This is a genomic window from Micromonospora sp. DT62, from assembly GCF_049847285.1.
Lineage (GTDB): Bacteria > Actinomycetota > Actinomycetes > Mycobacteriales > Micromonosporaceae > Micromonospora > Micromonospora reichwaldensis.
This window is the reverse complement of record NZ_JBNCOB010000006.1, coordinates 57672-115342: the sequence shown is the minus strand read 5'-3', so window position 1 is coordinate 115342 and position 57671 is coordinate 57672. Positions and strand designations below refer to the sequence as shown.

Below are 57671 nucleotides of genomic sequence, written 5' to 3'. Positions count from 1 at the left end.
CCGCTCGGCCCGCAGGGTCATCTCCTGCTCGGCCTCGCCGATGTCGGCGTGCATGCCGCGTGCGTCGCGGGCGGCGATGGGCTCCCGCTCCACGTGCACCTCGTCGTGCTCCACCGGCACGGTGGTGTGCACGTCCTCGGTGACCACGTACTTGCGCAGCCGTGCCGTGCCGGCGGGCTGGCTCTCCGTGCCGACCCGCATCCGCTCCTCCGAGCGGATCATGTCCTCGCCGGCCGCGGGCTTCCGTCCCCGGTCGGGGGCCGGCGGCGCCTGCGGCGTCAGGCGGTAGTGGCCGTAGAGCTGCTGGATCTGCGTCGTGTCCAGCGGCTGTTCGGTGCCGGCGTCCACGGCCGGGGCGTTCTTCACGGTCGACTTGTCGTAGTCGACGGTGAGCCCGCTGTCGGTGATCCGGGCCTTCTCCAGCGGAGCCATCGACTCCTTGTGGCCCATCAGGCCGGTCTTCACACTGACCCAGGTCGGCTCACCGGCGGCGTCGGCCCAGATCTGGCCCACACTCCCGATCTTCGACCCCGAGCGGTCCTTGACGTCCTGCCCGTACAGCGAGTTGGCCTGCTGTTCGTTGAGCCTCATGGTCGTCATCCCTCCCTCTCGGTTCACGGCCCGGATACCCGGCCGGGCGGCCCGGATTCGTCCACGACCCGACGGATAGGAGCAGCGCCGCGAGGCGGGGCGAGCGCGGCGGGACGACTGGGGCCACCGGGACCGGTGGGACCTTTGGGCCGGGCCGACGCCTGTCGGCCCGGCGGTCAGTCGGGCCAGTCGATCCGTGGCGGCAGGCCCAGGAAATCGGCGTAACGGCCCAGCGCGACCGCCACCCGGGCCCGGGTCCGCTCGTCGAAGGGCACCAGTGGGAACACCGTCACCGTCACCCGGTTTCTGCCGACCGTGCGCTTCCACGTGCCCACGACCCGCCCGTCCCGGACGACCGTGGCCTGGAACACGCCGTTGCGCCCCGGCACGATCGCCTCGGCGTGGGCGGGATCCAGCATCAGCGAGCGGTCCTTGAAGCCCAGCAGGTACTCGTCGAAGCCGGGCAGCACCAGCAGGTCGTCGACCGGCTCGCGGGGCGCGTCGAGCAGGGCCGCGTCGACGAGCGCCTCCTGCCCGTCGACCCGGACCACGGTCAGGGCGTCGCCGGCCGCCGCGAAGCCCCGGCGCGCGTCGGTGAGCGTCAGCCCCGTCCAGCCCGCGAACTCCCGGGCGGTGACGGGCCCGTGCCCCCGGACGTAGCGGTGGGCGAGCATCGCCAGGGCCTCGTCCCGCTCGGGCCGGCGAGCCTCGGGCGCCCACTCGTCGAGCAGGGCGAAGGTCTGTTCGGTGCCGACGTTGGGCGCGAGGCAGGTGACGCCGCGGACGCTGGCGTACCAGAGCAGGTGGTAGCCGCGCTGGTCGCCGGTGCCGATGCCGGCCGCCTCCAGCGTGGCCAGGCACCGCGCCCGGGTGAGCCGGCCGCCGCCGGCCAGCGCGGCGCCGAGCACGTCGAGCGCGCGGTCCGCGTCGGTCTCGGTGAGCCCGAGCTGCGCGCGGCGGGTGGCGGCGCCGGCCAGCGAGCGTACGCCGGTCAGCTCCAGCATCCAGCGGGCGTCGCGGGGCGGCACGAGGTGCACGGTGCCCCGCATCGGCCAGGTGCGCAGCGCCTCCCGGCGTTCCAGCGCGGCGTGCACGTCGGCGTGGCCGAGCGCGGGCAGCCGCACCCCGAGCGACCACATGCCGCTGGCCAGGTCCTGCGCCTGCATGGCCCCGAACCACCCCACCACGTCCTCGACCCCGCCCACCGCCGCCGTGGGGTGCGGGCGGAGCAGCAGGCCGGTCATCCGCAGCGCGAGCGCCTCGCGCCCGGTCAGCTCCGCTGGCATGGGGGCTCCTCCGCTCGGGTGGGGCACCAGACTAGGGCCGACCTCCGACATCCGACGCATGACCGCCGTCGCGGCGGGAAAGCGGCCGGCCAGTAGGCGCGCCGTCCGCGCGTCCGGAGGGAGCGACATGACCGCGTCCAGCGAGCCGGCCCGGGGCGCCGGCGCACCGACCCGCGCTGGCCGCGGCGGCCCGGCCGCCAAGACCAGCGCCGCCGCCGCCTTCGCACTGGTCTTCGGGGTGGCCGCGCTGATCAGCGTGCTGACCGTGATCCTGTCCTGGATCGGCCTGCTGCTCGGCATCATCGGCGTGATCCTGGGCATCCTCGGGCTGAAGATGGCCGGTCGGCCCGGGGTGACCGGCCGGGGCGTGGCGATCGGCGGCCTGGTGCTCAGCGCCCTGGCGGTGCTGATCGGGCTGGCCTTCGCCGCCGGGATCACCACCGTCCTCAACAACGAGGACGCCGTGAACCGGATCCAGCAGGAGGTCGACGACCTGCGCGACCGCCTCGACACCTGACCCGGCGGCCCCTGGCCATGGCAGGCCGGGGCGGGCTGGCTCCCCTGATCGCGCTTCGCCGGCGACGCTGCCGGCGCAGCGCGATCCCCCGTTCAGGGTGGCCGGTGCCGGGCGGTTGCCGGCCCGCCGGCACCGTGGCACCAGCATCCCCGGCCGGCGGTCGGACCGGCACCGGAACGGATCGAAACTTGCGGACATCTTGAGCTACCGACGGCAGCGGGACCGTCACGGTCGGCGGTGCATGACGGGCGGGTCCACGAAGCCCCGGCCCGGGCGCGACCCCGGTGACCGTTTGACGGCGCAAACATCGGGTAGTCGCGGGAGCTGACCCGACATGAGGAGGGAACACCCGATGGCTGCCCAGACCAAGGTCGCGGTGATCTACTACAGCGCCACCGGCATCACGTACCAGATGGCGCAGGCGGCGTGCGAAGGTGCCGGCGAGGCGGGTGCCGAGGTGCGGCTGCGCAAGGTGCGCGAGCTGGCGCCGGACGAGGCGATCCGTTCCAACTCCGGCTGGCACGCGCACCAGATGGAGACCCAGGACGTCCCCGAGGCGCAGTTGGACGACCTGTCGTGGGCCGACGTGGTGATCTTCGGGACCCCGACCCGGTACGGCGTGATGGCCGCCCAGCTCAAGCAGTTCATGGACACCACCGGGCCGCTGTGGTCGCAGGGCGCCCTGGCGGACAAGGTCTATTCCGCGTTCTGCTCGACGGCCACCTCGCACGGCGGGCAGGAGGCCACGCTGCTGTCGATGTTCCACGTCTTCTACCACTGGGGCGGGGTCGTGGTGACCCCCGGCTACACCGACCCGAGCCAGTTCGTCGCCGGCAACCCCTACGGCGCCTCGCACACCAGCAACAACGGCGAGACGGCGCCGGACGACATCGCGCTCGGCGCCACCGCGTTGACCGCCAAGCGCGCGGTGCGGATCGGTGCGGCGCTGAAGGCGGGCCTGGCCGGTTGACCCGGCGCCGCCGGTTCGCCGGCGGTACCGGCGCTGCCAGGGGGTTGGCGGTACCGGTGCGACCGGCGGCCCGGGCGGGGGCTCTCGACCCGTCCGGGCCGCCGGTCGCAGCACCCCTACCCCCGATCGGGTCGGCTATGCATGCTCGGCCGCTCCCGACAACCCGCCGTGCGCCGCCGACGGATGTCCTGCCGGCGCCGGCAGCAGCGCGCCCAGCAGGTCGGCGAGGACGGCCACGCCGTCGGGGCTGAGCACCGACTCCGGATGGAACTGCACCCCCGCGAACCCGCGCCCGCGCAGCGCGTGCACCGCGCCGTCCGCCGCGTCCCGGGCCAGCTCCACCGGACCGTACGGGGTGTCCAGCCGGTCGGCGTCGGCGCGCGCCGTGAAGGTGGCGTAGAAGCCGACCCGGCGGCGCGTGCCGAAGATGTCCACCTCCCGCTGGAGGCCCTGGTAGGGCGCGTCCCGGCGGTGCGGTGCCAGCCCGAGCAGGCCGGCGAGCAGTTGGTGGCCCAGGCAGACGGCCAGGGTCGGCCGGCCCTCGGCGAGCAGCCCGGCGAGCAGCCCGCGCATCGTGCGCATCTTCGGCTCGGTGGTGCTGCCCGGGTCGCCCGGACCGGGGCCGACCACCACCAGGTCGTGGCCGTCCACGGGACCGGCGGCGTGCCACGGCCGCAGCGTCACGGCCAGGCCGAGCGCGCCCAACTGGTGGGCCAGCATGCCGGTGAAGGTGTCCTCGCCGTCGACGATCAGCGCCCGCCGGCCGGCCAGCCCGGGCAGGCCACCGGCACCCGGCGACCGCTGGTCGAGCCAGAACCGGGCCAGCGGCGTGTTGCGCGCGGCCAGCGCGGCCCGCACCTGCGGGTCGTCGGCGAGGCGTACGGCGGGCTCCGGGCCACCGGCGGGCGCCTGCGGGCCGAGGCGGAGCGCGGCCAGCACGCCGGCCGCCTTGGCGTGCGTCTCGGCCACCTCGCCCTCGGCGGTCGAGTGCCGCACCAGGGTGGCCCCGACCGGCACCCGCAGCTCGCCGGCGGGGGAGATCTCGGCGGTACGGATCAGGATCGGCGCGTCCAGGCTCTGCCGGCCGGCGTCGTCGTGGCCGAGCAGCGCCAGCACCCCGGCGTAGTAGCGCCGCCCGGTGCCCTCGTGCCGGGCGATGACCCGGCAGGCGTTCTCCATCGGGCTGCCGGTGACCGTGGGCGCGAACATCGTCTCCCGCAGCACCTCCCGCACGTCCTTCGTGCCCCGGCCGGCGAGCAGGTACTCCGTGTGGGTCAGGTGGGACATCTCCTTGAGGTGGGGCCCGACCACCTGGCCGCCGTGCTCGGCGACCGTGGCCATCATCTTGAGCTCCTCGTCGAGCACCATGTACAGCTCCTCGACCTCCTTGGGGTCGGCGAGGAAGCGCAGCAGCGCGGCCCGGTCGGCGCCCGCGCCGGTGTGCCGGAAGGTGCCGCTGATTGGGTTCATCATGACCAGGCCGTCGTCGACGCTGACGTGTCGCTCCGGGCTGGCCCCGACCAGGATCCGGGTGCCGGTGTGCACCAGGAAGGTCCAGTACGCGCCGCGCTCGCCCCGCAGCAGCCGGCGCAACGCGGCGAGCGCGGCGAGCAGCGGCGGACCCTGCACGGTGGCGCGCAGGCAGCGGTGGATGACGAAGTTGGCGCCCTCGCCGCGCCCGATCTCCTCGGCGAGCACCCGGCCGACGGTGGCGGCGTACTCGTCGTCGGTCACGTCGAAGGCGGCGTCGGCGGTGCGCACGGGCACGTCGGGCAGCGCGCCGAGCGCCTCGGCCAGGGCGACCCGCTCGTGCCGGTCGATCTCGAGGAACTCCAGCGGGACGGCGTCGTCGACGCAGGCGAAGCCCCGCTCGGTGATCTGCCGGTAGGGCACCAGCGCCAGCGTCCGGGGGCCGGGCGCCCCGCCGGGCAGGGGGAGGTCGGCGAGCCGGCCCGCCGTGCGTACCGTGCCGGTGAACAGCTCCAGGTGCGCGGCGCCCTCGCGGCGGACGAGCGCGAACGGGCCGGGGTCGCCGCCGCCGGCGACGGCGGCGAGCAACTCGGTCAGGTGGGTCATCGGGTCTCCTCGGGCCGGGCGGCGCCCGGCGGGGGCGACCGGGAGGGCCGGGGAGAGACCGGCGGCCGCCTCGTCGGGCGGCCGCGTGGGAAGCTACGCGCGGGGGATGGCCGCCGGGTCGGCGGGCCACCAGCAGGACAGGTGCGCGGGCATGCGATCACCCTACGGCCCCGCGCGGGCACCGGAAAGCCGATCGGGCGTACGGCCCACGCGCTGGGACGCCGGGGCGCGCCGCACCGGGTAACTTGACCCGCGATGAACATTCTCGCGCTCGACCTGGGCACCTCCTCGGTACGCGGACTCGTGCTGGACACGGACGCCCGCCCGCTGCCCGGCGCGCTGGCCCGGCGCAAGGTGAGCCTCGCCGTGCACGACGACGGCACCGGCACGCTGGACGGCGCCGGCTACCTGGCCTGCCTGGTGGCGTGCCTGGACGAGCTGGCCGCCGCCGGCCACCTGCGCGACGTGTCGCTGGTGGCGACGTCCGGGCAGTGGCACTCGGTGGTCCCGCTCGGCGCCGACGGGGCGCCCCTCGGGCCGGTGCTGACCTGGCTGGACACCCGTCCCGAGGTGCCCGCCGGGGCGGCCGGCCCGGCCGACCCGGTCGACTTCCACCAGCGCACCGGCACGTGGTGGCACCGCTGCTACTGGTCGGTCCGGCTGCCCTGGCTGCGGGAACACACCGGCGGGCGGGTCGCCCGGTTCGCCGGCCTGGCCGAGTACGTGCTGGGCGAGCTGCTCGGCCCGGCGCCCATGTCGATCTCCCAGGCCTCCGGCACGGGCCTGCTGGACCTGCGGACGCTGGACTGGGACGCCGAGGCGTGCGCGCTGGCCGGCAGCCACGCCGACGAGCTGCCCGAGCTGGCTCCGGCCGGGTGGCGGGGCCGGCTGCGGCCGGCGTACGCGCGGCGCTGGCCGCAGCTCACCGACACGCCCTGGGCCGGCCCGGTGGGCGACGGCGCGGCGTCGAACGTCGGCTCGGGCTGCGTCGAGCCGAGCCGGGTCGCGGTGACGGTCGGCACGTCGGCGGCGGTGCGGCTGGTGCAGCACGTCCCGGCGGGGCAGGCCATGCCGCCGCTGCCCGAGGAGCTCTGGCGCTACCGGGTCGACCACGACCACGTGGTGACCGGCGCCGCGTACTCCTCCGGCGGCAACCTCTTCGCCTGGGCCGACCGGGAGCTGCGGCTGCCCGGGGGCAGCGAGCTGGAGGCGGCCCTGGCCCGGGTGCCGCACGACCGGACCCTGCCGGTGAACGTCCGCTTCGGCGGGGACCGGCCGCCCGGGAAGTCCCCGGCCGGCTCGGGCGCGCTGGGGGGCCTGAGCTTCGGCACCACCTCGGTGGAGATCCTGGCGGGGCTGATGCGGGGCCTGTGCGACCTGGTCGTCGGCGACCTCGTCGTGCTGGAGTCCACCGTGGACGGGCCGGTCGAGGTGGTGCTCGGCGGGGGAGCGGTGGCAGCCTCCGGCTGGTGGCGTACGTCGTTCGCGGCGGCCCTCGCGCCCCGGCCGGTGTGGTACGGGCGCAACCCGGAGGTCGGGGCGAGTGGCGCGGCGCTGGTGGCCCTGGGCCGCATCGGTGACGCCTCCCGGCTCGCCGCCATCGTCCGGACGGACGAGACCACCTCACCCTCCTGAATAGCACCTCAGCCCGCCCCGTTGACACGGCTAGCGGGCCTGGTTGGATGGACTCCGCTCCCCGGCTCGCGGCGGACGCGGGACAGGGAAGGGGTAGGTGTGGGGGCAGGTCCGGAACCGTCCGACGACGGGGTGTCGCAGCACCGCCGGCGCCGGTTCGACGTCCGGGTCGTGCCGCACCGTCGCCGCTCCCCGTTCCGGCTGCGGGACTGGCGGATGCGCACCAAGCTCGTCACCGTGCTGGTCATCCCGTCGGTCGCGTTCCTGGTGCTGGCCGGCGTGCAGACCCACACCCTCGTCGGGCGGACGACCGCGTTGGGCGACTTCGCACAGCAGGTCGGCATCGGCCGGGAGATCGTCGCGCTGGTGCACCAACTCCAGATGGAACGCGACCGGGCCGCCGGTGAGCTGGGCGAGTTGCGCCGGGGCGGCGCGGGCGCCGATCGGGATTCGGCGATCGTGGTGCTGAGGCCGTTGCAGGCTGCCACCGACCAGGCGCTGCGTGACCTGCGCCGGGCCGCCGGGCCGCTGGCCGACGCCGACGCCTCCTGGCGGCTCGCCTACTCGGAGGTGCTGGAGGCCTACGACCAGGTCGTCTACATCCGGGCCGCGATCCCCCCGGCGGTGCTGGGCAGCGACACCATCCTGAGCAACTACCACCGGGCCGTCGACGCGCTGCTGCGCCTGCTCGCCGAGCCCTCGCCGGGCGAGGACCGGCCCGCACTCAGCGACGCGGTGCTGCGCTACGTGCAGCTCGCCCGGGTCAAGGAGCTCTCCTCGCGGGTCCGGGCCCAGCTCTACGAGGCCGCCCGCGCCGGCCGGTACGGCGTGGAGGACCAGGTGGTCCTGACCGACCTGCGCGCCCAGCAGCTGACCGCCCTGGGCGCGTTCCGGGTCGCCGCCACTGCCGAGCAGGTCCGCCGCTACGACGAGACCTCGACGGACCCGGCGTTCCTGGCGGCCACCCGGCTGGAGGAGCAGAGCCTGGTGACCGGGGCCGCCGCGCCGAGCGTGCTGCCGGCGCCACAGTGGTGGGCGGCCGGCGAGCAGCGTCAGGAGCTGCTCCGACGCATCGAGGCGTCGGTGCTCGACGACGCCGTACGGCAGGCCGACGATGTGAGCGCGACGCAGCTGCGGACCACGCTGCTGGTCGTCGGCAGCATCCTCGCGGTGCTGCTGGTCGCCCTGCTCATCTCCGTCCTCGTCGGCCGGTCCATGGCCCGGTCGATGCGGCTGCTGCGCGGCCAGGCGCTGCGGATCGCCCAGCTGGAGCTGCCGGACGCCCTGGACCGGCTGCGTACCGTGACCGGGGGTGTCCCGGCCATCGAGGTGCCGCCGGCGGTGGTCCGTTCGCTCGACGAGATCGGCGAGCTGGCGGAGGCGTTCGTCGCGGTGCACCGCAGCGCGGTCAACGTCGCCGTCGAGCAGGCGACCACCCGGCGCAACGTCAACGCGATGTTCGTCAACCTCGCCCGGCGCAGCCAGGTGCTCGTGGAGCGCCAGTTGGAGCTGCTCGACGACCTGGAGCGCGAGGAGAGCGATCCGGACCAGCTGGAGAACCTCTTCAAGCTCGACCACCTGGCGGCCCGCATGCGGCGCAACGACGACAGCCTGCTGGTGCTCGCCGGGACCGAGTCGACCCGCCGGTGGAACCGGCCGGCGGCGCTCGGCGCGATGCTGCTCGCCGCCAGCGCCGAGATCGAGCATTACCAGCGGGTCCGGCACGGGGCGGTCGCCGACCTGCACGTCGTCGGCCACGCCGTCGGCGAGCTGGTTCACATCCTTGCCGAGCTGCTGGAGAACGCCACCTCGTTCTCCCGTCCCGACACGGTCGTGGCGGTCATCGCCCGGAGCGAGGGCGCCGGCGCGGTCATCGAGATCACCGACCGGGGGCTCGGCATGAGTCCGGCCGCGCTGGCCGAGGCGAACGCCGTCCTGGCCACCCCGCCGGCCGCCGACGTGGCGACGGTCGAGCGGATGGGCCTGTTCGTGGTCAGCCACCTGGCCGCCCGGCTCCGCGTCGAGGTGCGCCTGGCCGGCGGCGAGGAGGGCCTCGTCGCCCGGGTACGGCTGCCCGGTGGCCTGCTGGCGCCGGCGCCCGAGGGGGAGGCGCCCGTCGCGGCCCGGATGCTGACGGCCACGGCGTGGGACGGGCCGCCGCCGCCCGGTGGGCTGCCGGTGGCCGGGCGACCGCCGGCGTGGGCCGGTGCGCGACCGGCGGGCGAGCTGCCGGCGGCCGGGCGGCGATCCGAGGTTCCGCCCCGGCAGGCCCGGTCGGTCCCGGTGCGGGCCGAGGACGTGCTCGCCCCGGCGGCCCGGCCGCCCGCGTCGACCGATGAGGGCTGGTGGTCCCGGCAGGGGCCGTCGCCCGGTCCGGTGCCGGGGGCCTCGCCCACGCCGCCGGCCGTCCCGGTCACCGGCGGGACCAACGAACGCGGCCTGCCCGTCCGGGTGCCGATGGCGCAGCTCTCCGCCGTCACCCGGCCGGCGCGGCCGGAGCAGCCGGCGGTACGCCACGACCCGGACCCGGAGGCGGTCGGGGGGATGCTGTCCCGGTTCTACAGTGGGGTACGGCGGGCCGAGGCCGAGGACACCACGGAGTTTTCCATGCCGCCGGGCGGCGTACGCACCGAAGGGGGACAGCGATGACGACGTTGAGCCGGGAGGCCCGCGACCTGAGCTGGCTGGTCAGCGGGTTCGCGGATCGGGTGCCGGGGGTGGTGCACGCCATCGTGGTCTCCTCCGACGGCCTGCTGGTCGCGATCTCCGACCACCTGCCCCGGGACCACGCCGACAAGCTCGCGGCTGTGACCTCGGGGTTGATGAGCATCACCGCGGGCGCGGCGCAGATGTTCGACGGGGACATCGTCAAGCAGACGGTCGTCGAGATGGGGCGCGGCTACTTCCTGGTCATGCAGGTGCGTGACGGTTCCATCCTGGCCACGCTGGCCGGGGCGGAGGCCGACATCGGCGTGGTCGGCTACGAGATGGCGCGGCTGGCCAAGCAGGCGGGGGAGATGCTCACCCCGGCGTTGCGGGCGGAACTCCAGCAGGCGCTGCCGCGCTGACCGGGTCGGCGCGCCCGCCCGGCGGGCGCGTCGACGGCGTCCACCCCGGCGCCGCCGAGCGGTGCCGGGGTGGCGGATGCCGGATGGTCAGAGTCCGTTGGCGGCGATGACCTGGCGGTACCAGTGCGCGCTGCGCTTGAGCACGCGCCGCTGGGTCTGGTAGTCCACGTGGACCAGGCCCCAGCGCTCGTCGTAGCCCGCGTCCCACTCGAAGTTGTCGAGCAGGGACCACACGTGGTAGCTCTCCAGCGGCACGCCGGCGGCCATGGCCCGGTGCACGGCGGCGAGGTGGTCGCGCAGGAAGGTGACCCGCCCGGCGTCGTCGACCGTGCCGTCGGCGTCGAGGGTGTCCGGGGTGGGCAGGCCGTTCTCGGTGACGGTCAGCGGGATCGGGCCGTAGTCGCGGGTCACCCGGGTCAGGATGTCGTACATCCCGTCGGGGTGGATCTGCTGCCAGGATGCCTGTGAGGTGGGCCAGCGTCCGACCGTCGCGCCGTCGCCGGTGACGTAGTAGGGCGTGTAGTACTGCACGGCGAGCAGGTCGACCGGCGCGGCGATGGTCGCCAGGTCGCCGTCGCGGATGCCGCGGACCAGCCGGCTGTCGGGGCCGAGGTCGTCCAGCACGTCCTGCGGGTAGCGGCCGGTGAGGATCGGGTCGAGGTAGAGGCGGTTCTCGTAGCCGTCGTAGAGCCGGGCGGCCCGGGCGGCCTCGGGCGAGTCGTCGGCCGGGTAGCAGGGGTGCAGGTTGAGCGCCGGGCCGATCCGGCCGGAGCCGGTGGCGCGGTGCGCCGCCACGGCGAGCCCGTGGGCCAGGTGGAGGTGGTGGGCGACCAGGTACGCGGCGTCCGGGTCCTGCCGGCCCGGGGCGTGGTGACCTTCGAGGTAGCCGTTCTGCACCACCGTCTTCGGCTCGTTGACGGTCAGCCAGACCGGCACCCGGTCGCCGAGCGCGCGGAAGACGATCTCGGCGTAGTCGGCGAACCGGTGCGCGACGTCGCGAGACTCCCAGCCACCGGCGTCCTGGAGGGACTGCGGCAGGTCCCAGTGGAACAGCGTCGCCATCGGCGCGATGCCCCGCTCGTGCAGCCCGTCGACGAGACGGCGGTAGAAGTCGAGCCCGCGCTGGTTGGGCACGCCGGTGCCGTCGGCCTGTACGCGCGGCCAGGAGATGGAGAACCGGTAGCTGTCCAGCCCGATGTCGCGCATCAGGTCCAGGTCCTCGGCGTACCGGTGGTAGTGGTCGGCGGCGACGTCGCCGGTGTCGCCGTTGCGGGTGCGGCCCGGCGTGTGGCTGAAGGTGTCCCAGATCGACTCGCCCCGGCCGTCCTCCTTGGCCGCGCCCTCGATCTGGTAGGCGGAGGTGGCCGCCCCCCAGCCGAAGCCCGGCGGGAAGCGCAGGCCGGCCGACGGCGTCTCGTCGGCGCGCGGCGCGGGGCCGGTAGGGGTGGGGGCGGTGGCGGAGAGCGCGGCGCCGTGGGGCGGGCGCGGGGTGGGCATCGACATCGGTTCTCCTCATGGTCTGCGTGGCCACCGCCGGGCCGGGAGCGCTCCCAGCATAGGGCAGGAGCCGCCGGCCGGTCGCGTCTGCCCGGCCGGGCGAAAGGCGATCGGGGACGGCGGGAGGGTGCGCGCGTGATGCGCCCGTGGCGGCGGTGCGGGAGCGGGGGCGCGCGGTGGCGCCGGCGCTCGGGTGGCCGGCCGCGGGACGCGGGGCGCCGGGGCGCGGGGCGTCGACCGGGCGGTACGGGCGGACAGCGGACGAGGCCGGTCGGAACGGCGACACGGCCAGTCCCGTCGGCCTCTTCTCCCGCCGTGGCGGGGGGTTTAGGGTGTGGGGACGGGGGAGGGCAACCCCCGTCCCCACCGTTGCTGCACACGCACGGGCGGAATTGGCGTCCTGTCGTGCGTGTCGCGCGGGAGCCGGGCCACGCGAGTGGCTAGAGGATCCACCTCCCTCCATGTCGGTGGGAATGGCTGACGGCGGTGTCCGGGCTGGCCCGCCGTCAGCCCTCGGGCTGAGTCCCCGGGGTCCGTCGTGGACGGACTCCGGGTGATCTTCTAATTGGATCTCCGTCGATGGAAGCGCTCCCATCGACCGATGTTGCGACTGTAACGCCCGTCACGGCTTTGTGAAAGCCCCAGAACGAGATCGAAACATGTTGCTGCTTCGGTGCGCCTCCGGCATTGTGGGAGCGCTTCCATGCATGGCACACTGTCGCCACCGCGACGCGGAGCCAGATCGCGCAAGCGTGGGTCGCCGAGGGCAGCCGGTGTCTCCGGTACGGCATCCGACGCAGTCGGTGGAGCAGCCGCCCCGCAGGGGGCGCCGCCCGCCGTACCCCGGCCTCGGGCCGGGGCGACCACCATCCCGGGTGCCCCCGAATCCCGTTCACGGGAGGGCGCCCCGCCGGGGCCCTTCGTCCCCGGCCAGGTCCGAGGAGACACCGCGCACATGAGAAATCTGGCAAGACGTCGCCGCCTGGCGATGGTCGCCGCCGCCGCGCTCGCCGTCGGCGGGGTGACCCTGCCGGCCGGCGCCGCACAGGCCGCCCCCGCCTGCGACGTGGTCTACGCGACCAGCGACTGGAACAACGGCTTCACCGCGAACGTCACCATCAAGAACCTCGGCGACCCGATCAACGGCTGGACGCTGAAGTTCGCCTTCCCCGGCGACCAGCGGGTGACCCAGGGCTGGTCGGCCAAGTGGAGCCAGACCGGCAACCAGGTCACGGCCACCAACGAGTCCTACAACGGGGGCATCGCCACGGGCGCCTCCACCAGCATCGGCTTCAACGGCTCGCACGGCGGCGCCAACCCGAAGCCGACGTCCTTCTCGGTCAACGGCGTCACCTGCGGCGGCACGCAGCAGCAGCCGCCGACGGTCGCGCTGACCGTGCCGGCCGGCCCCTTCGAGGCCCCCGCCGACGTGCCGCTGAGCGCCACCGCCAGCGACCCGGACGGGACGATCAGCAAGGTCGAGTTCTACCGCAACGGCCTGCTGGTCAACACCGACACCACCGCCCCGTACGGCTACACGCTGGAGGACCTGCCGGCCGGCGCGTACACGGTGCAGGCCAAGGCGTACGACAACGCGAACCTGAGCGCCACCGCGGAGAAGTCCTTCACCGTCACGGCGGCGTCCGGGCCGGTGCTGGTCGCCACCCCGTCGGCGGTGAGCGTGACCGAGGGCGGCAGCTCGACGGTCAACCTCAAGCTCAGCGCCGCGCCGACGGCCAACGTGCCGGTCTCCCTCGCCCGCACCGGCGACACCGACATCACCGTCTCGCCGGCCTCGGTGACGCTGACCCCGAGCAACTGGAACACCGGGGTGAACGTGACCGTCGCGGCGGCGGAGGACGCCGACACGCTCGGCGGCACCGCCACCGTCACCGCCTCGGCCACCGGCTACGCGCCGCTGGCGATCACCGCCACCGAGATCGACAACGACAGCGGCGGCGGGGACAACACCTACGTCAAGCGGTTCCTCGACCAGTACGGCAAGATCAAGAACTCGGGCTACTTCAGCCCCGAGGGCGTGCCGTACCACTCGATCGAGACGCTGATCGTCGAGGCGCCCGACCACGGGCACGAGACGACCTCCGAGGCGTTCAGCTTCTGGCTCTGGCTGGAGGCCCAGTACGGGCGGGTGACCCAGAACTGGGCGCCGTTCAACAACGCCTGGACGGTGATGGAAAAATATATTATTCCGAATCATTCAGACCAGCCGACGGCCGGCGCGGCGGGCACCGCGCAGTACGCCGCCGAGCACGACCTGCCCAGCCAGTACCCGTCGCAGCTGGAGCCGTCCGTGCCGGTGGGCCAGGACCCGCTGCGCTCGGAGCTGCAGAACACCTACGGCACCGGTGACATCTACGGCATGCACTGGCTGCTGGACGTGGACAACACCTACGGCTACGGCCGCTGCGGCGACGGCACCACCCGGCCGGCGTACATCAACACCTTCCAGCGGGGCACCCAGGAGTCGGTGTGGGAGACCGTGCCGCAGCCGTCCTGCGACACCTTCGCCCACGGCGGCCGCAGCGGCTACCTCGACCTGTTCGTCAAGGAGGCGAACGCGCCGGCGAAGCAGTGGAAGTACACCAACGCCCCCGACGCCGACGCCCGCGCCGTGCAGGCCGCGTACTGGGCCCTGACCTGGGCCAAGGAGCAGGGCAAGGAGGCCGACGTGGCGGCCACCGTGGCCAAGGCCGCGAAGATGGGTGACTACCTGCGCTACGCCATGTTCGACAAGTACTTCAAGAAGATCGGCAACTGCGTCGGGGCCTCCGCCTGCCCGGCCGGCACCGGCAAGGACTCGGCGCACTACCTGATGTCCTGGTACTACGCCTGGGGCGGCGCGTACGAGCCGAACCAGAACTGGTCGTGGCGGATCGGCTCCAGCCACAACCACTTCGGCTACCAGAACCCGTTCGCGGCCTGGGCGCTGACCAACGTCAACGAGCTCAAGCCCAAGTCGCCGACCGCGGTCACCGACTGGACCAAGAGCCTGGAGCGGCAGCTGGAGTTCTACACCTGGCTCCAGTCCGCCGAGGGCGGCATCGCCGGCGGCGCGACCAACAGCTGGGGCGGGCACTACGGCCAGCCGCCGGCCGGCACGTCGACGTTCTACGGCATGTACTACGACGTCGACCCGGTCTACAACGACCCGCCGTCGAACCAGTGGTTCGGCATGCAGGCCTGGTCCATGCAGCGGATCGCCGAGCTGTACCTGGAGACCGGCAACGCCAAGGCCAAGGCGCTGCTGGACAAGTGGGTGCCGTGGGCGATCGCCAACACCACGGTCGGCACCAACTGGTCGATCCCGTCGGACATGAAGTGGACCGGCCAGCCGACCACCTGGAACCCGGCCAACCCGCAGCCCAACACCAACCTGCACGTCGAGGTCACGGTCAAGGGCCAGGACGTCGGCATCGCCGCCGCCTACGCCCGCACCCTCATCGCGTACGCGGCGAAGTCGGGCAACGCGGCGGCGAAGAACACCGCCAAGGGGCTGCTGGACGCGCTGCACGCGGCCAGCGACGCCCAGGGCGTCTCCACCGTGGAGAAGCGCGGCGACTACCGCCGCTTCGACGACGTCTACGACGCCAGCACCGGGCAGGGCCTCTACGTGCCGCCGGGCTGGACGGGGACCATGGCCAACGGTGACCCCATCGCCGCGGGCAAGAGCTTCCTCGACATCCGCTCCTTCTACAAGAACGACCCGGCCTGGCCGAAGGTCCAGGCGTACCTGGACGGCGGCCCCGAGCCGGAGTTCAAGTACCACCGGTTCTGGGCCCAGGCGGACGTCGCCATGGCGTACGCCGACTACGGAAAGCTGTTCCCCAACGGCTGACCGACTCCTCCGGGTGGGTGGCGCGGCCCGCCCGCCCGGAGGTCGGCCGGGCGGGCCTGGGGGAACGGAGACGCCCGGTCGGCGGACGGCCTGACTCCCACGGTCAGGCCGGGGTGGGCCGGTCAACCGGCCGACGCAGCGGGGCAGCCGGCCCACCCCACCACACCCGGATATGCACCGGGCGCGAAAACGCCCGAAAAACCGGCCACCACGGGATCACGCGTGGGGCCGGGACGGAGTAACGTACGTCACCGGAGAGGCCGCTCCCCCCGTGGCGGCCTCTCCCTTACTTTCCCGCCGGCTCCACCGGCGCACGGGCCGGCTCGACCGGGTGGCGCAGCCCCGGGTGACCGGCCGGCAACGACCGGCGCACCACCACCCAGCTCACCGCGAGCACCGCCGCCACCAGCGGCCAGGACAACACGACCCGGGCCACCGTCAGCGCGACCACCTGACCGCCGAGCCACAGCGGCAGGAACACCGCCACCCGCAGCACGTAGGACGCCGCCCATGCCCAGCTGCCCCGGCCGTACGCGCGCAGCAGCGCCGGATCCCGCCGCCACCGGGTCCGCTGGCCGAGCGCGACGCCCACCACCGTCCCGAGCAGCGGCCAGCGCACCACGATGCTGACCACCCAGGCGAGGGCGCTCGCCGCGTTCGACAGCAGCTGGACGAGGAAGAAGTCCTCGGCGCGGCCGGTGCGCAACGCGACCAGCGCGGCCACGCAGACGGCCAGCAGCCCGACCAGCACCGAACGCGGCCGGTCGCCCCGGTGCAGCCGCCAGCCGGCCAGCGCGGCGCCGGTGACCACGGCCGCGCCCACCCCGCCCCACAGCGAGTGCCCGCCGAGCAGCAGCCAACCGAGGGCGAACGCCACCGGCGGCAGGCTGGCGTCGACCGCGCCCCGGCGCCCGCCGAGCAGGTCCGCGAGCGTCTCCGGCCGGTCCGTCGGGGCCGGCGCACCCTCCGGTGTACGCGTCACCGCACCCTCCTCACGTCCGCCACCAACCTAGCCGGAGCCGAGCGACAGGCCACCCGCCGACCGGGCTGCGCCTGCCGCTACGGTGTGCGGGTGCGAGCGACGGCGAGGGGTTGGACCGCAGTCTGGTTGGTCGTCCTGGCGATCGTCCAGGCGGCGGCCTTCATCGCTGTGTGGCGGGTCGCCGTGCACGTCGAGATCGGCCAGTGGGTCGACACCGTCGCCCTGACCGGCAACCGGATCGGGCAGGACCGCATCGACGGCCCGGTGGACCGGATCCTCAACGCCATGTCGGTCGTCTCGCTGCTGGCGGCGACCGCGGTGATCGGCTTCATCGCCCTGATCCGGGGCCGGATCGCCCTGGCCGTCACGGCCACCCTGCTGATCGCCGGCGCCAACGCCACCACCCAGTTGCTCAAGTACGGCCTGGCCCGGCCCGACTTCGGCATCGACCCCGAACGGATCTACGCCGGCAACAGCCTGCCCAGCGGGCACGCCACGGTCGCCGCCTCGGTAGCGGTGGCCCTGGTGCTCGTCCTGCCGCGCAAGGTGCGGGTGCTCGGCGCCTTCCTCGGCGCCGGCTACGCCGCGATCGCCGGGGTGGCCACCCTCTCCGCCGGCTGGCACCGGCCCAGCGACGCGGTGGCCGCGTTCCTGGTGGTCGGGGTCTGGGCGGCGCTGGCCGGGCTGGTGCTGCTGATCACCCAGCGGGAACAGGCGCAGGTGGAGTCGGCCGACGCCCACCGGGTCGCCGCGACGGTGCTCGGCGTCGGCGGCGTACTGGCGGTGGTGGCCTGCGGGTTCGCCCTCTCCTGGCTGGTCGACCTGCGCGCCACCCCGCCCAGCGAGCTGGCCCGCAGGCCGCTCCTCGTCGGCTACGCCGGCAGCGCCGCCGGGATCGTCGGCACGATGGGTGTGGTCATGGCGCTGGTGCTCGCCGCCGTGCACCGGCTGGTGCCCCGGGTCAAGGGCTGACCGCTCAGCGGGAGTACGTGCCGACCATCGTCCCGCTCGCGGCGTCCCGCTCGACGAGCAGGCGGTGCACCTCGTCGGCCCGCGGCGTCCCGGGCAACTCCAGCGGCCGGTCCAGCGCGTAGAGCCGGAAGAAGTACCGGTGGGGATCGTCGCCCTGGGGCGGGTGCGGGCCGCCCCACCCGGTGGTGCCGAAGTCGTTGGGCCATTCGCGGCCGCCCAGGGGCACGCCGCCCTCCGGCGCCCCGGCGGCGCTCGGCGCGATCCCGGTGACCAGCCAGTGCAGGAACGGCGTCCTACCCGCGTCCGGGTCCTCGACGAGCAGGACCAGCTCGGCGGCGGACTCCGGCACCCGCTCCCACTCCAGCGGCGGCGAGACGTTGCCGCCCTCCTTCGAGAAGCGGTTCGGCAGCATGTCGTGGTCGTTGAACGCGGTGCTGCGCAGCATGATCCCGGCCATCCCTGGCGCTCCTCTCGTCGGCCCGGCCGCGCGTACCCGTCGGGCGGGCCCCGAAACGGCTGCGCCGGTGTGAGAGGGTCGGGCGGGACGGGGGAGGGGACCGTGGAGAGCGTACGGGCGGCGTTCCGGGACGAGTGCGATCGGCTCGGCGAGGTGCTGCGCGGCGTCGACGAGGCGGATCTCGACCGTCCGACCGACTGCCGACCGTGGACCGTACGCGAACTGCTGGCCCACGTACGCACCGGCGCGGGCCGGCTGGTCGACATGCTCGCCGCGCCCGCCCCGCCCCGCGCCGAGGTCGACGCCGCCGCCTACTACGGCGCCGCCAAGTTCACCCCGTCCGTGGACGCCGCCCGCGTCGACAGCGGCATGCGGGAGGCCCGGGAAGTCGACGGTCCGGCCCTGGTGGCCGACTTCGACCGGGCCTGGCGGGCCGCCCTCGACGCCGTCGACGCCGCACCGCCGGGTCGGGTGGTACGCACCCGGCACGGCGACGCGATGGCGCTCGGCGAGTTCCTGCGTACCCGCGTGGTGGAGGTCGGCGTGCACGGCCTGGACCTGGCGGCGGCGCTGGAGCGGCGGCCGTGGCTGACACCGACGGCGGCGGAGGTCGTCGCCGACCTGCTCACCGGCGGGCGGGCGGTCCCGCCCGGGCTGGACTGGGACCGGCTCACGCTGATCCGCAAGGCGACCGGCCGGGCCGGCCTCACGGACCGCGAGCGGGCCGTCGTCAACGCCGCCGGCTTCCGCTGGCTCTCCTTCGGCGGCTGACCTGCGCGGGTCCCCGGGCCCGGCCCGGCGGGCGGGTCAGGCGTCGGCGCCGAGCGGGTCCGCCTCCGGGCGCGGGGCGGGCACGTGCGGGGCGGCCCTGCGCAGGTGGTCCAGCACGACCGGGTCGATCCGGCCCGGCACCAGGCGCTCCTCCAGGTTCTCCAGGCCGGCCCAGGAGAAGAGCGCCTCCTCCGGCCCCGCCGGGTCGACCGGGTGGCCGAGCGCGCCCAGCAGCGCGCCGACCTCGGCGGCGACCGCGCCCGTCAGGTCGAGCAGGGTGGCCGGGTCGGGTCGGCCGAACAGCAGGGTGTGCACCGCGAGCAGCCGCCCCAGCTCGGTCACCGGATCGGGGTGGTCGTCGACCCGCAGGTCGACCAGCACGTCGCCGCTGCCGTCGTACCCGCCGCCGCGCTCGACCACCAGCAGCCCGGCGCTCTGCCGGCCGCGCCGGTCGCCGCCGGCTTGGTCCCCGGCGCGCAACGCGGCCAGCAGCCGGTCGGGGAACGGCAGCGCGGCCCCGCCCAGCCAGGCGTCCCGGACCGCGTCGATCACCTGCGGGCCGACCAGGATGTTGCCCTGCGCCGCCCAGCCGTCGCCGGCCTGGCCGCCGGCCCAGGGGTGGCAGCTCGGCCCGGTCCAGGTCGCGCCCACGCCGGTGGCGGCGACCACGCCGAGCTGGCGATGGTCCCGGTCCGGGTCGGCGGCGACCAGCCCGGCCACCACGTCGGCCGCGGCCACCCCGGTGCGCAGCAGCGTCAGCCCCTGCGGGCGGTAGGCGAGGTTGACGTGCGCCTGGGTGGCGAGCGCGCCGACTTCGGCCTCGGCGGCCGGCACGAGCGCGCCGGCGGCCAGGAACCGGCTGGCCACGACGACGCCGTGGTGGCGGCCGTCGGCGGAGCGGGCGACGAGCGAGAAGGTCACGCATGGAGACTATCCCGCGGCACCGGGTATCGATCGCTGTGTGCCGATGGCTAGAGCGGTGGGGCCGCCGGCTCCGGCGGGCGACCCCTGGCCCGGCGGGCGTCGGCGAGCGCGACCCCGGTCAACACGACGACGACCAGGGCCGCCGACACCAGCAGCGGTTGGTGCGTCAGGACGGGCATGGAGGCCAGCAGCACGAGTGTCGCGATCCACCGGGACCGGGACACACGGCCGAACACCTCGTACTCGAAGCGGGCCCGGCCGAGCAGGAACAGCGCCGGCCCGCCGATGATCATCGCGATCCAGGACGCCTCGGGAGGGCCGAGCGGATGCTCGATCGCCAGTTCGTAGCCGATCGCGACGGCGGTCAGGCCGACCACCATCACCAGGTGGGTGTCGGCCGCCGACCGACCGAGGTCGGCCGGGTGCCGGGCCTTGCTGACCGCCTCGCCGAGGATCTGCCCGGCCCGTTGGACGTAGATCCGCCAGAGCACGATGGAGGTGGCCAACGCCAGCGCGAAGGCGGTGGTCCGGGCGAGATCGTGGGTGCCCGCGTCGAAGGCGAGACCGGCCACCAGGATCGTCTCGCCCAGCGCGATGAGGAAGAACTGCTGGTACCGCTCGGCCAGGTGCCCGCCGGCGATCTCCCACTTCGACGTCCTGGACCGGCCCAGCCCGGGCACCGGGAAACCGAGCCGCGCGGCCACGTACTCGACCGCGATGGCAGCCGTCCAGCACACGACCCGCGGGGTGGTCGGCAGAAACGCGCCAGCGATCCACAGCACGCCGCTGGCGCTGAAGACGATCGTCATCCGCAGTTTCAGCCGCCGCGACCCGTGGTGGCGTAGCGCCACGAACAGGATCGCCGGCCGGGAGACCTGCGCCGCCACGTACGCCACCGCGAAGGCCAGGCCCGTGGCGCGGAACGCCTGGGAGATCGCCACTCCCATGACCATGCTGCACACCAGAGCGGTGATCACCACCAGTTGCAGCCAGAGGTGGTACGGGTCGTACCGGCTGGTGGTCCAGGCCGTGCCCTGCCAGATCGTCCAGAGCGCGAGGAGCAGCAGCAGGGTCTTGCCGCCGCCGGTGAGCGGTGCCCAGCCGGTGTTGCCCCCCGGCTCCAGGGCGAGATCCTCGAACGCGCGGGCGGAGATGCGGGTGAGCGCGAAGACGAAGACCAGGTCGAAGAAGAGCTCCAGGAACGTCGCCCTGCCCGTGTCCTTCGTGTGGAGCGTGAGGTGCCGCCTGCCGCTGGTGGCCATCGGTCAGCGGCCTCCACTCGCTGCGGGGCCCATCAGGCAGTCGTACCACCCGGGGGTGCCGGGCTCGCGGTATCCGGGAAAGTCACAGGATCTTGCTCTGCGGCCCGGCGAGCGGGCACCATCGACCGATGACGACGCGATGGGGCATGACCGTGCCGCTGGACGGCATCCCGCTCGCCGAGCATGCCGCGATCTACGCGGCCCTCGACCGGGCCGGCTTCACCGACGTGTGGTCCTCGGAGGTCAACGGGGCGGACGCGTTCACCCCGCTGGCACTCGCCGCCGCCTGGCAGCCCCGGCTGCGCCTGGGCACCGCGATCACGCCGGTCTTCACCCGGGGCCCGGGCCTGCTGGCGATGAGCGCGGCGGCGCTGGCCGACGCCGCCCCGGGCCGGTTCGCGCTCGGCATCGGCGCGTCCTCGCCGGTCGTCGTGGGCAACTGGAACGCCGTGCCGTTCGAGGAGCCGTTCCGGCGTACCCGCGACGTGCTGCGGTTCCTGCGCGCGGCGCTGGCCGGGGAGACCGTCGACGAGGAGTACGACACCTTCGCCGTGCGCCGCTTCACCCTGGACCGCAAGCCGGCCGTGCCGCCGCCGGTGCTGCTCGCCGCGCTGCGCCCGGGGATGCTGCGGCTGGCCGGCGCCGAGGCCGACGGCGTCATCCTCAACTGGCTCGCCGCCTCCGACGTGCCCCGGGCCCTCGCCGAGGTCGGCCAGCGGCGCCCCGGCTTCGAGGTGGTCGCGCGGATCTTCGTCTGCCCCACCGAGGACGCCGCGCACGCCCGCGCCCTGGGCCGCCGGCTGATCACCAGCTACCTCACCGTCCCCGCGTACGCCGAGTTCCACCGCTGGCTCGGCCGGGAGGAGGTGCTCGGGCCGATGTGGCGGGCCTGGGCCGCCGGGGACCGGCGCGGCGCGGGCGCGGCGGTGCCCGACGACGTGGTCGACGCGTTGGTGCTGCACGGCTCGCCGGAGCACTGCCGCGAGCAGGTCCGCCGCTACGCCGACGCCGGTGTGGACGTACCGGTGCTGGCCCTGCTGCCCACCCCCGAGCTCGCCGCCGGTGGCGCGGCGGCGTTGGGGGACCTGATCACGCGCCTGGGTGGGGGTGGGTCGCGATGAACCTCACCGACCGGGTGGTGATCATCACCGGCGGGGCGGGCGGCATCGGCGCCGCCCTGGCCCGCCGCTTCGCCGCCGAGGGCGCCGCCGCCGTGGTGGTGGCCGACCTCGACGCCGACGCGGCCCGCGCGGTGGCCGCCGGCCTCGGCCCGGTCGCCCACGCCGTCGGGCTGGACGTGACCGACGAGGAGCAGGTCCGCACGCTGGTCGCCGACACCGAGCAGCGGTACGGGCGCATCGACCTGTTCTGCGCCAACGCGGGCGTCACCTCCGGCGGCGGGATGGAGGTCGACGACGCCGGCTGGGACCGCGCCTGGCGGGTCAACGTGCTCTCCCACGTCTACGCGGCCCGCGCGGTGCTGCCGGCGATGCTGGCCCGGGGCGGCGGCTACCTGCTGCACACCTGCTCGGCGGCGGGCGTGCTGACCTCGGTCGGCGACGCCCCGTACGCCACCACCAAGCACGCCGCCGTCGGATTCGCCGAGTGGCTCTCCGTCACCTACCGCGACCAGGGCGTCCGGATCAGCGCGCTGTGCCCGCAGGGCGTGGACACGCCGATGCTCGCCGACGGGCTGGCCGCCGGTCACCTGGGCGCGCGGGTCGTGGCCGCCTCCGGCGCGGTGCTCACCGCCGACCAGGTCGCCGACGCGGCGGTCGCCGGCATTGCCGAGGAGCGCTTCCTGATCCTCCCGCACCCCGAGGTCGCCGACTACGCTCGCCGCAAGGCGGAGGACCCGGACGGCTGGCAGTCCGGCCTGCGCAAGCTCGTCCGTCGGCTGAGGGCGTAGCCGCTGTCGTCGGGCAGGGTCGACCGGCGACAGCGGAGGTCCGACCGGGCCGGTTCCCGGCGGCGCATGGCCGAAGCTCGTGCCGTGCCCGCCCGGGGCTCGGGCCGAACCTGCCCGCTGCTGGCGTCGAACCGTAAGGACCAGGAGGCTCATGTCCCGCAGCAGTAGGTCGGTGGGGGTTCTCGTCGTCGACGACCAGGTGCTGATCCGCGCCGGTCTGGCCGCCCTGCTCCGGGCCGCCCCGGGGATGCGGGTGGTGGGCGAGGCCGCCGACGGCGCCGAGGCGGTGGCCGTGGCCGCCGCCACCCGGCCCCACGTGGTCCTGATGGACCTCCGGATGCCTGGCGTCGGCGGGATCGCAGCCACCCGTGAGATCATCGCCGCGGCCGGGGACGACCCGCCCCGCGTCCTCGTGCTGACCACGTTCGACACCGACGATTACGTCTACGACGCGCTGCGGGCCGGGGCCAGCGGTTTCCTGCTCAAGGACACGCCCCCGGAGCGGCTGCTGGCCGCCGTCGCCACCGTGGCGCGCGGGGACATGCTCTTCACACCCCGCGTGGTCCATCGACTCGTCGAGTCACTTGCCGCCTCCGCCGCGCCGCGGCCCGGTGCGCTGCTGGCGCTCGACGTCCTCACCGGACGGGAGCGGGAGGTGCTGCGGCTGGTCGGCACGGGCCTCGACAACTCGGAGATCGCCGGGCGCCTGGTGATCGCGGAGGCGACCGTCAAGACCCATCTAAACCGGACCATGGCCAAGCTCGACCTGGCCAGCCGGGCGCAGGCGGTGGTCCTGGCGTACGAGTCCGGTCTGGTCCGGCCAGGTGAGAGGGGGTTCAGCAATCCGCAATAGATGCACGGGTGTTCTGGAGTTCCTGGACCGGACGTGACAGCAGGCCATAACTCGTTGCCCTCAGGATCGGGGCCCTCGTCTTCACCCGCCCGCGGCGACTGCCAGCCCCGGCCCGGCGCTCGTGCCGACGCAGCCGGCAAGATCACGGGCTATCGGAGACGGCGTCGACACCTTGACACGGGCAGGCTAGGCGGGCCGGGCCGGAGGCGACGGCCGCCGACCGGTGACCCCCGGTTCGTGCCTGTCGGGTGGGACGACTCCGACGGGCAAACTGAGGATGACGGTGAAGCCGCCGCCCGGGGCGTTTCCGGCGTGCAGGCTTCCGCCGTACAGTCGTGCCCGCTCGCGCATGCCGGCGAGACCGTGGCCGTGCGCCGGCCCGTCAGGAGCGCCGGGGCCGTCGTCGGCGACCCGGATGGTTAGCCGCTCCGGCTGGCCGTAGTCGAGCGTGACGTTCGCCCGGGCCCCGCGCGCGTGCTTCAGGACGTTCGTCAACGACTCCTGCGCCACCCGGTACGCGCAGAGGTCCGTCCCCGGTGGCAGTGGGCGGGGCGAGCCCACGACCACCACCGCGACCTGGACGCCGGCGGCCCTGATCCGCTCGACGAGTTCGTCGAGCCGACCCAGCCCCGGTGCGGGATCGCGGCCGTCGCCCTCGCTTCGCGGATCGGTGTCGGACACCCGGAGCAGGGCGAGCATCCGGCGCATCTCCTCCAGCGCTTCGTGGCTGCTGCCGGCGATGGTGTCCAGCGCCGCGCCCACCGTCGCCGGATCGGTGGCGAGGACGTACCGGGCCAGGCCGGCCTGCACCGAGATCACCGACATGTGGTGGGCGACCACGTCGTGCAGCTCGCGGGCGATACGTATCCGTTCCGCCATGACCGCGCTGCGGGCCCGGGCCTCCCGCTCCCGGCGCAGTTCCTCGGCCAGGGCGAGCAGTCGCCGGTTGCGGTCGGCCAGCCGTCGGGCCCCGGCCCCGAACAGCCAGGCCACCAGAGTCGCCACCAGCGCCTGGGCGAGCGCCGTCCACGGAGTGTAGACCTCGACCACCATGCCGCTGTAGAAGACCACCCCGACCGTGGCCGCGGCCCCCGGCAGGGCGGTGCGGGTGGGACGCGTCGCGGCCACGGTGTACATCGCGAGCAGCGGCCCGAACAGGTTCAGGCTGGGCACGTAGCCGAGGGCGAGGAACCACGCCACCACGGCGCAGCAGGTCAGCAGGACGGTCACCGGGGCGCGGCGGCGTGCCGCGAGCGGGATGTTGGCCAGGCAGGTCAGGACCAGGGCCGTGCCGTCGAACTCGCGGAAGCCGGGCAGTTGGTAGTCGCGCCCCATCCAGGCCGTGACCGCCACGATGCCGGTGGCGACCGCCGCGTCGACGACCGTCGCGGGCACGTCGTGCAGTTGTTGCCGGAGCCGCTCACGGTGTGACACCGGAGAATCCTAAGTGGTCGATGCGAGGTCGAGCGGGGGCGATGAGGGCCGGTGTCCCGCGGGTGGTGCCGTACAACCGCTGCGGTAGGCAGCCGATCCGGATACCGCAGCGGTCGCGGTAGGGAATCAATCAGCGGGACGATGTGGACGGACGCCGCGCAAATTAACGTCTGCGGTATAAGCCACCGCTAAAGGGAGTACGAATTGAAGAAGCGTCGTTTCGCCGTCGCCGGTCTCTTGGGAATTTTCGCTCTGTTCGGTACGGTCGTGGTTTCCCCGGCCCCGGCCCAGGCGGCCACCGAATGGTCGATGAGCTACACGAGCGCGGATGTCTCCGGAGCCTGGGTGCACGGCACCTGGCGGTGGGGTGACGACGGTCGACTGTACGTGAAGGTGGAGGTCAAGGACACCGTCGCGAACGACCGCAACGCCAAGGCGAGGGTCATGGCCTACTACCGGGACGGCGGAACGCGCTACGAGGAGCTGGCCAACAACAACGGCGCGAACTCGACAGTCACCAGGACCTACAACTTCGCCTCGAATGTCACGCGGATCGAGATCAACGAGTGCACCGACAATTCCCTGAGCGCCAACATCTGCGGAAGGTACAGCACGATCTTCTATCGTTCCTGAACGACCGGCGCGGGCGACGACACCCGCACGGATCCGGCGAGGCGACAGGTGGCGGGCCCGGCCACTGTCGCCGAGCCGTGGTGCGCCTGACCGCGCGGGCCAAGCCCCGGTCCCGGCCGCAGCCGAGACCGGGGCGACGTCGTGGAACGCCGCTCACAACTGGACGATCTGACCCACGCGTGGCGGCGTCCGGCCGGCGAGCGTCTCCGACCAGGCACGTCGCAGGGCGTCGGGGCCGGTGTCGACCCGGACGTCGAGCCACCCGCTCACGACCCCGGTGAACCGCTGCCAGGCCGCGGCGAACCGCTGGTCGAGCCCGTCGCGGCCCCAGTCCTGGCGGCGCTTGCGCATCTGCACCGGGGCGAAGAACACCTCCCCGGCGGCGTCGGCGTTCGGGACCTGGGTGGTGAGCCCGACCGCGATGTCGCGTACGAGCCGGTCGCCGAGGTGCGCCCGCAGGGCGGCCCGGGTCGTGGGCGCCCCGGACAGGTCGAGGTAGGCGGTCGGTACGGCGTCGAGGGCGTCGATGTCGTCGTAGGTGAGGACGTCGTCGTAGCAGCCGAGGGACCGGGTGAACGCGAGGTTGCCGGGGGAGGTGAGCCCGACCAGGCGCGGGCCCCGGCCGTGCAGCTCGAACGCGGCGGCGTACGCGGTCTTGCTGGACGCCGACGACAGCACCAGGGTCGCCGCCCCGTGGAAGTCGTTGTCGACGATCTGGTCGGCCAGCATGAAGGAGGTGAAGAACAGCGGCCGAAAGAGGACCAGCAGGTCCTCCTGGTCGGCCCGGTAGGCCGGGTCGCCGGTGGTCGACCGGTACACGTTGTACGGCGAGGGCAGATCGGCCCGATGCCCGCTCGCGTCGCGGAATCCGGACGCGTCCACCCGGTCCGGCCGCAGCAGGAGGTGACCCGCCGGTGGGAGGTAGCCGTAGACCCGCTGCCCGGCGGTGACCCCGTCGACCGTCGACGCGACCACCTCGGCGAAGCCCCACAGTGGCGGGAGTCCCCACTGCGGGCCGAGCCCACGGGGGCCGGGCGGGAAGAACTCCCAGTACCGCATCGCGTCGCCGAGCACCGCGTAGGTCACGTTGTTGGCGGTCAGGCCGACGCGGTCCACCCGCAGCAGTGCCTCGCCGTCGGCCAGGGTGGGCGTCGCGCCTTCGGCGAGGGTGGTCCGGCTCAGGTCGTCACGGGCCACGGCGAAGGTCCAGGAAGCAGGCATGATGCGACGCTAGGCAGCCCCGGAGACCGAGACAAGTGCACTGCGAGTGCAAAATCCCACTCGCGCTCCGGTTGACGAGGCGACCACCCGCGCCCGGCGACCGGGACCGGCGGCAGCGACGGCGATGGATCGCGCCGCGTCGCGGAGGGGATCAGCGCGGCCAGCGCAGGGGACCGGGGCGTACCGACCAGAGGAGGCGCCGCCACCAGGGGCGGGCGGCGCGCAGCGCGGCGACGTAGTCGCCGGCCGTCGTGACGGCCCGCGCGGCCTGCTCCGCCGTGGCGGTGCCCGGTGCGAACGCCGTCTGATTGAGTAGCCCCGCCAACTCCTCGACGTCCGCCTCGGCGGGGAGCACGGCGCGGGCGTGGGCGGCGACCTCGGAGGCGGAGAGGTCCCCGCTCACCGGGTGACCGGCCAGCCGCAGCGCGTCGGTCACCTCCCGCCAGGCGCCGGCGATCCGCTGGCCGGGGTCGCCCCGTTCCCGCCGCGCCCGGGTCAGTGCCCGGCGCATCAGCAGCAGCGCGAGCAGCGCGGCCCCGACCAGCAGCAGCAGGCCGCCCGTCCCGCCGCCGACCAGCAGCGCCGTCGACGCTCCACCGGAGCCGGCCCGCCCGCCCGGCGCGGCGGCCGGTTCCGGCGACACGGTCGGCTCGACCGTGGGCTCCGGCACCTCCGACGGGGGCGGCTCCTCCGGCGTGGGGCGGAAGTCCTCCTCCACCGGGCGCGGTTCCTCGTCGGGCCTGGGCAGCGGGTCGAACGGCACCCAGCCCAGCCCCTCGAAGAGCACCTCCGGCCAGGCGTACGCGTCGCCGGCCCGAACCGGACCGTCGCCGGCGGCACGGAAGCCCACCACCACCCGGGTCGGCAGCCCCGTCAGCCGGCCCAGCACCGCGAACGCCGCCGCGAACTGCTCGGAGGTGCCCCGCTGGCCGCCGGCGTTGCGGGGTCCGAAGAGGAAGAAGTTCAGGTTCGGGTACGCGTGCCCGCTGGGCGCGTCCGCGACGAGGCGGTAGTGCTCGGCGAGGAACTGCTCCACGGCGGCGGCCCGCGCGTACGGGGCGCCGTTGGACTCGGCGAGCTGGGCGGCGAGCCGGCGCAACGGTTCCGGCACCCCGTCGGCGACCCGCAGCACCCGGGCCACCTCCTCGCCGGCCGGCACGTCCGCCGTGGCGAGCAGGTTGAAGTCGGGCGTCTCCAGCGCCGAGGTCACGTCGTAGCGCAGCCCCGGCGTCAGGCCCTCCGGCCGGATGAGCGTCCCGGTCGTCGGGTCGTACGCCACCCGGGCGCCGGTGACCTGACGGGGGGTGGCGACGGCGGGCAGCAGCCGGCCGCTCAGCCCGGCGACGGTGATCTCCTGCCGTACCGTCTCCACGGTGCTGTCGGCCGCCGGCGCCGTCACGGGCAGGATCCGCCCCGCGTTGCGGTACGTGGCGCCGACCCGCCAGGTCACCCCGTCGTAGTCGCTGAGCACCGCCAGCCGGATCGGCACCGGGCGTGCGGCGGCGCCCGGCCCGGGGGTGGCCCCCGGCTCCTCGGCCGGCACGGAATCCGGCGGGCCCGACCGCTGCGTACGCACGTCGAGCAGCTGCTGGCCCGGGTGCAGCGCCCAACCGGAGATCCGGATGAGCGGGTTCTCGTCGAGGGTCTCCACCTGCGGCGGCTCGACGTACCGCCGAGGGTCCACCGGCTGGCCGTCGACCTGGCCGGCGAGCAGCGGACCGAGCAGCGCGACGAGGCCGACCACCACCGCGAGGCCGGCGGCGGAGGCGGCGGCGAGCCGGGCCCGGACGGCCGCGCGGACCGCCGGGGTCAGCCCGGCGGCCGCGTCGGCGCCGGCCGCCCCGCGCGTCGGCACCGCCAGGCCGAGCACCGCCACGGCCACGAGGGCCAGCGTCGGCCCGATCGCGGGATCGGCGTTCGGGCCGACCACGTAGAGCGCGGCGGCGTAGAGCAGCACCGGCGGCAGGTAGCCGAGCAGCACCCGACCCGCCCGCATCGCCACCTCCGCCCCGGCGAGACCGGCCAGCCACGCGGCGACCAGCGGCACCAGCACCGTGTCCGGGGTCGGCTCCACCGGGATCATCGCCGTCAACAGCCGGGGGATGCCGTTCGTGGCGGCGTCCGCGGTCACCTCGGCCAGGCCCCCGGGCAGCTCGGCGCGGGCCGCGGTGAGCCGCAGCGACCAGGCCGTCCAGCCCGCCATCGCGAGCACCGACACGGGTGCGACCAGCCACGAGGGCAGCCGGCGGGCGGCCACGCTGACCAGCACCGAACCGATCGCCGCCCCGAGCACCAGCCAGATCAGCAGCGGGCCGGCGTAGACCCGGCCGAGCACGGCGCCGGCCAGGCCGATCATCGCGATCAGCGCCAGCGGCACCGGGACGGCCCGCAGCGCCCGCGCCACCCCGGCGACCCCACCGCCACCGGCCGGCCCGGGGGCGTCGCCAGCTCCGCCGCCAGCCCCGGTCTGCCCGGCGGCGTCCGTCGCGGCGCCGCCGGTGCTCCGCCCCGCCTGACCGTCGGGAACGCCGCCGACCACCGTCACCACCTGCGCACCCCGTCCCACTCGGCGGCGAACGCCGCCCCGTCCGCGGCGTCGATCACCACCAGGCCGGCCGCGCCCGACGGCGCCGGCTCCGCCGCCCCGAAGACCCCCACCACCACCGACGGGTACGCGGCCCGCAGCGCGCCCACCGTCCCCAGGTCGTCCCGGCCGCCCGGCCCCGTGAGGAAGACCAGCGTGTCGCCGAGCCGTTCCCGCCGTAGCCGACCGGTGGCGGGCTGAAGATCGACCCCGTCGGCGAGTTCCGCCGCCGCGAGCCGGTCCAGCGGCCCCTGCGCCGCCGCGTCGCCGCCCGCCGGCTCCGGCGCGACCAGCAGCAGCACCACCGGCAGATCCTCGCGGTACGCGGCGACCAGCACCGAGGCGGCGGCCTCGCACGCCGACTCGAACGACTCGGCCACCCCGGCCAGGCGCTCCGGGTGGGCGGCCGTCCGGTTGTCCAGCAGCACCACGATCCGGGGCAGGCTGGTGTCCACGTTCTCCCGCACCATCAGCTCGCCCACCCGGGCGCTGGTCCGCCAGTGCACCCGGCGCAGCTCGTCACCGACCACGTACTCGCGTAGCGAGTCGAAGGTGATCGACCCGTGCGGCACCTTGTCCACCCGGCCGTCCAGGCTGCGCCCCGCGCCCGTGGGCACCGCGTTGAGCGGGTGCACGCGGGGGTGCACCCAGACCGGCACCGTGCCGCCGTACGGGCGGGACAGCGCCACCAGGCCGAGGGGGTCGCGCCGGGTCACCCGCAGCGGCCCCACCGGCACCACACCCCGGCGGGCGGTCGGCACCTCGTAGCGGACCGTGGTGTCCCGGCCCGGTCGCAGCCGCAGCAGCGGCACCGGAACCGACCGGTCGCCGCACCGGTCCTCGGCCACCAGGCTCGCCGCCCGCAGCCGTCCCGCGTTGCGCACCGTCAGGGTCATCGCGGCCGGCTCGCCGCGTGCCACCCGGTCCGGGTCGGCGCTGCGGGTCACCTCCAGGCGGGGCCGCCACGCCGCGCTCAGCACGGCGTACCCGACGGCGATGCCGGCCGCCGCCCCGAGCAGCGTCAACTCCGGGTACGCGAAGCGGAAGCCGACGCCGAGCAGCACGACGGCGGCGACGAGCAGCCCGAGACACCGGGCGGTGAGCGCGGACACCGGCGTCGCCGGTCAGCCCTGGACCGGGGCCGGCTGGCCCGAGGGGAGCGGCACCGGAACCGAGGCGACCGCCTGGCGCAGCACCTCGGCGGCGGTCACCCCGCGCACCTGCGCGTCGGGGGTGAGCAGCAGCCGGTGTGCGAAGACCGGCTCGGCCAGGGTCTTCAGGTCCTCCGGCATGATCCAGCCCCGCCCGTCGATCAGCGCGTACGCGCACGCCGCCCTGGTCAGCGCGATCACGCCCCGGGGACTGACGCCGACCCGCACCTGCGGATGGGTACGGGTGGCCGCGGCCAGCCGCACCGCGTACGCGTAGAGCGGCTCGGCGATGTGCACCCGGCGGGCCATGCGGACCATCTCCCCGACGGTGGCCGTGTCGGCGACCGCCGTCAGCGCCTCGGGGGAGCGGACCGTCGCCCCGCGCAGCACCTCCACCTCGACCGCCTCGTCGGGGTAGCCGACGGAGAGCTTCACCAGGAAACGGTCGAGCTGGGCCTCGGGCAGCCGGTACGTGCCGTCCATCTCCACCGGGTTCTGGGTGGCCACCACCAGGAACGGCTGCGGCACCGGGTGCCGGACGCCGTCGACGGTGACGGTGCGCTCCTCCATCACCTCCAGCAGCGCCGACTGGGTCTTCGGCGACGCCCGGTTGATCTCGTCCGCGATGACGATGTTGGCGAACACCGGGCCCGGGTGGAACTCGAAGCCCCGGGTGGCCTGGTTGAAGATCGTCACCCCGGACACGTCGGAGGGGAGCAGGTCGGGGGTGAACTGGATGCGCCGCCACTGCCCCTTCACGGTCGCCGCGACGGCCCGGGCCAGCGTGGTCTTGCCGACCCCCGGCACGTCCTCCAGCAGCACGTGCCCCTGGGCGAAGAGCGCCGTCAGCGCCAGCCGGACCACCTGGGGCTTGCCCAGCACCACCGCGTTGACGTTCTCGGCCAGCCGGGCGGCGAGGGCGGCGAAGCCCTGCACCTCCGGCTGGGTGAGCGGTTCTGGGGTGTTCACGCGGGTGGTGCTCCTTGCCTGGGTGGGTCAGCAGGTGGGCAGGTCCTTGATGTCGTCGCCGCCCTCCAGGTTGAGCCAGGCCCAGGGGATGTAGTTCTTCCCCTCGTAGGCGACCTGCACCCACCAGGTGCTCTGCTTCTGGTTGTTGTAGATCCAGGAATCGACGTTCTCGCCCGACTTCTTGCAGTACGCCTTCAGCCGGGTGCCGGGCTTCGCCCAGCCGGCCTGCTGGTCGTTGTCCTGCCGGGTGACCTTGAAGACCTCGTTGCCGTTGCGGCCGTCTACGTCCCTGTCGCAGTACGTGCGCTGATCGCCGTCCGGCCCGTTCTTGCAGGTCGCGATGCCGTAGAGGGCGTCGGTCGCCTGGGCGCGGCTGCCGGTGCCCTTGCCGGCGGCGTTGCTCGCGGTCACGGTGAAGGTGTACGCCGTGCCCGGGGTCAGGCCCGTCATCGTGATGCTGGAGCAGTTGCCGGACTTCGCCGGCTCACCGCCCGTGCTCAGCGAGCAGGTGGCCTTGCCGCCGCCGGCGTCCACGGTGAACGTCACCGTCGCCGACGTGGCGGTCGCCGAGGAACCCGTCACGGTGACGCGGGGCTCGGCCACGGTGCGGGCCGTGGCGGTGGCCTCCGGGCCGGGGCCGGCCTCGTTGACCGCCCGCACCTTCACGGTGACGTTCTGGCCGTTGCCCAACCCGTCCACCGTGGCCCGGGTGTCGGTCACCTCGCTGCTGCGCCCGCCCACGTTGACGACGTACTTCGTCACCGGCCGGCCGTTGGCCACCGCCGGGGACCACTGCACCGCGACGGCGCCCGGCCGGTCGGCCACCGTGGTCGGTCGCAGGTCGGTCGGCCGCTCCGGCGGCGCGTACGGCACGACGGTGTTGCTCACCGGCGAGGCCGCCGAGCCGGCGCCCCGGTCGTTGACCGCCACCACCGTGAACGCGTACTGCGTGCCGTACTCCAACTCGCCCGCCGGCACCACCAGCTCCGTCCTGCGGGACTCGCCGGCCGGGGCGTTGGTGCCCGCCGACGTGGCCGTGACCACGTACTTCGCGATCGTGTTGCCTTGCCCGTTGGCGGCCGGCCACTTCACCAGCACCGTGCCGTCCGGGCGCTCCTGGGCGGTGACGGCGGCGGGCGGGTCCGGCACGGCGGCCGTCGGCGTCACCGGGTTGCTGGTGCGCGCGGGACCGTCGCCCTTCGCGTTGACCGCGTGCACCGAGAACCGGTACGTCTCACCGTTGGTCAGGCCCTTGATCTCCACGGCCCGCTGGTTGGCGCCCACCTGCACGCGCTGGCCGGCGCCCTGCACCACGTACCGGACGATCTCCGCCCCGTTGGCCGGGGCCGGCCGCCAGCTCACCCGGGCCTGCGCGTTGCCGGCGGCGGCGGTGACGCCGCGCGGGGCGCCCGGCTTGCCCACCTCGGGCTTCTTGGGCGGGGGCGGCGGCGGGGGAGCCGGCGGCGGGTCACCGCCGAGCACGTCGTTGGCGTACTTGTCGACCTCGCGGACCTGGTGCTTGTCGTCCACCACCTGCGCGGTCGCCGAGTCGGGGGCGTTGATGAAGAGGTGGTTCTCCCGCACCTCCAGCTCCAGCGGCCCGGTGCCCCGGCCCCGGATGGTGTCGACGAGCTGGCCGCCGGAGTCGAACGCGTAGACCGTGCCGGACGCCTCGTCGGCGCAGTAGTAGCGGCCGGCCCACGCCACGGCCGGGCTGAGCTTGTCGCCCGCGCCCGGCACGGTGAACGCCCGCACCGCGCCACCACTGTCGACCACGTGCACCCGCCGCTCGCCGGGCACCGTCACGGGCACGTCCGGCCCGCTGGTCCGCGCCGGCAGAGCGCCCGGCGCGGTCATCGTCAGCGGCGTCTTCTGGACCTTGCCGCCCTGCACCCGCACCAGTGTCCCAGCGGTGCGGTCGAGCACGGCGACGCCATCGTCCAAGGTGGAGAGGACCAGCTCGTGGCTGGCGTCCGCGACGTCGTACGTCTCGACCTTCTTCGGGCTGAGTCCGGCCCCGGCGGGGGCCGCCGATGCGGGCGCGGAGGGCAGCGGCGCGGCGGTGACCGCCGAGACGGTGCCCTCGCTGGGGACCGCGATCCACAGGCGCCCCTCGCCGTCGAAGGACCCGCCGGTGATGCCCGGCGGGTAGCGCACCGGCTCGCCGATCGGGGTCAGCGACCGCGGGTCGAGCTGCCGGACGACGCCCTGCACGGCGTCGACGACGAACGCCGCGTCCTCGTGCAGGGCGACGTTGACGCCGAGCCCCGGGGTCGTCCGGGTGGTCGCGGTGATCTGGAGGGTGGCCAGGTCCAGCGAGCTGACCTGCCCGGTGTTCAGGTCCCGCAGGACCAGCAGCCGGTCGGTCTGGGTGACCTGCACCGGGTGCCGGCGGGCGCCCGGGACCCCGACGCGGGTGTCGACCCGCGCGGTGATCCCGTTGACACGGGCCAGCTCGCTGCGCGCGGCACTCCACAGCCAGGAACTCGCGTCGTGGCTCGCCACCGCGTTGTCCGCCGCGCCGAGGCCGTGGACGGTGAGCCCCATGGCGGCCAGCAGCGCGGCCACCGTCGCGATGGTGACGACCCCGCCGCGCATCCGGCGGGGCCGGGGACGCGGGGGGCCGGTGCCGGCGTGTCCGGCGTCGTCGATGGTGGCCACTACCGGCTGCCTCCCGTGTCGTCCCTGGCAGGTGGCACGCCATGACGGCGACCCTCCCCTGAGCCGGGTGCCATCATATGGCCGGGTCGGGGGCATGGGAACCCGCACCGTCCCCCTGTGGACACCGAGCGTGTGCGCCGCGCCGTGGTGTCCGGTCAGCTCGACGGCGTGTCGCCCTCCCGTTCCGTGCAGACCTGCCCGGACGTGGCGAACGAGTCCGTCGAGTAGACCGCCAGCACGGTGAAGCAGTAGTCCACCCGCGAGTTCAGCCCGTTGACCGTGTAGCTGGTCCGGCCCGGGTCCACCGTGGCCATCACACCCAGCGCCTGGCCGGTCCGGCCGCCGGCCACCATGAACGGCACCCCGCCACCCGCCGGGTCCGTCCAGTTCAGGGTGATCGTCGCCGAGTCGTCCTTCAGCGTCAGCCCGCCCGGCGGCGGACCGACCGCCGACGCGGACGGCGCGGCGGCCGACGGCGAGCCGGGTCCCGCCGGCGCCGCCGCGTCCCGGTTGAGCACCAGCACGCCCACGCCGACGATCGCCACCACGGCCAGGACCGCGACGACGACCGCGACGATGACCGCCGTACGGTTCCGGCCGTCCTCCTCGGGCTCCGGCATCATCGGGTACGCCGGCGGCGGCGGGAAGGCCGGCGCCTGCTGCTGTACGGGGTGCTCGGCCGTCGGCCGGGTCCGCACGGGCTGCGCCTTCATCGGGAACGTCTCGTCGATGTCGAGGTACGCCGGCGGCAGGTCGTCGACCCGCTCCCGCTCCGGCTCCGGCTGCTCTACCTCCACCCGCTGCCGTTGCGACTCGGCCCGCTCCAGCTCCTCCCCGACGTCCGGCTGCTCGGCGTCGGTGTCGGCGTCGGTCGGCGCGCCCGTGAGCGCCTGCGGGGGAGCCGTGCTGCTCCACGGCGGCGCGGACATGCTCCACGGCGGGGCGCTCACCGGCGGCTGGCCCCCGGGCGGGGCGCTCACCGGCGGCTGAATCCCGGGGGGTGCGCTGAACTGCTGCGGAAGAGCGGGCGGCGCGCTGACCGGCGGTGGCATCACCGACGGCGGGGGCGGGATCGGCGGCAAGGGGGGAACCGGCGGCGTACTGACGCCCCGCGGCGGTGTGCTGAACGGTGGGCTGCTCGTCGCGTGCGCGGGCGGTGCGCTGACGGGCGGGCTGCTCGTCGGGTGCGCGGGCGGTGCGCTGACGGGGGGCGCGGGTGGCGCGCTGCCCGTCGGGTGCGCGGGCGGTGCGTTGACCGGAGGGGTCGGTGGTGCGCTGATCGGTGCGGCGTGTGTCGCTGCCGGTGGCGTGTCGAGCGGTGGCGTCTCGGATGACCGGGCGGGGCTGACCGGAGCAGCCAGCCCGGCGGGAGTGCCGGCGGCGCGAGCGATCTCCTCGGCGAGCAGCGGTTCGATCTGCTTGACCTGGATGGTCGGCCTGGCCCATCCGGGCGCCGGCCCCGCCGGGCGCTCCGCCGCCTCCGACGGCGCCGCCGCCTCCGACGCCGGGGCGGTCGCCTCCGGCGCGGATGCGCGCGGGGCCTCGTCGACGGAGCCGGTCAGCCGCGAGGACCGGACGTCCGGCGCGGCAGGCTCGGAAGCCGGCGCGCCCGGTCCGGGTGTCACGGCGCTGGTTGCACCGGTGGTGGACAACGGTTCGGCATCGGGCCCCGCTGTCGTTGCGGGCGGCGTGCTCGACGGGGACGCGGCTTCGGGCGCCGCCGTCGCGGCCGACGGGCCGACGGTCGGGGACGCCTCGTCGTCGGCCTGGTGTCGGGGCGCAACGGCGGGTCCCGTCGGGGGCACCGCAGCCCTCGCCTGCGCGGCCGGCTCGGCTCCGCCCGGGGAAGGGGCGGGTGGCTTCGGGTACGGCGGCTGCGCCGAGGGCGGCACGGCCGGAGGCGGGGGTACGGCGGCGCGGGCCGGCCCCGGTGGCGTGGGCACGACCGGCGGCGGCGGGATCGTCGGTGGTGGCGGGATCCGCTGCGGCGGGGCGGCGTACGGGGTGGCCTGTCCCCGTCCGGGGGCATGCGGTGCCTGCGGCGGGGCCGGCACGTGGGGTGGCGGCGGCGGGGCCCACGCCTGCCGTGGCGGGGCGGGCACCACCGGCGGGGGCGGCACCTGGGCGCCCTGCGGCGGGGCCGGATACGGCTGCGGCGGCGCGGGCGGCATCTGCGCCGCGTGGCCGGCCGGGTAGGGCGGCTGCGGGGACGCCGCAGGGCGCGGCGCCGGGGCGACGGGGGTGGCGCGTCCCACGCCGCGTACGCCCGGAACGGGTGGCGGCGGCGGGATCGGCGGGGTGTACGGGGCGGCCGGCAGGCCGCTTGCGACGTGCGGCGTCGGGTGCGCGGCGGACGGCTGCGGGGGGCCGGCCGCGGCGGGCTCGTGCGGCCGCCAGGTGGTGGAGAGCACCGCCAGCGACATCGTCGGCTCGGAGAGCGCGGACATGTCGGGCCGCGCGGCCGGCGGCGCGGGCTGAGGGGCGGGAGCGGCGTCGCCGAGATACTGCCGTGCCGTGCGTACCGCAGGATGGTCGGCGCCGAGCACGGCGGGCCCGAGGGCGGCGACGCGGGTGTAGTTGCGGCGCGCCTCGTGCCGGTTGCCCAGCTCGTCCGCTACGGCGGCCAGCTCGAAGGAGAGCGCCAGCATCAGCGGATCGGACGGCGGCCAGAGGCGCTCGCCGGCGGCGAACGCCTCCTCCAGCACGCGCCGGGCGGCACCCGGATCGTCCGCCTCCCGGTGCAGGCGGGCCAGCAGGTGCGAGGTGCTCAGCACATCCGGGTGGTCCTTGCCGTACGGCGGCCGGGCGGAGCCGACGGCGTCGTTGAGCAGTCGACGGGCGGAGTAGAGATCGCCCGCGGCGCGCAGGGCGAGGGCCCGGTGCTGCACGGCGGCCAGGGGAGAGGGATGGGACACGTGGCCATGCTGCCGCGTGAGGCCTGTCGGACGCTACCCAGGTCCACCGGTTGGCTGCGGCTCACCCGGGTCCGGTCACCCGTCCGACCTGCGGCGACCCATCGGCCGGAAGCTGATGTGCATGATCCACCCGGGCCGTGTACAGTAACTCCCCGTGCGGCCCACCAGGGCGGCCGACGGGTGGAAGATCCCCTCGGTCGACACGGTAGGCTGGACGAGCAGGTCCGGGTGGCGGAATGGCAGACGCGCTAGCTTGAGGTGCTAGTGCCCGTATAGGGCGTGGGGGTTCAAGTCCCCCCTCGGACACAAATTTGCGGCATCCATGCCGTCTCTTACGTACTGGTGGTCAAGGCTCCTTGACCACGTGGATCTGATCTTCGCGACCAACCTCGCCGACCCTGTGTCGGTCGACGGTGGTGGTCGCTGTGGCTGATCCCTCTCTGGCTTCTGTCGTTCCCCCGGTTCTTCTGCCGGACCGTGGGCGAAGCAGCCCTCGTGACTCACACGCAACCCTGCGACGGGCTCCGTTACCGATGCCAGCGGTCGCGCAGCAGCGGACCGAGGCCAAGGTGTACCGCCTCGCGGCGGTCGATGCTAGTGCCCTGAGCACGAACGTTCACGGTGTTGGATGACACGCCGTCTGGCCTGGTGGCCGGGCGGCGTCGTGGCGGTCAGGCTGTGGCGGTGGCAGAACCCGTACGTGTGCGGCGGCTGAGCGATCAGGAAGGCCAGCAGCTGCTCAGAATCACTCGCCGGGGAGCCGGTTCACCGATCCGACTGCGGCGGGCGATGGTGGTGCTGGCCTCGGCCGGTGGGAACACGGTGCCGGCCATCGCCCGTCTCGTTCAGGCTGATGAGGACACGATCCGGCAGGTCGTCCACCGGTTCAACGAGATGGGGATGGCCAGCCTGGACCCTCAGTGGGCGGGTGGCCGTCCCCGCCAGATCAGTCCTGACGAAGAACAGTTCATCGTCGAGACGGCCAACACCCGCCCCGAAAAGTTGGGGCGGCCGTTCACCCGCTGGAGCATCCGCAAGTTCGCCGACCACCTGCGCCTTCACTCCAGCCGACGGGTCCGGGTGGGGCGGGAACGGCTACGGCAGATCCTGCGCCGGCACCGGATCACCTTCCAGCGGACCAAGACGTGGGAGGAGTCCACCGACCCCGACCGGGACACCAAACTCGCCCGGATCGAGTACGTGAGCAGCCACTTCCCACAGCGGGTGTTCGCGTTCGACGAGTTCGGGCCCCTGGTGATCCGCCCCCAGGCCGGCACGCAATGGGCGCCGACCGGGCACCCGCACCGACTGCCCGCGAACTACCACAAGCTGCACGGAGTCCGGCATTTCCACGGCTGCTACAGCGTCGGCGACGACCAACTCTGGGGCGTCGTCCGGCAGCGTAAGAGCGCCGCGAACACCCTCACCGCGCTCAAGTCGATCCGCGCCGCCCGCCCGGACGGCGCACCGATCTACGTGATCCTGGACAACCTGTCCGCGCACAAAGGCCGAAAGATCCGGGCATGGGCGACCCGGAACAAGGTCGAACTCTGCTTCACCCCAACCTACGCCTCCTGGGCCAACCCGATCGAGGCCCAGTTCGGGCCGCTGCGCACCTTCGTCATCGCCGGCTCGAACCACCCGAACCACACCGTCCTGACCCGGCGGCTGCAGGCCTACCTGCGGTGGCGCAACGCCAACGCCCGCCACCCCGACGTCCTGGCCGCCCAACGCCGAGAACGCGCCCGCATCCGCAACGAACGACAACGACCCTGGGGCCAACCCACCACCCGCGCAGCCTGACCAACACCCCGAACGTTCGTGGTCAAGGCACTTAGCCGTCGAATCGTTCCCAAACAGCGTCGCGTAGCGGGCGGAGTGCCGACCGGTGCCGGCTTCCGGCGTACACCTCGATCGAGCCGTCGGGGGCGGTGGCGGTGGTGACGACCACGCCGTCGCTGACGTAGTGGCGGGTGGGGTCGCCCGGCCATCGCATGGGTTGCAGGGGTACCGGGTGCAGTGGCTGGACCAGCAGCCTCGCCTGCTCCTCGGTGACGGTCGCGAAGCCGGTGAAAGGGCTGGAGTAGGAAGCTTCGCAGAGGAGGAACTGCAGCAGAAAGGCGCTCAGCGGCTCCCGCTCCTGTTCCGCATGGAGTCCGTCGTACTGGACGATGGGGTCCGCGTCGGTCGGATCCAGCAACATGGCAAAGACGCCCTGGTTCTCCGCCCCGAACTGCAGCCGCCCATCGTCCTCGAACTCCAGCTCGTCGGCGGTGTAGATCTCGTTGTGCAGGCCGAGCACCTCTCGGCGCCCGGCGGCGGCCCGGTAGAAGGCGAGCAGAGGCGCGGGAAGTTTCAGGTTCTGGGCGTCGAGTCCGTCGTCGGCGGCGGGGATGTCGGCGTACCAGCCGGCCACGAAGTCGCGGAGGGCGGCCATCGGGTCGTCCGGCAGGAACCGGAGCCAGTCGAGGGTGGGAAGCGGTTGCTGCGGTGTCGGTCGCACCCGGTCCAGGACGTCGAACGGCATCCGCTTCGCAAGACGCAACTGACACCATGTCAGCTCGGCTTCACCGTCGAATGGCCACGCACTGCCGTCGATGCTGATCGGCTCGTACCGGCTGACCGTGTTCTCCAGCCTTCCCAAGGGGACGTAGCCCTCGGGCACGCGCACGAACCCGAGCAGTGGCAGTCCGGCACTGCTCAACCGCGCTGCGGTGGTCTCGGGGAAAGGCTCACGCAGCGCCACGCCGTCACAGCTCTGCACCGCGTTGCCGCCCACCCGGTCGCCGACCTCGACGATGACGAGCATCGCCGACGGCCCGACCACGTAGGTGACGTGCTCCGCCGGCAGGGCCTGCGCCGGCACGCCGGCGCGCGACAGCATGTCGGGTTCCGTCACGACGGACCATCGATCGGCCACGAACCAAGGCTAGTCGATCTTTCGGCGCGCACAGACAGTCGTCCGCTGCTCCGACCGCGGCAACTCGCGAACGCTTCGCTGCGGAGTCCGCCAACCGCCGGGACGAGTTCCCGCCGCATAAGAACCAGAGCGCCACAAGACAGTACCAAGTGGACAAGCAGGATGCCCACAAGTGTCACTGATGGAAGCACTTCGATCAGTGCGTCCCTTCGGATAGGCTTCCTTGCAGTTGGTAACAGATTCAAAACGGGGAGTGAATCTGCGTGGTTAGCGCCAGGAAAACGGCCGTGGAACGGGGCAACGGAGGCACCGGAATCTTGACGACGCGGACAGGCCTGGTCATACCCTCCGACCTCGCCTTCGACGACTGGGCCGACGCCGGCTTCCGGATCAGTCGGCTGGTCGACTCCTTCGCGTGGTGCCTCGGCGACTGGTTGATCTACGGGCAGGAACGCTACGAGCGCAGATACGCCGAGACCGTGGAGCGGGTTGGCCTGGAATACCAGACGTTACGTAACTATGCCTGGATCGCCCGCAAGTTCCCCATCGGTCGCCGCCGTGAGGAGCTGAGCTTCCAGCACCACACGGAGGTGGCCGCGTTGCCGGAGCCCGAACAGGACCACTGGCTCGACCTGGCAGCCGAAAAGGGATGGTCGCGTAACCGACTGCGGATCCAGTTGCGCAATCACCGACGAGCCGCCCAGCGCGCTGACCGGAAGGCCGCCGAGTTGCCCCGGGTCCGGGTGTCGACGGACCGGATCGACACCTGGCAGAAGGCCGCCGCCGAGTTGAACACCTCGTTGGACGCCTGGATCGTGCAAGCCCTCGATCGGGCCGCGGCGCAGGCCCTTGGCGCGACCGGCGGCCAGCGGTAGCACCCATGAAGGGCGTCGACGGCGTGGCGGGGTGAGACAGGGCGAGACCTCCGGCGAGGCGTGGGGCGCCGACGTCCACACCGAAACCGGAGGTCTCAATACCCGCCGACGTTCACGGCCGGCGCCCGCAGCACGCCCGGTCGACGCGCTGCGCCGGCATTCAGCGGCTTTCCTGCGCCGCCGCATCCTGCTCGCGACGTCAGGACGCGACCGCTGCCGCGGGCCGCAGATCGTGGGTCCGGCACATCACGTCGAACGAGTCCGGTGTCGACCTCGCGTTGTCGACGTCGGCCAGAATCGCGGTCACCCGCTCGGTCAACTGCTCATCGCTGAGGTCAGGATGCAGCAGGTTGCCAAGGTCCTCCCGGTCACTCGGGCAGGTGGTCAGCCACCCCTCCACCGAGTGTTTGATGCCGTAGATGCCCTCCTGGCAGTAACTGGCACAGCCTTCACACTTGGGCGCGCGCATCGTGGCGCTGTAGGAGTCCTTGAGGCGCACGCTGAAGCCGTTAGCGTCGTACCAGTAGAAGCGGCATCCGAACCGCTCCTGGATCTCCGGCTCGCCGTAGCGGTCGGTCAGCAGTTCGAGGACCTTGTCGGTAGGCAGGTAGTCCTCCTGCCACTCGGCCCGCCGGCTGGGTGAGTAGTAGAAGTCGAGCAGGCTCAGGTGCACTGGTGAGCGCGCGTCGGACACCAGGTCGGCGACAAAATCGATGGTCTGGTCCAGGACGTCACGGGTGCGACGCATCAGGACCGCGTTAAGAGCAAGGGGCACACGTTCGCTGATCGCCCACTGGATCGATTCGGTCGCGTGGGCGTACGCGAAGCGGCGGCCGGTGATCTGCAGGACGTCGGATTGCCGCACGCTGTCCAGCGAGATCTTCAGCAGATCGATGTGCCGGCTCACCGCGTCGGCGATCTTCGGCAGGCGGGCGCCGTTGGTGGTCAACTCCACCCGTTCGTACATGGGGCGGACCGCCTCGATGATGTCACCCAGGTCTGGGCGCAACGTCGGCTCGCCACCGGTGAACGAGATGCCGCCAATGCCGGCCGAAGCGATCGCCGCGGCGTTGCGCAAGTATTGCTCAGTGGTCAGTTGCTGTCCGGCGTACCTCGCCGGTACACGATTTTCCATTCCCTCTTCGACCGGGCAGTAACGGCAGACCAGATCGCATTTCGGCCAGACCGAAGCGCGCACGTAGACCGGGTCTTTCTGAGGTTTCTGCATTCGTCTCTCCCAGCACTTGTGAAGAGGGTGATGAGCATGCGCCGAACACCCTTCCAAGGGGGTGGGCAATTGCCGGGCGCCGATTCCTATCCTGGGGCCTCGACGTGGTCGACTCAAGTCGGGGGAGGTCCGAACCGATGTCCCGCCGGCGAGACGAATCCGGCGACCTGAGCCGCGATCTGCGGAGCCACGAGCGGATGTATCAAGTGAGCCATGTCGGCGAGGGTGACGCGGCGGGAGGTAGGAATGGACGCGGTCAGAATGGCCGCACAGGGCGGCGGATTAATCGGGTCGCAGGACCCCTCCAGCACCAGTGTGGGCACCCGCACGCGGGCGAGTTCCGGGCGGCGGGCCAGTTTGCCGGGATCGGCACGGACGTGCGGGCCCAGTAGCGGTCCGGCCGGCCCTCGTGCGGCGGCGGCACGACGCTCCAGCCGGCGGTAGGCGTTCTCGGCGAAGGGCAACCGCGGCCCGTTGAGCAGCCGCCACTGCTCAACTTTCCACTCCACCACCTCCGCAGGGTCGCGAGCTTCAGCCAGGCCCCGCCACACCCGGGCCAGCGCGGGCGACGGGCCCGGGTGGTCGGACTGCCGAGCGTCGGGCATCGGCAGCGCCGCCGCGCAGAGCAGGACGGCCGAGGCCACGCGATCGGCGGCGTCCAGCAGGAGAAGCTGGGTCAGCTGCGCGCCGAGCGACGTGCCGACCACGGTCGCGCGGGAGATGCCGAACGCGTCGAGCACGGCGACCGCGTCGGTGGCGAGGACGGTCACCGGGTACGGGTCCCGGTCGAAGACCCGGGTCGAACGGCCGGTGTCGCGATGGTCGTAACGCAGGACCCGGTGATGGCGGGTGAGCTGCGACACCAGGCCGTCCGGCCAGCTCGACCCGGCGGCATTCGCCCCCGCGACCAGCAGCACGACGGGCCGGCCGGCCGGCCCGTCCAGCCGTGCGTACAACTGAATTCCGGGGGCGACGTCGACATATTTTTCCATTTTTCTCCTCGGTCGGGAATGGTTGTTCGTAGGGCATGCGGCGATACTGGACCGAAGATATCGAATTCCTCCGCCACGGCGGGCCGAACATTCGGGAGATTTCCATGAGAAAGATCGCCGACGAGCGGGTCGGCCGGCACCTGCTTTTTGTGTGCCTTCCCGCAGATGGCCACGTGAATCCGACGCTGCCGTTCGCCGCCGAGCTGGTCCGTCGCGGCCATCGGGTCACCTACGCGACCAGTGATCGATTCGCCGCCGCAGTGACGGCAACCGGGGCAGAATTCCTGCCGATCGGGTTCGCGCTGCCGCCGGGCACTCCGACGGCGGACAGCGGACCGACTCGATACGTCGAAAGAATGCGCCTCTACGCCGACCTCGTCGAGAACGGATACCAGGCGCTGTATCAGTGGGCCGTCGCGCACGGACCGGACAGCGTCTGTTACGACATGTCGACGCCGCCGGGCCGGATGATTGCGGAGCGCCTCGGCCTGCCCGGGATCCGGATGTTGCCGACGATCGCCGGCAACGAGCACACCCGGGCACAGTTCCAGGCCGCCGGCATGAGCGGCCCGGAGCGCGCCGCACTGCGACCGGTCTGGCGGGACATGCGCCGCCTGGCGGTGCAGCACGGCGTCAACACCGCCGCGGTGATGATGGCGGAGCCCACCCCCGGGTTGAACATCGTGTTCCTGCCTCGGGCCTTCCAGCCGGCCGGTGAGACCTTCGCCGACGATTTCGTGTTCGCCGGACCGAGCGCGATGCCCGCCGGCACGGACGACGGCTGGCAACCACCGCCGGGCGAGGCGCCCCTGGTGCTGGTCGCGCTCGGCACCGCGTCGAACCGTCCGGAGGTGTACCGGGCCGCGCTGGGCGCGTTCGGCACCGCCGACTGGCGTGTGGTGCTGGCCGTCGGTGAGCATCTCGACGTCGCGGCTCTCGGGCCGGTCCCCGAGGGCGTCGTCGTCGCGCCGGTGGTGCCCCAACCGGCCGTCCTGCGCCACGCGGATGTCTTCGTGTCGCACGGCGGGATGAACTCGGTCATGGAGTCCCTGCTGGCCGTGGTGCCCACCGTCGTCGTGCCGGAGCGCCCGGAGCAGAAGGTCAACGCGGCCCGGGTGGCGGAACTCGGCCTCGGTCGCCGGCTCACGGCGGGAGAACTCTCCGCGAGCGCGTTACGGGACGCCGCCACCGCCCTGCTCGGCGACTCCCCGGAGCGCGCCGCCGTACGCGGCTTCCGCGACCGGCACCTCCGCGGCGACGGGGCGATCGTCGCGGCCGACGCGGCCGAGGCCTTCCTCGCCCGACGTGCGGTCGCTGTCTGAGCCACCCCTGCCTCATCCGTCCGTACGCTGCGCGCGGTGCAGCCGCGCATAGGCGCCGTCAAGGGCGAGCAGGCCGGCGTGGTCGCCACTTTCGACGATCCGGCCCTCGTCCAGCACGGCGATCCGGTCCGCGTCACGGATGGTGGCGAGTCGGTGCGCGACGATGACCGCGGTGCGCTGGTGCGTCAGCCGCCTGATGGCCTGCCGGACGAGGCGCTCCGTATGCGAGTCGACCGCACTGGTCGCCTCGTCCAGCACCAGCACCGCGGGATCGCGGAGGAAGGCCCGGGCGATGGTGACCAGCTGCCGCTCACCGGTGCTCAGATAGCCGCCGTCCTCGATGACCGTGTCGTAGCCGTCCGGCAGCGCGCGGATGATGTCGTCGACGTGGGCTGCGCGCGCTGCCGCCTCGATCTGCTGGCGAGTCGCGTCGAGCTGCCCGTACGCGATGTTCTCGGCCACCGTGCCGTGCCGCAGCCAGACGTCCTGCGGCACCAGCGCCACCACCGACCGCACCTGCTCGCGGGGCAGCGCACGCAGGTCCGCCCCGTCCAGGCGGATCGTTCCGTGGTCCGGGTCGTAGAAGCGGAGCAGCAGGTTGACCAGCGTCGACTTTCCGCCGCCGCTGGGGCCGACCATCGCCAGCGTCTCGCCGGGCGCGACTGTCAGGTCCAGCTCGCGGAGCACCGGGGTCGCCGGGTCGTACCCGAAGCGAATCCGGTCGAAGACCAGCTGACCGGCCGGCCGGGTCCGCTGGACCGCGACGCTGGGCCGGCTGTCCAGCTCGGGCGCGTCGAGCAGTTCGAAGATGCGGTCGAGGGACACCAGGCCCGACCGGATCACCGCGTTGAGCGTGGCGAGCTGGGTAAGCGGTCCGTTGAACTGGCGGGAGTATTGCAGGAACGCCTGGACCTCGCCGATCGTCACGGCACCGGCCGCGACGCGTGCGACGCCCACCACGGCGATCAGGACGAAGCCCAGGTTGGACAGCAGGGTCATGGCAGGTGTCACCAGTCCGCTGGTGGTCTGGGCCCGGAGCCCGTCGGCCCGGAGCCGGTCGTTGAGGCGCCGGAAGCCGCGCAGCGCCTCGCCCTGCTGCTGGAACGCCACGACGGTGGCGTGGCCGGTGTACATCTCGGCCACGTGTGCGTGCAGGTCACCTGAGGTGGCCCAGCGTGCGCCGAACCGCTCCTGGGCCCGTCTGCTGAGCGCGATGTTCAGGACGACCAGGACCAGCACCGTGGCCGTGATGACCGATGCGAGCAGCGGCGAGATGATGATCATCATGGTCAACAACCCTGCGCAGAGCAGCAGCGAGTTGGTGATCTGGCTGATCGTCTGCTGCAGGGTCGCCGCGGCGTTGTCGACGTCGTTGGTGGCGCGGCTCAGCATCTCACCGCGTGGCTGCCGGTCGAAGTATCTGATCGGCAGGCGGTTCACCTTCGCGGCCAGATCGGTTCGCAGCCGGAGCACGGTCTGCTGGATGAGCCGACTGGTGACCCGGCCCTGCAACGCCCAGCAGGCCGCCGAGAGCACATAGGTGGCCGCCGCGAGCAGCAGCACGCGGGCGAGTGCGGAGAACGGGACGCCCCGGTCGCTCGTCACGCCCGCGACGATCAGGTCGGTGGCGCGGCCGAGCAGGGCAGGGCCGAGCACGTTGAGCGTCACGCTGGTCAGCCCGAGCAGGAACAGGCCGACGAACAACCGGCGGTGGGCACCCAGGCGAGCGGTCAGTCGCCGTGCCGAGTCCGAGCGCTTCACGCGGGTATGTCCATGACGTCGTCGTGGCTGGGCTCGGCCGCCACGATGTCGCGGTAGATGGCGTTGCCGGCCAGCAGCTCGGCGGGTGTCCCGAGGCCGACGACCCGCCCGGCGTCCAGCACGACGACGCGGTCGGCATGCCGGATCACCTCGGCACGTTGGGTCACCACGATCCTGGTGGCGTTCGCGTGCGCCAGTGCCAGCGCCCGTTCCACCGCGGTCGCGGTGGTGTGGTCCAGCGCCGAGGTGACATCGTCGAGCAGATAGATGTCGGGGCGGCGGACCAGCGCGCGGGCGATGGCCAGTCGTTGCCGCTGGCCGCCGGAGAGGTTGGCGCCGCCGGGCCTCACCTCGGCCCGCAACCCACCGGGCAGCCGTTCGACGAACTCCCGCGCCTGCGCCACGTCGAGCGCCTCCCAGAGGTCCGCGTCGGTGGCCCCGGTGCGGCCCTGGCGCAGGTTCGTCGCGACGGTCCCGGAGAACAGCATCGGCCGCTGCGGTACGAGTGCCACCGCGCGCGACAGGACCGTGGGGTCGAGCTGCCGGACGTCGGAGCCGCCGACCAGCACCGCCCCGCTGGTGCTGTCCGCCAGCCGTGCCACCAGGTGCAGCAACGTCGACTTGCCGCTTCCGGTCGCGCCGATCACCGCGACCTGCTCGCCGGGCCGGATGGTCAGGGTGACGTCCACGAGCACCGGCCGGGCCGCGCCCGGGTAGCCGAAACGGAGGGCACGCGTCTCGACCGAGCCAGGGGTGGGTTGCGCGGTCCGTGGCCGGGCCGGCGCGACGACGTCGGGCCGCTCGGCAAGCACCTCGCCGATCCGGACGGCGCACACCTCGGCGCGCGGAAGCGTGGTGAACAGGAAGCTGAGCGTCGTGATCGAGCTCAGCACCAGGGCCAGATAGCTGATGAAGGCGATCAGCTCACCGATCCCCAGGGAGCCCTGGGCGATCCGGCCCGCGCCGAGCCAGACGGTGACGGCGCTCAGCAGGTTCACCAGGAGAGAACCCGCCGGGAGCACCAGTGTGGACAGCCGGCCCGCGCGCAGGGCGACCCCGGCGAGCTCGGCCCCGGACCGCTGCAGGCGTTGCTCCTCGTGCGACTCGGCGCCGAACGCCCGGACGACGCGTACGCCGGTGATCTGCTCGTCGAACAGCCGGTCGATGACATCGATGCGACCCTGCACCACCGAGGTGAGGGGCCGCATGGCGCGGAGCACGCCGGTGGTCAGCAGCATCAGCGCCGGGATCGCGGCCAGCAGGATCACGGTGAACTGCACGTCGCGGAAGGCGGCGAGCACGATGCCGCCGACGCAGATCATCGGCACCGGCACCGCGACCGCGAGCAGCATCTGCAGCAGTTGCTGCACCTGCTGGACGTCGTTGATGGTGCGTACTGTCAACGAGGACGTCCCGAAGCGGGCCACCTGCGCGATGCTCAGCCGCTGGGCGGCGACGAAGACCTCCTCCCGCAGGTCCCGCCCGATCGCCTCGGCGATCGTGGTGGCCGTCCGTACGGCGACAGCGGCCGCGAGCGCCTGGACAACGGCCACACCCAGCATTACCGCCCCGGTCACCGCGATCCATCCGCGGTCCCCGAACGCCAGGCCGTCGTCGACCAGGCGGGCGGTCAGCAGGGGCAGCCACAGGGCGGCGGCCGCCTGCACGAGATGGGACGCCATCACCACACTGGTGCCGCCCCAATGGTCACCGAGGCGGCGCAATATTGTGCCGATGCGCATAGCGGCGACACTACCCGCAGTCTGTTCGACCATGCCGTTCGCCGATGGCCACGGATGCGGAAACTTTGACGATCGTCTCGTCTCGCCGGCGAGACAGGACGTGTGCAGAATGGCGAAAGGTGCGCCACAGCGGTGCGAGATCTCCCGATGACCGGAGAGAGCGAGCCTTGGAATGATTACCGAACCCTCACCTGCCCCCGAATCGATGCATATGAGGCGGTCGGCGCTGGACCGGATGGCGGTCTCCGGCACGGCAGTAAAATTGCCAGCATTTACCGACATCACGGTGCGGATCTCTGATCACGGCGGTGATGTCACCGCTCCCGCCCTGATCAGCGCCGTGGTGGATCGGCTGCTGCGTCCGGCGGAGCGGCCAGCCGCCGGTGCCGCCGTGGTCGACGGTCTGCCCATGGCGGACGTCGCCGAAGGCCGCCGACTGCACCGCGTTCTGTTTTCCGCAGTGTGGGAACAATTCGTCACCCGATGCGACGAGCTAAGTCCTTCCGCTACGCCGATTGTCAAGGAATCAGTGACCCGCGATGGTGTCATTCCGCCGGAGCAGTACGGCAGCCGCTGGAGCTTCAAGGCACTGCATACGGACCGCGATGCTATGCTCTTCTCGCACTTGTACGGTCCGGTCCGCGGGTTCGTCGGCGGCGAGTTTCTGCTGGTCGACGCGCGGGCCCTCATGCAGGCGCGAGAGCTGTCCTTCGACGATGCGTTCGAGTGGTCCGTCGAGCCCACACCCGGCAGCAAGCCGGTGCTGCGCGCGGAGTACGGCGACGCGGCCACACGTGAGTTCGGCATCAACCTGGGAGCTCCCGCACCGGGCCAGGTGTTCTTCGTCAACAACACCTACGGCGCCGGCATCCTGCACGGTGTCACCCCGGTGATCGCCGACGACCCGGGCCGCATGGTGCGCGAGTACCACCGATGCAGCGCGCGGTGACGGCCGTGAGCACAGCGACGGCCGCCGTACGGCGTACCCGGATAGTCGCAACCATCGGCGCGGCCAGCGCCGACCCCGCGTGCCTCGCCGCGCTGATCAGGGCGGGCGTGGACGTGGTGCGGCTCAGCATGGTCAACGGCAGCCGCGAACGGCACCTCGCCACGGTCCGTACCGTGCGGGCGGAAGCCGACCGGCAGGGCCGGACGGTCAGCGTCCTCGCGGACCTGCAGGGCCGCAAGAACCGGATCGGCCGCCTGCGTGACGGGGCGGCGCGGTGGGAGCCGGGCGAGAAGGTGGTCCTGGCCGCAGCGCCGGGCGATCTCGATTCGCACCGCACCTGGCTCATCCACGGCTGGCGAGCGGTGCCGCAGGCGGGCTCGCACGTGCTGATCGACGACGGTGCCGTGGTGCTGCGGGTGGAGGAGGCCGACGACAGCACCATGACCTGCACGGTCACGCAGGGTGGCCCGGTGACCGACGGGCGCGGGGTGACCCTGCCGGGCCGGCAGCCGATTCCGGTGGGGCTGACCCCGCGGGACCGCGACGATGCCGCCTTCGCCCGTCACCTGGGGGCGGACATGATCGCGCTGTCCTTCACCGCCCATCCGTCCGACCGGGAGGCGCTGCACCGGATCGCGCCGGAAGCGGCGTTGATCGCCAAGATCGAACATCCGGATGCGGTACGCGCGCTCCCGCCGCTCATCGATGCCTTCGACGGGCTGATGGTGGCCCGGGGGGACCTGGCCCTGGAGATCCCGTTCGAGGACGTGCCGGTGGTGCAGAAGCAGGTCACCGCGAGCTGCGCGGCCCGCGGACGTAGCTCGATGGTGGCCACTCAACTGCTGCACTCCATGCGGACCGCGGCCAGTCCCACCCGCGCCGAGGTCGCCGACATCTTCAACGCCGTACTCGACGGTGCCGACTACCTGGTGCTGGCGGGCGAGACCGGATTCGGCCGCCGCCCGGTCGACGTGGTGGACGTCTGCCGACGGGTGATCGAACGCGCCGAACGCCACCGGACCGAACAGATGGAGAGGGAGACCCATGCCCGATAGCTGGCCGTCCGCCTTCGAGAAGATCATGCGTGCCCACCTGCCTCGGCTGGACCCGGCCGCCCCGCTGACCGCGACCCTGCGACCAGCCGATCAGGGCGTCGACTCGCTCGCCCTGGTGAGTCTGCTGCTCGAACTCGAGGAGGAGTTCGACGTCCCGGTGCCCGACGACGCACTGCTCGATCTCCACTCCGTCGATGTCGGTCAGCTCGCCGCCCTGATGGGCTGCGCCGGCAACGCACCCGGCGAAGCGGAGGTCGGCCGATGACCGGTCCTGAGCTCGAGCTGCCGGCGGAGGCGCGCCTCCTGGTCGCGCTGGCGCGGCTACGGCCCGACACCGACGTGCGTGGCCGGGTCCATGACCTGTTGACCCGACACGAGGAGTTCGACTGGGGACGGTTCGTCGATCTGGCGAGCCGGCACATGGTGCTGCCGCTGATCTCCCGGAACGTCCTGCGCAACCGGCTCTCGCACGACGACGACGGACGCCAGCAGATGCCCTACGCGTGGCTCTACGCCGACGTCTACCAGGGCACCCGGCGTCGGAACCTGGCCCTGAGCGACGAGTTCGGCCGGGTGCTCGGGCAGCTCAACGCCGCCGGGCTGCGGTATGTCATCCGCAAGGGCCCGGCCCTCACGGACGGCCTCTACCGGGATCCCGGCACCCGGCGGATGTCCGACCTCGACGTCCTCATCCGGCGTACGGATCTGCCCGTCCTTGCCGAGGTGGCCACCACGGCCGGCTACGACGTCGGGAAAGTGACGCCCACGGGCACCCGGATCGCGCCCTTCGACCGGCGCACCACGCTCTATTGGCAGGTCAACCTGGGCAACGTGGCACTGCCCTATCTCAAGCTGGGACACCGGCCCGAGGTGGAGACCTTCATCCTCTCCCCGTGCTTCAGCCTCTTCCAGCCCAACGCCGGCCTGCCGCTGAGCCCCGACCCGTTCCTGGAGCGTGCGACGCCCACCGTGATCTATGGCCAGCCCGCCCGGGTGCTGGACCCCGCCGACCAACTCATCGACGCCTGCGTGCAGTTGCACGCCGAAGCGACCCTGCTCTACTACATCGAGAGCGACAAGGACCTCACCTTGCGCAAGTTCGTCGACCTCGTCGAACTGCTGCACGTCAGCACGGCGCAGGACCTGTCCCGGTTCCGTACTCGAGCACACGAGCTGGGCTGCGGGCCGAGCGTGCACTACGCCCTGCACTACACGCGGCAACTCTATCCGGAGGCCGTGCCGCCGGGGCTCGCCGAGGAGTTCCAGCCGGCCGACACGGCCTATCTCGACGAGTACGGCGGCTTCGACGGCACGCCGAAGCGGTGGGACGTCGGCTTCACCGAGCGCTTGTTCGACCGCGGCCGGCGCCACGCCGTCGAGGTGCGCAGCAACGTTCCCGGCACGAGATCGAGCGTGTAGCAGTGTCATCGATGGTGGATGTGATCGATGCCCTGCCGCTCGACGACGGGGCCGTGACCCGGTTACGGGCGCGGCACGGCGAGCACTGCACGCCCCTCGCGTTTCTGCTGGTCCGGCCCGACGCGGTGCGACAGGGGTTGAGCTGGGCTATCCTGGACGAGCTTCGCCGGGAGGGCCTGACGCCGCTGGAGATCGGTGTGGTCCGGCCACACCCTCGGCAGCTCGAGGAGCTGTACCTGTCGACCCAGATCCGGATGGCCGAGGCGGGACAGCGGCCCATGTGGTGGTACATGCCCCGCTACTACGAACTGGCGCCTGCGGTCGCGGTGCTGCTGACCGGTGGGCCGAACGAGACGGGAGCGGCCGAGCGGCTGACCGTGCTGAAGGGTCCGGCCAACCCGGCGCAGACGCGTCCGGGGCAGCTCCGCTACCGCTACCGGTCACAGAACATGCTGATGTCGATCGTCCACTCGTCGGAAGACGCCGACAGCGCGATCCGGGAGGCGTGCCTGTTCTTCGGCGAGCAACGGGTCGACGAGGCGATCAGCCGACGTTGCCCGGCCGTGCTCGACGCCGCCGAAATCCCGGCCGTGCCGGCGATGCTGCCGACCTTTCACCAGATCGTGGCCGCCACCCAGATCGCCCTGCTTGACCGGCTCCAGCCGCGCATCGAGTGCCGCCGGGAGGCAGTCATGGTGCGCACCGCCCTCCAGCAGGCGCACGGCGGTGACCTGACGGACCCGGTCTACCGACGCCGGACCCGGGCGTTGCGGGCACCGTGGCGGTACGCCAGCCCGCTGCGCGAGGAGCTGAGCAGCCGCCGCGACCCCGAGTCCGTCTATCTCACCTGGTCGATGCAGATGTCGCAGACGGCGGCCACCTTCGGCGACGGTGTCGTCGGCCACCTGCGGAACCTGCGCGTGGACCTCGACGACTGGGCGGAGACGGTTCTGGTCAGCGGCTGGGGCTTCCACTCCCTCATAGAAAGGACAGGGCCATGACCGAGCCGAGCGCCTCCCGCGTCACCGGCATCAGACGCGACATCGGCACCGCGCCGGGTGGGCTGCCGAAGCTCACCCCGGCCAGTTGATCGGCTGAGCCGTGACAACCGACTGCTCGCCACACCACATGTCATCCGGACGGCCGGACGCTGCCGCCTTCCGGGAGGTGATGGCGCTGTTCCCGACCGGCGTCGTCGCCGTCACCGCCCAAGGCGACGACGGCCCGACCGGCTTGACGATCGGGTCGTTCTTCTCGGTGTCGATCCACCCGTGCCTCATCGGGTTCTGCGTCAACCGTTCGTCGCGCACCTGGCAACGGATGAGGAAATCCGTCCGACTGTGTGTGAACGTCCTCGCCGAGGACCAGCACCGGGTCAGCAGGATTCTGGCCCACCAGGTGGATCCCGAAGGCTTCGCCCTGGTCAGTTGGCCGGCGAACGGTGCGGGCATACCGGCCGTTGCCGGCGCGCTGGCCTGGATCGCGTGCGACGTCGTCGACCTGCACGATGCCGGCACGCACTCGGTGGTCATCGCAGCGGTCGGTGACCTGGCCATCGTCCGATCCGGCGGCCCGCTCGTCCACTGCCAACGCCGCTACCACTCGATCACCCGCATTGTCGCGCCCACGTCGTAGTTCGTGCCTAGGCCATCCCGCCAGCGAAGGAGAAGACATGCTGAGCCTCCGTGCCGATGCCGCGCGTTCGGCGGCCGACGAGCCCCCGGACACGGTCCCATCGACGGCGACCGTCCGTCACCGACGTCCGCGACCGGTCGGCCCGGCAACCCCCACCACGACTGGCCTGGCCGCCACAGCCCGGCCGACGACGACGGCATGACAACGCCCACCGGACCGAGCATCGTCATTCGAGGCCAGGCACCCTTCGGTACCTGCTTCATGCAGGCGGTCGCGGCGGTGGCCACCGAGCACGGAGTGCCCGACGCAGCGGCTCGACTCGGGCCCAGCTGGGGTTTTCGGCGGGTGGCGGGACATCGGCTGGGCGGCGGGGAACGGTGGCTCGCGGGCACGGCCCGGCTCACCGGTCTGCGGCTGCAACGATTCGCGCAGACCGACTGGGCCGAGCTGGCCCAGGCCGAGCGGGCGGCCCTGGCCGACTCGGCGCAGCTGATCGTGGCGGTCGACTCGTTCGACATCGAGTCCCCGTACCGGGATCACGAGCACCTGACGCACGCGTTGGTGCTGCACCGGTACGCCGGGGACGAGGTCGTCGTGGCCGACATGACGAACCGCCCTGAGCCGCACTCGCTCCCGCTGCACGTGTACCAGAAGACCCGGCTCAGCCCGGTCGCCGGCGGATTCGGCATCGTCTGTCGCGGCGTCGTCGGCGTACCCCCGCCGTCCGACATCGTGGCGGACAGGTTACGAGCAGAGCTGCCCGCACACCGGGGTGAGCTCGCTGTCCTGGAACAGTTCATCACCGACGTCCGCGAGGGACGCACCGGCCCCGACGTCGACATCGCGGACGTGGCCGCCGAACGGCTGGCACTCAGCCAGGTCGTCGCCCCGCCGAACGGACCAGACGATCGGTGGACGCCGGTAGCCGACGCGTTCGCCGATCTGTCCCACCGTTGGTACATCGTGCACGCGATGGCCTGGGCGGCCACCCGCGGCACCGGCACCCTTCGGCCGGCCCGACTCGTCCGCATGCTCACCGACCTGGCGACCCGCGAAGCCGACCTGAACACCCGGCTGAGCGCGATCATGCAGGTCGGCTCCCCCTGTCCACGTTGACCGATGAGGAGACGCCAGTGGAAGACCGTATATCCGCACTCGTGTTGCGGTTCGCCCAGCTCGATGCCGCGGCGGATGCCCTCGACCCGAACACCGACCTGTGGGACGCAGGCATGTCGTCGATGCACAGCGTCAGCGTGATGATGGCCGTCGAGGAGGAGTTCGGCGTCGAGTTCCCCGAAGGGCTACTGACCCGCGCGACGTTCACCTCGGTCGCGTCCATCGCACACGTGGTGCGGAAGCTGCGCGACTCGGATCCGGCGGTGGCCCGATGACGGCCACGGTGACGGAAACGCCGAGCGACGTGGTGGCCGCCGCCCGACACGTCGCTGCCACCCTGGCAGAGCATGCCGACTCAGTCGACAGCGAAGCGGCCTTCCCTGCGGCGTCGGTCGCGGCACTGCACCGGGCCGGTCTGCTCGCGCCAGTCCTCGATCGCTCCCTGTCGGACCTCGTCGCGGTCGCCGCCGAGCTGGGCAAGGCGTGTGGCTCCACCTCGATGATCTGGGCGATGCATCAGGTCCAGCTGGCCTGCGTCGCCCGCCACCACGGTGGATCCGCGCCGTTACGCACCGCGCTCAAGGACATCGTCGTCGACGGGACACTGATCGCCTCCGTCACCTCAGAGGCCGGTATCGGCGGCAGCCTGCGTACCAGCGGCGCGGCTCTGGAACGCCACGGAGATCGGGTCCGCCTGACAAAGCGGGCACCCACCGTCTCGTACGGCGCTTACGCCTGCGCCTATCTGGTCACCGCCCGGCGGGACGCGCAGGCCGCGGCCGGCGACCAGATCGCTGTGCTCGCCCCGGCGGACGCCTGTGCGCTCACGCCGGCCGGACCCCCGTGGAATCCCATGGGCATGCGGGGCACCTGTAGTCCGGGGTTCGAGTTCCACACCGAGGTGCCGGCCGGATACGTCCTGACCGACCCCTTCGAGCGGATCGCCAGCGCGACCATGGTGCCGCTGTCACACCTGCTGTGGGCAGCATGCTGGTTCGGCATCGCCGCTGCCGCGTTCCGCCGTGCGCAACAGGCCGTCCGGGGACGCATGCGCGGCAACCCCGACCTGGTCGATCCGCGGCTGGCGGAGGCCGCCGGGCGGATGGACCAGATGGAGGCCGCGCTAGCAGCCACCGCCCGCCGCTTCGAGCCGATCTGGGCGGACCCGGGTGCCGTCGACGAGCACGGTGGCCCCACCCTCACCTTGGCCGTGAACAACCTCAAGGTCACCGTCTCCACCCTCGCCGTCGACGTCGCGGTTGCGGCCCTCGAAATTTGCGGGATGCCCGGCTATGCCGAGGCCGGCCCCCTATCGGTCGCTCGGCCGCTGCGCGACCTGTACTCCGCTCGCCTCATGATCGGCAACGAGCGCCTGATGACCGCCAACGCCCGACTCAGCCTATGGAAACGAGCCTAGCCGTGACCGACACCTCCACTGCGGCCCAGCCGCACCTGTCCACCGCCGATGCCGCCCTCATCCCGACCGAGACACCGGGCATCGCCGTCGCCAACCGATCCTTCGACGCGATCGTGGCTGCCCTGCGATCGGCGCTGCTGACGCTAACCGCACCCCAGCAGCCGGTGTCAGTGGCCGTACCACCGGTCATCGCCCGGGCCCTGCTGGAGCGGGTCGGCTACGTCGACGGGTTCCCGAACCTCCTGGGAACGGTACACAGCTTCGCGGGCAGTCCCGCGCGCTGGCACGAGTTGCAGCTCGCCCGGGACGAACAGAATGCGCCGTGGCACACCGCTCAGCAGATCACCGACGTAGCGGTGCTGCCGGCGACGTGCTATCACCTCTATCCGCTCTTCGAGGGGAAGGACCTGACCGAGCCGGTCGTCGTCACCGCGGAGGCGTACTGCTACCGCAACGAGGGCACCCATGAGCACGGCCGGCTCCGGAGCTTCCGGATGCGGGAATTCGTCCGGATCGGCGTGGCCGACGAGGTCACGGAATGGCGGGACGCCTGGGTGGCCCGCGCCGAACGGTGGCTCGGCGACCTCGGCCTGGACGTGTCAGTCGTGCCGGCCTCGGATCCGTTCTTTGGTGGCGCCGGCCGGCTGATGGGTGCCACCCAGCGCGAACAACAGCTCAAGTGGGAACTGACGGCACCGGTCGGTGACGGTGCGGTCCAAGCCGTGGCCAGCGCCAACTACCACAAGGACCACTTCGGGACGCCGTTCTCGATTCGAATCGGCGGCGAGACCGCACACACCGCCTGCGCCGCGTTCGGCCTGGAACGCATCACCCTCGCCCTGCTCGCCGCGCATGGTCCCGATCCTGCAAGCTGGCCGGCCCGCGTCCGCGCCACCCTGGCGGTAGGTCCGCGGTGACCGGCCCGCCTCGCCGCGCTGGTGGCTCCTTCGACGGCTCGCCAGATCGTCGGCAATTCGACGGTTACCGCAGGAAGGTGAGGCGCGATGACGTACCCGGCTCCGATCCCACACGCCCAGGGCGTCCAATACCTGTGCTGGGCGCCGCTGACGGGTTGGCGGTGGATCCGGGCCAACCCCGGCCGCGAGGAGCTGCCCGGCGGTCGGGTGGTCCGAGTGGTCACCGGCCTTCGGGCGTACCGCTGGGACCGTGGCCGCGTCTCACTCTTCCGCCCCCGTGACTACACGGGGCTCATCCGGCGGGCCTGTCGTGAACGCTGCATGCCGGTGGTGCCGGCCTCGCTGTTGCTCGCAGCCGCCGAGGAAGCGGTACGCCGCGCCGACCGTATCCCCGTTGGGGCATTGGACTCGCTGCATCTGACCGTGGAGCTGCGCGAGGAGGCACCCGGCCCGGGACAGCGGCGGTACTGCTGCCGACTGAGGCCGGTGATCGAGCCGTACGCCGACCAGTTGTTGCCGATCACACTCCAGATCGACCACGCTGTGGCGGGCTTGGAAACCACCCACCATCCGTTCTTCGTTTTCGGTGACTCACGCAACGCGCGGGTATTCAGCCCGGTGCTGAGCGACGGTCCCACCATTGCCCGGGACACCGTCGAGCAGCTCAGTCGGATGCTCGGCTTTCCCCTGCGTGAGGCGAATCTCGGCCTCCATGCCTGGCGTGAGCTGATCGAGAAGGGTGTGGTGCGCGAGGCCTTCGCCTGCAGCGCTGCCCCCTTGGTCGCACCCGTGGCGGTGGTGGAGTCCCCAGTCGGCAAGATGCGAGTAGGCGATGGCCAGCCCGGCTACGTGACCATCAACATCCGGCGGGCGATGGCCCGGCTGGTACACGGGGCAATGCGCGACGCGCTGGGATGGAGTCATCTCGTGCAGCCGCCGTGCTCAGCTCGGCGAGGACGTCAGACAGGACGACAGAGATGATGTTCGTGAGCGCCTCCCGGCGGGGTCTGACCCACCTGACGACTGACTTCGGGTCCTTCAAAGATTTGTCGGCCCTGGCCGGGAGGCGCTCGTGCACGCATCGGACGTGGCGTTGTGACTTCATAGGAGCCTGGCCAGAGGCCCCATC

Annotated in this window: 46 protein-coding genes and 1 tRNA gene (1 of these 47 only partly in view); 27 read left to right on the top strand and 20 right to left on the bottom strand. The window is 73.0% G+C overall.

Translation table 11 applies throughout. The features are described from left to right. Both ACPXCB_RS11455 and ACPXCB_RS11450 read right to left on the bottom strand, forming a co-directional pair. Nucleotides 1-591, bottom strand: the 5' portion of a protein-coding gene (locus ACPXCB_RS11455) for a PRC and DUF2382 domain-containing protein (RefSeq protein ID WP_425874660.1). 144 nt of this gene lie to the left of the window's left edge; only the first 591 of its 735 coding nucleotides appear in the window; the start codon lies at nt 589-591; the stop codon falls past the left edge of the window. Between the two features lie 176 nt (nt 592-767). Next, nucleotides 768-1877 carry a winged helix DNA-binding domain-containing protein gene (locus tag ACPXCB_RS11450; RefSeq protein WP_425874659.1) on the bottom strand — a complete coding sequence of 370 codons (1110 nt, stop codon included), beginning with the start codon at nt 1875-1877 and terminating at the stop codon, nt 768-770. A 127-nt stretch (nt 1878-2004) separates the two neighbouring features. On the opposite strand from ACPXCB_RS11450, the gene ACPXCB_RS11445 reads away from it, so the two are divergent. Both ACPXCB_RS11445 and wrbA read left to right on the top strand, forming a co-directional pair. Beyond that, complete coding sequence (locus tag ACPXCB_RS11445) at nt 2005-2394, top strand: hypothetical protein (RefSeq protein ID WP_425874657.1); 390 nt, start codon at nt 2005-2007, stop codon at nt 2392-2394. Nucleotides 2395-2746: 352 nt separating this feature from the next. Continuing rightward, nucleotides 2747-3364, top strand: coding sequence for an NAD(P)H:quinone oxidoreductase (gene wrbA / locus ACPXCB_RS11440; RefSeq protein ID WP_421451509.1), 618 nt, complete (start codon nt 2747-2749; stop codon nt 3362-3364). Between the two features lie 135 nt (nt 3365-3499). Here wrbA and ACPXCB_RS11435 read toward each other — a convergent pair whose 3' ends face one another. Beyond that, the gene (locus ACPXCB_RS11435; protein WP_425874655.1) at nt 3500-5440 is read right to left on the bottom strand and encodes an anthranilate synthase family protein; all 1941 of its coding nucleotides are present in this window, start codon (nt 5438-5440) and stop codon (nt 3500-3502) included. A gap of 255 nt (nt 5441-5695) precedes the next feature. On the opposite strand from ACPXCB_RS11435, the gene ACPXCB_RS11430 reads away from it, so the two are divergent. The 3 genes from ACPXCB_RS11430 (at nt 5696) to ACPXCB_RS11420 (ending at nt 10143) form a co-directional block, all read left to right on the top strand. Further along, nucleotides 5696-7075: an FGGY family carbohydrate kinase gene (locus ACPXCB_RS11430; protein WP_425874654.1), complete on the top strand. Its 1380-nt coding sequence runs from the start codon at nt 5696-5698 to the stop codon at nt 7073-7075. A gap of 99 nt (nt 7076-7174) precedes the next feature. Continuing rightward, nucleotides 7175-9724, top strand: a complete 2550-nt coding sequence (locus ACPXCB_RS11425; protein ID WP_425874652.1) for a nitrate- and nitrite sensing domain-containing protein — start codon at nt 7175-7177, stop codon at nt 9722-9724. Next, nucleotides 9721-10143 carry a roadblock/LC7 domain-containing protein gene (locus ACPXCB_RS11420; RefSeq protein ID WP_425874650.1) on the top strand — a complete coding sequence of 141 codons (423 nt, stop codon included), beginning with the start codon at nt 9721-9723 and terminating at the stop codon, nt 10141-10143. The genes ACPXCB_RS11425 and ACPXCB_RS11420 overlap by 4 nt, the downstream gene beginning before the upstream one ends. A gap of 87 nt (nt 10144-10230) precedes the next feature. On the opposite strand, the gene ACPXCB_RS11415 is transcribed toward ACPXCB_RS11420, so the two are convergent. Continuing rightward, nucleotides 10231-11646 (bottom strand): GH1 family beta-glucosidase, encoded by a 1416-nt coding sequence (locus tag ACPXCB_RS11415; RefSeq protein WP_425874648.1) that lies wholly within the window; start codon nt 11644-11646, stop codon nt 10231-10233. A 958-nt stretch (nt 11647-12604) separates the two neighbouring features. Between ACPXCB_RS11415 and ACPXCB_RS11410 the strand changes: the two genes are divergently transcribed. Then, nucleotides 12605-15496 carry a glycoside hydrolase family 48 protein gene (locus ACPXCB_RS11410; RefSeq protein WP_425875011.1) on the top strand — a complete coding sequence of 964 codons (2892 nt, stop codon included), beginning with the start codon at nt 12605-12607 and terminating at the stop codon, nt 15494-15496. Nucleotides 15497-15782: 286 nt separating this feature from the next. Here the strand turns inward: ACPXCB_RS11410 and ACPXCB_RS11405 are convergent, their stop codons facing one another. Then, entirely contained in the window at nt 15783-16478 is a 696-nt protein-coding gene (locus ACPXCB_RS11405; protein WP_425874646.1) for a DUF3159 domain-containing protein, read from the bottom strand. 84 nt (nt 16479-16562) lie between these two features. On the opposite strand from ACPXCB_RS11405, the gene ACPXCB_RS11400 reads away from it, so the two are divergent. After that, nucleotides 16563-17450 (top strand): phosphatase PAP2 family protein, encoded by an 888-nt coding sequence (locus ACPXCB_RS11400; RefSeq protein WP_425874645.1) that lies wholly within the window; start codon nt 16563-16565, stop codon nt 17448-17450. A 4-nt stretch (nt 17451-17454) separates the two neighbouring features. On the opposite strand, the gene ACPXCB_RS11395 is transcribed toward ACPXCB_RS11400, so the two are convergent. Next, nucleotides 17455-17907: a YbhB/YbcL family Raf kinase inhibitor-like protein gene (locus ACPXCB_RS11395; RefSeq protein ID WP_425874643.1), complete on the bottom strand. Its 453-nt coding sequence runs from the start codon at nt 17905-17907 to the stop codon at nt 17455-17457. Nucleotides 17908-17976: 69 nt separating this feature from the next. Here ACPXCB_RS11395 and ACPXCB_RS11390 point away from each other — a divergent pair, with 69 nt between their 5' ends. Then, the gene (locus tag ACPXCB_RS11390) at nt 17977-18678 is read left to right on the top strand and encodes a maleylpyruvate isomerase N-terminal domain-containing protein (protein WP_425874641.1); all 702 of its coding nucleotides are present in this window, start codon (nt 17977-17979) and stop codon (nt 18676-18678) included. A 36-nt stretch (nt 18679-18714) separates the two neighbouring features. Here ACPXCB_RS11390 and ACPXCB_RS11385 read toward each other — a convergent pair whose 3' ends face one another. Next, nucleotides 18715-19599, bottom strand: a complete 885-nt coding sequence (locus ACPXCB_RS11385; RefSeq protein WP_425874639.1) for a DUF1028 domain-containing protein — start codon at nt 19597-19599, stop codon at nt 18715-18717. Nucleotides 19600-19649: 50 nt separating this feature from the next. Beyond that, nucleotides 19650-20864 carry a low temperature requirement protein A gene (locus ACPXCB_RS11380; protein ID WP_425874638.1) on the bottom strand — a complete coding sequence of 405 codons (1215 nt, stop codon included), beginning with the start codon at nt 20862-20864 and terminating at the stop codon, nt 19650-19652. A 146-nt stretch (nt 20865-21010) separates the two neighbouring features. On the opposite strand from ACPXCB_RS11380, the gene ACPXCB_RS11375 reads away from it, so the two are divergent. The 3 genes from ACPXCB_RS11375 (at nt 21011) to ACPXCB_RS11365 (ending at nt 23626) form a co-directional block, all read left to right on the top strand. After that, nucleotides 21011-21985, top strand: a complete 975-nt coding sequence (locus tag ACPXCB_RS11375; protein WP_425875009.1) for an LLM class F420-dependent oxidoreductase — start codon at nt 21011-21013, stop codon at nt 21983-21985. After that, nucleotides 21982-22773, top strand: a complete 792-nt coding sequence (locus ACPXCB_RS11370) for an SDR family oxidoreductase (protein ID WP_425874636.1) — start codon at nt 21982-21984, stop codon at nt 22771-22773. Before ACPXCB_RS11375 ends, ACPXCB_RS11370 begins: the two co-directional genes overlap by 4 nt. Before the next feature lie 151 nt (nt 22774-22924). Beyond that, on the top strand, nt 22925-23626 hold the full coding sequence (locus tag ACPXCB_RS11365; protein WP_425874634.1) for a response regulator: 702 nt from the start codon (nt 22925-22927) through the stop codon (nt 23624-23626). Between the two features lie 186 nt (nt 23627-23812). On the opposite strand, the gene ACPXCB_RS11360 is transcribed toward ACPXCB_RS11365, so the two are convergent. Beyond that, nucleotides 23813-25060: a sensor histidine kinase gene (locus tag ACPXCB_RS11360; protein WP_425874632.1), complete on the bottom strand. Its 1248-nt coding sequence runs from the start codon at nt 25058-25060 to the stop codon at nt 23813-23815. A 204-nt stretch (nt 25061-25264) separates the two neighbouring features. Between ACPXCB_RS11360 and ACPXCB_RS11355 the strand changes: the two genes are divergently transcribed. Beyond that, the gene (locus ACPXCB_RS11355) at nt 25265-25693 is read left to right on the top strand and encodes a hypothetical protein (protein ID WP_425874630.1); all 429 of its coding nucleotides are present in this window, start codon (nt 25265-25267) and stop codon (nt 25691-25693) included. Nucleotides 25694-25846: 153 nt separating this feature from the next. Here ACPXCB_RS11355 and ACPXCB_RS11350 read toward each other — a convergent pair whose 3' ends face one another. The 6 genes from ACPXCB_RS11350 to ACPXCB_RS11325 form a co-directional block, all read right to left on the bottom strand. Next, a complete protein-coding gene (locus ACPXCB_RS11350; RefSeq protein WP_425874628.1) occupies nt 25847-26914 on the bottom strand; it encodes a DUF2855 family protein in 1068 nt (355 codons plus the stop codon). 151 nt (nt 26915-27065) lie between these two features. Next, the gene (locus tag ACPXCB_RS11345) at nt 27066-29318 is read right to left on the bottom strand and encodes a DUF3488 and transglutaminase-like domain-containing protein (protein ID WP_425875007.1); all 2253 of its coding nucleotides are present in this window, start codon (nt 29316-29318) and stop codon (nt 27066-27068) included. Between the two features lie 137 nt (nt 29319-29455). Continuing rightward, the gene (locus ACPXCB_RS11340) at nt 29456-30610 is read right to left on the bottom strand and encodes a DUF58 domain-containing protein (RefSeq protein WP_425874626.1); all 1155 of its coding nucleotides are present in this window, start codon (nt 30608-30610) and stop codon (nt 29456-29458) included. Nucleotides 30611-30622: 12 nt separating this feature from the next. After that, nucleotides 30623-31618 (bottom strand): AAA family ATPase, encoded by a 996-nt coding sequence (locus ACPXCB_RS11335; protein ID WP_425874624.1) that lies wholly within the window; start codon nt 31616-31618, stop codon nt 30623-30625. Between the two features lie 27 nt (nt 31619-31645). Further along, the gene (locus ACPXCB_RS11330; protein WP_425874623.1) at nt 31646-34279 is read right to left on the bottom strand and encodes a fibronectin type III domain-containing protein; all 2634 of its coding nucleotides are present in this window, start codon (nt 34277-34279) and stop codon (nt 31646-31648) included. A 155-nt stretch (nt 34280-34434) separates the two neighbouring features. Then, nucleotides 34435-37194, bottom strand: a complete 2760-nt coding sequence (locus tag ACPXCB_RS11325; protein WP_425874621.1) for a tetratricopeptide repeat protein — start codon at nt 37192-37194, stop codon at nt 34435-34437. Nucleotides 37195-37416: 222 nt separating this feature from the next. Between ACPXCB_RS11325 and ACPXCB_RS11320 the strand changes: the two genes are divergently transcribed. Beyond that, a tRNA-Leu gene (locus ACPXCB_RS11320) sits at nt 37417-37500 on the top strand. A gap of 378 nt (nt 37501-37878) precedes the next feature. Beyond that, nucleotides 37879-38997 carry an IS630 family transposase gene (locus ACPXCB_RS11315; protein ID WP_425874619.1) on the top strand — a complete coding sequence of 373 codons (1119 nt, stop codon included), beginning with the start codon at nt 37879-37881 and terminating at the stop codon, nt 38995-38997. A gap of 31 nt (nt 38998-39028) precedes the next feature. On the opposite strand, the gene ACPXCB_RS11310 is transcribed toward ACPXCB_RS11315, so the two are convergent. After that, a complete protein-coding gene (locus ACPXCB_RS11310; protein WP_425874617.1) occupies nt 39029-40114 on the bottom strand; it encodes a hypothetical protein in 1086 nt (361 codons plus the stop codon). A gap of 287 nt (nt 40115-40401) precedes the next feature. Between ACPXCB_RS11310 and ACPXCB_RS11305 the strand changes: the two genes are divergently transcribed. Then, on the top strand, nt 40402-40989 hold the full coding sequence (locus ACPXCB_RS11305) for an LmbU family transcriptional regulator (protein WP_393008553.1): 588 nt from the start codon (nt 40402-40404) through the stop codon (nt 40987-40989). A 199-nt stretch (nt 40990-41188) separates the two neighbouring features. On the opposite strand, the gene ACPXCB_RS11300 is transcribed toward ACPXCB_RS11305, so the two are convergent. Both ACPXCB_RS11300 and ACPXCB_RS11295 read right to left on the bottom strand, forming a co-directional pair. Further along, entirely contained in the window at nt 41189-42217 is a 1029-nt protein-coding gene (locus ACPXCB_RS11300; protein ID WP_107156523.1) for a radical SAM protein, read from the bottom strand. 113 nt (nt 42218-42330) lie between these two features. Next, nucleotides 42331-43209: an alpha/beta fold hydrolase gene (locus ACPXCB_RS11295; protein ID WP_425874614.1), complete on the bottom strand. Its 879-nt coding sequence runs from the start codon at nt 43207-43209 to the stop codon at nt 42331-42333. Between the two features lie 35 nt (nt 43210-43244). Here ACPXCB_RS11295 and ACPXCB_RS11290 point away from each other — a divergent pair, with 35 nt between their 5' ends. Beyond that, complete coding sequence (locus tag ACPXCB_RS11290; protein ID WP_425874612.1) at nt 43245-44531, top strand: macrolide family glycosyltransferase; 1287 nt, start codon at nt 43245-43247, stop codon at nt 44529-44531. A gap of 12 nt (nt 44532-44543) precedes the next feature. On the opposite strand, the gene ACPXCB_RS11285 is transcribed toward ACPXCB_RS11290, so the two are convergent. After that, entirely contained in the window at nt 44544-46292 is a 1749-nt protein-coding gene (locus ACPXCB_RS11285) for an ABC transporter ATP-binding protein (protein ID WP_326564255.1), read from the bottom strand. Next, a complete protein-coding gene (locus ACPXCB_RS11280; protein WP_425874611.1) occupies nt 46289-48067 on the bottom strand; it encodes an ABC transporter ATP-binding protein in 1779 nt (592 codons plus the stop codon). Before ACPXCB_RS11280 ends, ACPXCB_RS11285 begins: the two co-directional genes overlap by 4 nt. A 139-nt stretch (nt 48068-48206) precedes the next feature. Between ACPXCB_RS11280 and ACPXCB_RS11275 the strand changes: the two genes are divergently transcribed. The 11 genes from ACPXCB_RS11275 (at nt 48207) to ACPXCB_RS11225 (ending at nt 57523) form a co-directional block, all read left to right on the top strand. Further along, nucleotides 48207-48983 (top strand): hypothetical protein, encoded by a 777-nt coding sequence (locus tag ACPXCB_RS11275; RefSeq protein WP_425874610.1) that lies wholly within the window; start codon nt 48207-48209, stop codon nt 48981-48983. 5 nt (nt 48984-48988) lie between these two features. Then, on the top strand, nt 48989-50038 hold the full coding sequence (locus ACPXCB_RS11270) for a pyruvate kinase (protein WP_245715991.1): 1050 nt from the start codon (nt 48989-48991) through the stop codon (nt 50036-50038). Continuing rightward, nucleotides 50028-50303, top strand: a complete 276-nt coding sequence (locus ACPXCB_RS11265; RefSeq protein ID WP_091632298.1) for a phosphopantetheine-binding protein — start codon at nt 50028-50030, stop codon at nt 50301-50303. The genes ACPXCB_RS11270 and ACPXCB_RS11265 overlap by 11 nt, the downstream gene beginning before the upstream one ends. Then, entirely contained in the window at nt 50300-51457 is a 1158-nt protein-coding gene (locus tag ACPXCB_RS11260; RefSeq protein ID WP_425874607.1) for a nucleotidyltransferase domain-containing protein, read from the top strand. The genes ACPXCB_RS11265 and ACPXCB_RS11260 overlap by 4 nt, the downstream gene beginning before the upstream one ends. A gap of 11 nt (nt 51458-51468) precedes the next feature. Next, nucleotides 51469-52458: a nucleoside-diphosphate kinase gene (locus ACPXCB_RS11255; RefSeq protein ID WP_425874606.1), complete on the top strand. Its 990-nt coding sequence runs from the start codon at nt 51469-51471 to the stop codon at nt 52456-52458. Nucleotides 52459-52627: 169 nt separating this feature from the next. Then, a complete protein-coding gene (locus ACPXCB_RS11250; RefSeq protein WP_233219567.1) occupies nt 52628-53092 on the top strand; it encodes a flavin reductase family protein in 465 nt (154 codons plus the stop codon). 345 nt (nt 53093-53437) lie between these two features. After that, on the top strand, nt 53438-54208 hold the full coding sequence (locus tag ACPXCB_RS11245; RefSeq protein WP_393148947.1) for a hypothetical protein: 771 nt from the start codon (nt 53438-53440) through the stop codon (nt 54206-54208). Next, a complete protein-coding gene (locus ACPXCB_RS11240) occupies nt 54205-54483 on the top strand; it encodes an acyl carrier protein (RefSeq protein WP_425874604.1) in 279 nt (92 codons plus the stop codon). Before ACPXCB_RS11245 ends, ACPXCB_RS11240 begins: the two co-directional genes overlap by 4 nt. Next, nucleotides 54480-55625, top strand: a complete 1146-nt coding sequence (locus ACPXCB_RS11235; RefSeq protein ID WP_425874602.1) for an acyl-CoA dehydrogenase family protein — start codon at nt 54480-54482, stop codon at nt 55623-55625. Before ACPXCB_RS11240 ends, ACPXCB_RS11235 begins: the two co-directional genes overlap by 4 nt. Nucleotides 55626-55627: 2 nt before the next feature. Further along, a complete protein-coding gene (locus ACPXCB_RS11230; protein ID WP_245715990.1) occupies nt 55628-56542 on the top strand; it encodes an aminoacyl--tRNA ligase-related protein in 915 nt (304 codons plus the stop codon). A gap of 87 nt (nt 56543-56629) precedes the next feature. Continuing rightward, nucleotides 56630-57523, top strand: a complete 894-nt coding sequence (locus ACPXCB_RS11225) for a hypothetical protein (protein ID WP_425874600.1) — start codon at nt 56630-56632, stop codon at nt 57521-57523. Nucleotides 57524-57671: the final 148 nt, after the last annotated feature.

Coding starts and splice junctions, on each gene's coding strand:
- ACPXCB_RS11380 (WP_425874638.1), bottom strand. CDS start 20,864: ATGGCCACCAGCGGCAGGCGGCACCTCACGCTCCACACGAAGGACACG.
- ACPXCB_RS11265 (WP_091632298.1), top strand. CDS start 50,028: ATGCCCGATAGCTGGCCGTCCGCCTTCGAGAAGATCATGCGTGCCCAC.
- ACPXCB_RS11435 (WP_425874655.1), bottom strand. CDS start 5,440: ATGACCCACCTGACCGAGTTGCTCGCCGCCGTCGCCGGCGGCGGCGAC.
- ACPXCB_RS11300 (WP_107156523.1), bottom strand. CDS start 42,217: ATGCAGAAACCTCAGAAAGACCCGGTCTACGTGCGCGCTTCGGTCTGG.
- ACPXCB_RS11430 (WP_425874654.1), top strand. CDS start 5,696: ATGAACATTCTCGCGCTCGACCTGGGCACCTCCTCGGTACGCGGACTC.
- ACPXCB_RS11250 (WP_233219567.1), top strand. CDS start 52,628: ATGGCGCTGTTCCCGACCGGCGTCGTCGCCGTCACCGCCCAAGGCGAC.
- ACPXCB_RS11225 (WP_425874600.1), top strand. CDS start 56,630: ATGACGTACCCGGCTCCGATCCCACACGCCCAGGGCGTCCAATACCTG.
- ACPXCB_RS11365 (WP_425874634.1), top strand. CDS start 22,925: ATGTCCCGCAGCAGTAGGTCGGTGGGGGTTCTCGTCGTCGACGACCAG.
- ACPXCB_RS11275 (WP_425874610.1), top strand. CDS start 48,207: ATGATTACCGAACCCTCACCTGCCCCCGAATCGATGCATATGAGGCGG.
- ACPXCB_RS11395 (WP_425874643.1), bottom strand. CDS start 17,907: ATGGCCGGGATCATGCTGCGCAGCACCGCGTTCAACGACCACGACATG.
- ACPXCB_RS11375 (WP_425875009.1), top strand. CDS start 21,011: ATGACCGTGCCGCTGGACGGCATCCCGCTCGCCGAGCATGCCGCGATC.
- ACPXCB_RS11235 (WP_425874602.1), top strand. CDS start 54,480: ATGACGGCCACGGTGACGGAAACGCCGAGCGACGTGGTGGCCGCCGCC.
- ACPXCB_RS11445 (WP_425874657.1), top strand. CDS start 2,005: ATGACCGCGTCCAGCGAGCCGGCCCGGGGCGCCGGCGCACCGACCCGC.
- ACPXCB_RS11280 (WP_425874611.1), bottom strand. CDS start 48,067: ATGGTCGAACAGACTGCGGGTAGTGTCGCCGCTATGCGCATCGGCACA.
- ACPXCB_RS11255 (WP_425874606.1), top strand. CDS start 51,469: ATGGTGGATGTGATCGATGCCCTGCCGCTCGACGACGGGGCCGTGACC.
- ACPXCB_RS11350 (WP_425874628.1), bottom strand. CDS start 26,914: ATGCCTGCTTCCTGGACCTTCGCCGTGGCCCGTGACGACCTGAGCCGG.
- ACPXCB_RS11295 (WP_425874614.1), bottom strand. CDS start 43,209: ATGGAAAAATATGTCGACGTCGCCCCCGGAATTCAGTTGTACGCACGG.
- ACPXCB_RS11415 (WP_425874648.1), bottom strand. CDS start 11,646: ATGTCGATGCCCACCCCGCGCCCGCCCCACGGCGCCGCGCTCTCCGCC.
- ACPXCB_RS11290 (WP_425874612.1), top strand. CDS start 43,245: ATGCGGCGATACTGGACCGAAGATATCGAATTCCTCCGCCACGGCGGG.
- ACPXCB_RS11420 (WP_425874650.1), top strand. CDS start 9,721: ATGACGACGTTGAGCCGGGAGGCCCGCGACCTGAGCTGGCTGGTCAGC.
- ACPXCB_RS11260 (WP_425874607.1), top strand. CDS start 50,300: ATGACCGGTCCTGAGCTCGAGCTGCCGGCGGAGGCGCGCCTCCTGGTC.
- wrbA (WP_421451509.1), top strand. CDS start 2,747: ATGGCTGCCCAGACCAAGGTCGCGGTGATCTACTACAGCGCCACCGGC.
- ACPXCB_RS11450 (WP_425874659.1), bottom strand. CDS start 1,877: ATGCCAGCGGAGCTGACCGGGCGCGAGGCGCTCGCGCTGCGGATGACC.
- ACPXCB_RS11370 (WP_425874636.1), top strand. CDS start 21,982: ATGAACCTCACCGACCGGGTGGTGATCATCACCGGCGGGGCGGGCGGC.